Annotated in this window: 51 protein-coding genes, 1 pseudogene and 1 riboswitch (1 of these 53 running past the window's edge); of the genes and pseudogenes, 27 read left to right on the top strand and 25 right to left on the bottom strand. The window is 66.5% G+C overall.

The annotated features are described in order from the left end of the window. On the top strand, positions 1-2689 hold the 3' portion of the coding sequence (locus CI41S_RS36320; RefSeq protein WP_139863836.1) for an adenylate/guanylate cyclase domain-containing protein. The gene continues 641 nt to the left of window position 1, outside the view; only the last 2689 of its 3330 coding nucleotides appear in the window; its start codon lies off the left edge, out of view; it ends in the stop codon at positions 2687-2689. Positions 2690-2697: 8 nt separating this feature from the next. Here the strand turns inward: CI41S_RS36320 and qhpG are convergent, their stop codons facing one another. The 6 genes from qhpG to CI41S_RS36290 form a co-directional block, all read right to left on the bottom strand. Beyond that, complete coding sequence (gene qhpG / locus CI41S_RS36315) at positions 2698-4104, bottom strand: flavin-dependent monooxygenase QhpG (protein ID WP_139863834.1); 1407 nt, start codon at positions 4102-4104, stop codon at positions 2698-2700. Further along, positions 4101-5438 carry a radical SAM/SPASM domain-containing protein gene (locus tag CI41S_RS36310; RefSeq protein WP_139863832.1) on the bottom strand — a complete coding sequence of 446 codons (1338 nt, stop codon included), beginning with the start codon at positions 5436-5438 and terminating at the stop codon, positions 4101-4103. Before CI41S_RS36310 ends, qhpG begins: the two co-directional genes overlap by 4 nt. Before the next feature lie 5 nt (positions 5439-5443). Beyond that, a complete protein-coding gene (locus tag CI41S_RS36305; RefSeq protein ID WP_139863830.1) occupies positions 5444-7180 on the bottom strand; it encodes a ferritin-like domain-containing protein in 1737 nt (578 codons plus the stop codon). A gap of 8 nt (positions 7181-7188) precedes the next feature. Continuing rightward, positions 7189-8850: a hypothetical protein gene (locus CI41S_RS36300; RefSeq protein ID WP_139863828.1), complete on the bottom strand. Its 1662-nt coding sequence runs from the start codon at positions 8848-8850 to the stop codon at positions 7189-7191. Positions 8851-8874: 24 nt separating this feature from the next. Next, positions 8875-10422: an FAD-binding oxidoreductase gene (locus CI41S_RS36295; protein ID WP_139863826.1), complete on the bottom strand. Its 1548-nt coding sequence runs from the start codon at positions 10420-10422 to the stop codon at positions 8875-8877. A 357-nt stretch (positions 10423-10779) separates the two neighbouring features. After that, on the bottom strand, positions 10780-11640 hold the full coding sequence (locus tag CI41S_RS36290; protein WP_139863824.1) for a DUF2066 domain-containing protein: 861 nt from the start codon (positions 11638-11640) through the stop codon (positions 10780-10782). A 167-nt stretch (positions 11641-11807) separates the two neighbouring features. Between CI41S_RS36290 and CI41S_RS36285 the strand changes: the two genes are divergently transcribed. Further along, positions 11808-12821, top strand: coding sequence for a zinc-dependent alcohol dehydrogenase family protein (locus CI41S_RS36285; protein ID WP_139863985.1), 1014 nt, complete (start codon positions 11808-11810; stop codon positions 12819-12821). An 18-nt stretch (positions 12822-12839) separates the two neighbouring features. On the opposite strand, the gene CI41S_RS36280 is transcribed toward CI41S_RS36285, so the two are convergent. Beyond that, positions 12840-13613, bottom strand: coding sequence for an enoyl-CoA hydratase-related protein (locus tag CI41S_RS36280; protein ID WP_139863822.1), 774 nt, complete (start codon positions 13611-13613; stop codon positions 12840-12842). A 111-nt stretch (positions 13614-13724) separates the two neighbouring features. On the opposite strand from CI41S_RS36280, the gene CI41S_RS36275 reads away from it, so the two are divergent. Genes CI41S_RS36275 through CI41S_RS36265 form a run of 3 tightly spaced genes read left to right on the top strand, consistent with a single transcriptional unit; the run spans position 13725 to position 16608 of the window. Next, positions 13725-15317, top strand: a complete 1593-nt coding sequence (locus CI41S_RS36275; protein ID WP_139863820.1) for a gamma-glutamyltransferase family protein — start codon at positions 13725-13727, stop codon at positions 15315-15317. Between the two features lie 47 nt (positions 15318-15364). Continuing rightward, a complete protein-coding gene (locus CI41S_RS36270; protein WP_139863818.1) occupies positions 15365-16219 on the top strand; it encodes an enoyl-CoA hydratase-related protein in 855 nt (284 codons plus the stop codon). Then, on the top strand, positions 16216-16608 hold the full coding sequence (locus CI41S_RS36265; RefSeq protein ID WP_172628336.1) for a PaaI family thioesterase: 393 nt from the start codon (positions 16216-16218) through the stop codon (positions 16606-16608). Before CI41S_RS36270 ends, CI41S_RS36265 begins: the two co-directional genes overlap by 4 nt. A gap of 10 nt (positions 16609-16618) precedes the next feature. Here CI41S_RS36265 and CI41S_RS36260 read toward each other — a convergent pair whose 3' ends face one another. The 4 genes from CI41S_RS36260 to CI41S_RS36245 form a co-directional block, all read right to left on the bottom strand. After that, complete coding sequence (locus CI41S_RS36260; protein ID WP_139863816.1) at positions 16619-17908, bottom strand: NAD(P)/FAD-dependent oxidoreductase; 1290 nt, start codon at positions 17906-17908, stop codon at positions 16619-16621. Positions 17909-17922: 14 nt separating this feature from the next. Continuing rightward, positions 17923-18654: an amino acid ABC transporter ATP-binding protein gene (locus CI41S_RS36255; RefSeq protein WP_139863814.1), complete on the bottom strand. Its 732-nt coding sequence runs from the start codon at positions 18652-18654 to the stop codon at positions 17923-17925. Further along, positions 18651-19304 carry an amino acid ABC transporter permease gene (locus CI41S_RS36250; protein WP_139863812.1) on the bottom strand — a complete coding sequence of 218 codons (654 nt, stop codon included), beginning with the start codon at positions 19302-19304 and terminating at the stop codon, positions 18651-18653. Before CI41S_RS36250 ends, CI41S_RS36255 begins: the two co-directional genes overlap by 4 nt. A gap of 147 nt (positions 19305-19451) precedes the next feature. After that, the gene (locus CI41S_RS36245; RefSeq protein ID WP_139863810.1) at positions 19452-20219 is read right to left on the bottom strand and encodes an ABC transporter substrate-binding protein; all 768 of its coding nucleotides are present in this window, start codon (positions 20217-20219) and stop codon (positions 19452-19454) included. Between the two features lie 161 nt (positions 20220-20380). Between CI41S_RS36245 and CI41S_RS36240 the strand changes: the two genes are divergently transcribed. Next, a complete protein-coding gene (locus CI41S_RS36240; protein WP_139863808.1) occupies positions 20381-21058 on the top strand; it encodes a cupin domain-containing protein in 678 nt (225 codons plus the stop codon). Between the two features lie 140 nt (positions 21059-21198). Here CI41S_RS36240 and CI41S_RS36235 read toward each other — a convergent pair whose 3' ends face one another. From CI41S_RS36235 to CI41S_RS36225, 3 genes are read right to left on the bottom strand one after another with little or no spacing between them, the layout of a single operon-like run. Next, on the bottom strand, positions 21199-23469 hold the full coding sequence (locus tag CI41S_RS36235; protein ID WP_139863806.1) for a xanthine dehydrogenase family protein molybdopterin-binding subunit: 2271 nt from the start codon (positions 23467-23469) through the stop codon (positions 21199-21201). A gap of 3 nt (positions 23470-23472) precedes the next feature. Then, positions 23473-24519 (bottom strand): FAD binding domain-containing protein, encoded by a 1047-nt coding sequence (locus CI41S_RS36230; RefSeq protein ID WP_139863804.1) that lies wholly within the window; start codon positions 24517-24519, stop codon positions 23473-23475. After that, complete coding sequence (locus tag CI41S_RS36225) at positions 24516-25013, bottom strand: (2Fe-2S)-binding protein (RefSeq protein WP_139863802.1); 498 nt, start codon at positions 25011-25013, stop codon at positions 24516-24518. Before CI41S_RS36225 ends, CI41S_RS36230 begins: the two co-directional genes overlap by 4 nt. Before the next feature lie 151 nt (positions 25014-25164). On the opposite strand from CI41S_RS36225, the gene CI41S_RS36220 reads away from it, so the two are divergent. The 7 genes from CI41S_RS36220 (at position 25165) to uca (ending at position 34074) form a co-directional block, all read left to right on the top strand. After that, positions 25165-25806, top strand: a complete 642-nt coding sequence (locus CI41S_RS36220; RefSeq protein ID WP_139863800.1) for a TetR/AcrR family transcriptional regulator — start codon at positions 25165-25167, stop codon at positions 25804-25806. A 326-nt stretch (positions 25807-26132) separates the two neighbouring features. Then, positions 26133-26245, top strand: a riboswitch (guanidine-I (ykkC/yxkD leader). 77 nt (positions 26246-26322) lie between these two features. Then, positions 26323-27396: a putative urea ABC transporter substrate-binding protein gene (locus CI41S_RS36215; RefSeq protein WP_139863798.1), complete on the top strand. Its 1074-nt coding sequence runs from the start codon at positions 26323-26325 to the stop codon at positions 27394-27396. 27 nt (positions 27397-27423) lie between these two features. Continuing rightward, positions 27424-28242: an ABC transporter permease gene (locus CI41S_RS36210; RefSeq protein ID WP_139863796.1), complete on the top strand. Its 819-nt coding sequence runs from the start codon at positions 27424-27426 to the stop codon at positions 28240-28242. Further along, entirely contained in the window at positions 28239-29072 is an 834-nt protein-coding gene (locus CI41S_RS36205) for an ABC transporter ATP-binding protein (RefSeq protein WP_139863794.1), read from the top strand. The genes CI41S_RS36210 and CI41S_RS36205 overlap by 4 nt, the downstream gene beginning before the upstream one ends. After that, positions 29069-29914 (top strand): urea amidolyase associated protein UAAP1, encoded by an 846-nt coding sequence (locus CI41S_RS36200; protein WP_139863792.1) that lies wholly within the window; start codon positions 29069-29071, stop codon positions 29912-29914. Before CI41S_RS36205 ends, CI41S_RS36200 begins: the two co-directional genes overlap by 4 nt. Beyond that, entirely contained in the window at positions 29911-30528 is a 618-nt protein-coding gene (locus tag CI41S_RS36195; protein WP_139863789.1) for an urea amidolyase associated protein UAAP2, read from the top strand. Before CI41S_RS36200 ends, CI41S_RS36195 begins: the two co-directional genes overlap by 4 nt. Positions 30529-30531: 3 nt before the next feature. Further along, on the top strand, positions 30532-34074 hold the full coding sequence (gene uca / locus CI41S_RS36190) for an urea carboxylase (protein WP_139863787.1): 3543 nt from the start codon (positions 30532-30534) through the stop codon (positions 34072-34074). Between the two features lie 367 nt (positions 34075-34441). On the opposite strand, the gene CI41S_RS36185 is transcribed toward uca, so the two are convergent. The 3 genes from CI41S_RS36185 to aptA all read right to left on the bottom strand — a co-directional run bounded on the left by CI41S_RS36185 (position 34442) and on the right by aptA (position 37829). Further along, positions 34442-34810 (bottom strand): hypothetical protein, encoded by a 369-nt coding sequence (locus tag CI41S_RS36185; RefSeq protein WP_139863785.1) that lies wholly within the window; start codon positions 34808-34810, stop codon positions 34442-34444. A gap of 99 nt (positions 34811-34909) precedes the next feature. Continuing rightward, the gene (locus tag CI41S_RS36180; protein ID WP_139863783.1) at positions 34910-36175 is read right to left on the bottom strand and encodes a D-amino acid dehydrogenase; all 1266 of its coding nucleotides are present in this window, start codon (positions 36173-36175) and stop codon (positions 34910-34912) included. 325 nt (positions 36176-36500) lie between these two features. After that, positions 36501-37829 (bottom strand): omega-aminotransferase AptA, encoded by a 1329-nt coding sequence (gene aptA / locus CI41S_RS36175; RefSeq protein WP_244626796.1) that lies wholly within the window; start codon positions 37827-37829, stop codon positions 36501-36503. Between the two features lie 149 nt (positions 37830-37978). On the opposite strand from aptA, the gene CI41S_RS36170 reads away from it, so the two are divergent. From CI41S_RS36170 to CI41S_RS36160, 4 genes are all read left to right on the top strand, one after another. Next, positions 37979-38527, top strand: a complete 549-nt coding sequence (locus CI41S_RS36170; RefSeq protein WP_139485846.1) for a cupin domain-containing protein — start codon at positions 37979-37981, stop codon at positions 38525-38527. Between the two features lie 67 nt (positions 38528-38594). After that, complete coding sequence (locus CI41S_RS36165) at positions 38595-40130, top strand: lysozyme inhibitor LprI family protein (protein WP_139863781.1); 1536 nt, start codon at positions 38595-38597, stop codon at positions 40128-40130. A 53-nt stretch (positions 40131-40183) separates the two neighbouring features. Further along, the gene (locus tag CI41S_RS43880) at positions 40184-40345 is read left to right on the top strand and encodes a hypothetical protein (RefSeq protein ID WP_172627085.1); all 162 of its coding nucleotides are present in this window, start codon (positions 40184-40186) and stop codon (positions 40343-40345) included. Positions 40346-40427: 82 nt separating this feature from the next. Beyond that, positions 40428-40832, top strand: a complete 405-nt coding sequence (locus tag CI41S_RS36160; protein WP_172627084.1) for a DUF4864 domain-containing protein — start codon at positions 40428-40430, stop codon at positions 40830-40832. Positions 40833-40930: 98 nt separating this feature from the next. Here CI41S_RS36160 and CI41S_RS36155 read toward each other — a convergent pair whose 3' ends face one another. Beyond that, complete coding sequence (locus tag CI41S_RS36155; RefSeq protein WP_139863779.1) at positions 40931-42187, bottom strand: MFS transporter; 1257 nt, start codon at positions 42185-42187, stop codon at positions 40931-40933. Between the two features lie 122 nt (positions 42188-42309). Beyond that, the gene (locus CI41S_RS36150; protein ID WP_244626795.1) at positions 42310-42717 is read right to left on the bottom strand and encodes a hypothetical protein; all 408 of its coding nucleotides are present in this window, start codon (positions 42715-42717) and stop codon (positions 42310-42312) included. Between the two features lie 298 nt (positions 42718-43015). Between CI41S_RS36150 and CI41S_RS43875 the strand changes: the two genes are divergently transcribed. The 4 genes from CI41S_RS43875 to CI41S_RS36130 all read left to right on the top strand — a co-directional run bounded on the left by CI41S_RS43875 (position 43016) and on the right by CI41S_RS36130 (position 46561). Further along, the gene (locus tag CI41S_RS43875) at positions 43016-43225 is read left to right on the top strand and encodes a hypothetical protein (protein ID WP_172628335.1); all 210 of its coding nucleotides are present in this window, start codon (positions 43016-43018) and stop codon (positions 43223-43225) included. A 102-nt stretch (positions 43226-43327) separates the two neighbouring features. Beyond that, the gene (locus CI41S_RS36140) at positions 43328-43624 is read left to right on the top strand and encodes a hypothetical protein (protein WP_139485841.1); all 297 of its coding nucleotides are present in this window, start codon (positions 43328-43330) and stop codon (positions 43622-43624) included. A gap of 286 nt (positions 43625-43910) precedes the next feature. After that, positions 43911-46037 carry a flagellar biosynthesis protein FlhA gene (gene flhA / locus CI41S_RS36135; protein ID WP_172628334.1) on the top strand — a complete coding sequence of 709 codons (2127 nt, stop codon included), beginning with the start codon at positions 43911-43913 and terminating at the stop codon, positions 46035-46037. Positions 46038-46360: 323 nt separating this feature from the next. Beyond that, the gene (locus tag CI41S_RS36130) at positions 46361-46561 is read left to right on the top strand and encodes a hypothetical protein (protein WP_139863776.1); all 201 of its coding nucleotides are present in this window, start codon (positions 46361-46363) and stop codon (positions 46559-46561) included. Between the two features lie 345 nt (positions 46562-46906). Here the strand turns inward: CI41S_RS36130 and CI41S_RS36125 are convergent, their stop codons facing one another. The 4 genes from CI41S_RS36125 to fliI form a co-directional block, all read right to left on the bottom strand. Next, a complete protein-coding gene (locus CI41S_RS36125) occupies positions 46907-47857 on the bottom strand; it encodes an anti-sigma factor (protein WP_139863775.1) in 951 nt (316 codons plus the stop codon). Positions 47858-47860: 3 nt separating this feature from the next. Further along, a complete protein-coding gene (locus tag CI41S_RS36120; RefSeq protein ID WP_139863774.1) occupies positions 47861-48406 on the bottom strand; it encodes a sigma-70 family RNA polymerase sigma factor in 546 nt (181 codons plus the stop codon). 197 nt (positions 48407-48603) lie between these two features. Next, entirely contained in the window at positions 48604-49023 is a 420-nt protein-coding gene (gene fliJ, locus CI41S_RS36115) for a flagellar export protein FliJ (RefSeq protein ID WP_139863773.1), read from the bottom strand. A gap of 109 nt (positions 49024-49132) precedes the next feature. Then, the gene (gene fliI, locus CI41S_RS36110) at positions 49133-50458 is read right to left on the bottom strand and encodes a flagellar protein export ATPase FliI (protein WP_139863772.1); all 1326 of its coding nucleotides are present in this window, start codon (positions 50456-50458) and stop codon (positions 49133-49135) included. A gap of 366 nt (positions 50459-50824) precedes the next feature. Between fliI and ctrA the strand changes: the two genes are divergently transcribed. Further along, positions 50825-51526, top strand: a complete 702-nt coding sequence (gene ctrA, locus CI41S_RS36105) for a response regulator transcription factor CtrA (RefSeq protein WP_016848562.1) — start codon at positions 50825-50827, stop codon at positions 51524-51526. Between the two features lie 59 nt (positions 51527-51585). On the opposite strand, the gene CI41S_RS36100 is transcribed toward ctrA, so the two are convergent. Together CI41S_RS36100 and CI41S_RS36095 are read right to left on the bottom strand one after the other, a co-directional pair. Then, positions 51586-53178 carry a S53 family peptidase gene (locus CI41S_RS36100; protein ID WP_139863771.1) on the bottom strand — a complete coding sequence of 531 codons (1593 nt, stop codon included), beginning with the start codon at positions 53176-53178 and terminating at the stop codon, positions 51586-51588. Positions 53179-53191: 13 nt separating this feature from the next. Next, the gene (locus CI41S_RS36095) at positions 53192-54364 is read right to left on the bottom strand and encodes a hypothetical protein (protein WP_139863770.1); all 1173 of its coding nucleotides are present in this window, start codon (positions 54362-54364) and stop codon (positions 53192-53194) included. A 279-nt stretch (positions 54365-54643) separates the two neighbouring features. Between CI41S_RS36095 and CI41S_RS36090 the strand changes: the two genes are divergently transcribed. The 5 genes and pseudogenes from CI41S_RS36090 to CI41S_RS36070 form a co-directional block, all read left to right on the top strand. Then, on the top strand, positions 54644-55048 hold the full coding sequence (locus tag CI41S_RS36090; protein WP_139863769.1) for a DUF350 domain-containing protein: 405 nt from the start codon (positions 54644-54646) through the stop codon (positions 55046-55048). A gap of 2 nt (positions 55049-55050) precedes the next feature. Further along, complete coding sequence (locus CI41S_RS36085; protein ID WP_139485831.1) at positions 55051-55467, top strand: hypothetical protein; 417 nt, start codon at positions 55051-55053, stop codon at positions 55465-55467. 101 nt (positions 55468-55568) lie between these two features. After that, on the top strand, positions 55569-55787 hold the full coding sequence (locus CI41S_RS36080) for a hypothetical protein (protein ID WP_139863768.1): 219 nt from the start codon (positions 55569-55571) through the stop codon (positions 55785-55787). Between the two features lie 24 nt (positions 55788-55811). Further along, positions 55812-56969 carry a glutathionylspermidine synthase family protein gene (locus CI41S_RS36075; protein WP_139863767.1) on the top strand — a complete coding sequence of 386 codons (1158 nt, stop codon included), beginning with the start codon at positions 55812-55814 and terminating at the stop codon, positions 56967-56969. Positions 56970-57360: 391 nt separating this feature from the next. Continuing rightward, positions 57361-57671, top strand: a pseudogene (locus CI41S_RS36070) (IS5/IS1182 family transposase); the annotation flags it as partial.

Below are 57671 nucleotides of genomic sequence, written 5' to 3'. Positions count from 1 at the left end.
CGAATCCACCATGCGGCTGGTTGGCCGAACCTTCGATCTGCAGCCTCTCGGCGTGCACACGCTCAAGGGATTCGAAACGCCGGTCCCGATCTGGTCGGTGCTTCGCGATGCCCGGACCAGCACCCGCTTCGAAGCGTTCAGGTCGCAAGGCCTCTCGCCGATGGTCAACCGCGAGAGCGAAACCGCGCTGTTGCGGGACCGCTGGCGACGCGCGCGCAACGGCGAAGGCCAGGTGGTGCTGGTATTCGGTGAGGCCGGCATCGGCAAATCGCGCATCGTGGCCGCCCTGACCGAACACGCCGCCGCGTCGCCCCATGTCGCGATCAGCTACCAGTGCTCGCCGCATCACGTGAACGAAGCGCTCTATCCGATCCTGAGCGAAATCAGGCGCACGGCGGGCCTGGTCGGCGACGAGGCTGCGTCGACAAAGCTCGACAAGCTCGAGGCGATGATCACCCGGTTCGGCCTTAGCGCCGGCGAGTTCGCGCCGCTGCTCGCCGGGGCGCTGTCGATCCCGACCGCCGGGCGCTATCCCGCGCTCGACCTGACGGCGGCGGAACAGAAGGAGCGGACGATCGTCGCGCTGGTCCTGCTCATCGCAGCCAGGGCGCGGCGGACGCCGGCGCTCGCGCTGCTCGAAGACGCCCATTGGATCGATCCGACGTCGCTCGTCGTGCTCGGGCGCTTTTTCGAGCAGATGCCCGCGCTGAGCGCGCTGATGGTCATCACGGCCCGCCCCGAATTCAATCCGCCGTGGGAGGCCGGACCAAATCTCTCGATCGTGCAGCTCGCGCCGCTGCCACGGGAAGAAGCCACCGACATGGTTCGGGGCGTCGCCGGCGGAAAGGCCCTGCCGGCGGCAATTCTGGACGAGATCATCGTCAAGACCGACGGGGTGCCGCTGTTCGTCGAAGAGCTGACCAAGACCGTGATGGAATCAGGCTTGCTTCGCGAAGAGGGCGACTCCTACCAGCTGGTTTCGGCACGCACGCCGATCGCGATTCCCTCGACGCTGCAGGACTCGCTGCTGGCCCGGCTGGACCGGCTGAATTCGGTGAAGGACATCGCCCAGATCGGCGCGGCGATCGGACGCGAATTTTCGCATTCCCTGCTGGAGGAGGTCGCGGCCATCCCTGACCGCGCCCTGGTGGACGCGCTCGACAAGCTGATCGCTGCCAACATCATCCATCGCCGCGGCGATCCGCCGGAGGCCGTCTACACCTTCAAGCACGCGCTGCTGCGGGATGCCGCCTATCAACTCATGATCCGCGGCCGGCGGCGGGACGTCCATCGCGGCATCGTCGATGTGCTCGAGGCACGCTTTCCGCAAATCGTGGAAGCGCAGCCCGAGATCGCGGCGATGCACCACGAGCACGGCGGCAACCCTGCGCGCGCCGCCGACTACTACCGGCTGGCGGGCGGGCGCGCGGCGGCGCGGTCCGCCAACGTCGAGGCCCTCGCCTATCTCAACGACGGCTTGCGCGTGATCGAGTCCTTGCCGTCAGGCGCGGAGCGCGACCGTCTCGAACTGCAGGTGCAGTTGCAGCGTGCGGGAGCGCTGCGCAGCACCAAGGGCTATTCGGCGCCGGAAACCGGCGATGCCATCCGGCGCGCCCATGCGCTGAGCCAAGGCGTCGGCGAACCGTCGCAATTGCTGCTGACGCTCGCCGGCCTCTATGCCTATCACCTCGTCCGCTCCGAGACGATCCGCGCCCGCGAGATCGCCGAGGAGTTGCTCGCCTTCGCGCGCCAGCAGGGCGACACCAACTACATCATGATCGGCCTGCGCAGCACCGGGTGCGTGCAGTTTCAGCTCGGACATCAGCTGGCCGCGCTGGATCATTTCGAACAGTCGCTGGCGCTCTACGATCCGGTCACGCACGGTCCGCTCGCCCCATCCTTCGGGCTGGACCACAAGGAGGTCGCGGCCTCGTTCCGCTCGACCACGCTGTGGCTGCTCGGACGGCCGGTGCAGGCCGAAGCCTCCCAGCAGGAGGCGCTATCGCAAGCCGAGGATCTCAAGCATCTGCCCAGCATCTGCCAGGCGCTGATCTACAGCGCGCTGCTTCGTGTGCTGTCGCGCGACCATCCTGGCGTGATCGAGTCCGCCACCCAGGGGCGGCACCTGGCGCGGCGTCTGTCGTTCGACCTGATGGAGCATGGCGCAAGCTTCTTCCTCGCCGCGGCGCGGCGCGGCCAGGCTGCGCCAGAAGAATTGCTGCCGGAGATGCTGAACGCCGCAAAACTGTGGTGGGGCACCGGCGCCCGCCAGTATCAGGGCTATGTGCTGACGGTGATCGCGGAAACCTATCTCGACGCCCGCCAGCTCGATGAGGGATTGGCGATCGTGGCCCGGGCCAAGGAATTGCTCGTGGCGACCGACGAGCGGTGGGCCGAGCCCGAGCTCTATCGCGTCGAAGGCATGTTGCTGCTGGCGCTGCCGGAGCGCCGCATCGCCGACGGCGAGGCATGTCTGCGCCGGGCGATCGCGGTGGCGCGCGATCACGGAGCGCTGTCGTGGGAATTGCGCGCGGCGATCGATCTCGCCCGGCTGCTTGCCGAGCTCGGGCGTGCCGGCGAAGGCAAGGCGCTGGTGGACGGGGTCTATCGCCGCTTCGAGGAAGGTTTCGACAGCGTCGATCTTGCCGCCGCGCGCGCCATCCTGGCGCCGCACGTCTCGCCGGCGTGACGGCGGCGTCATTCCGACGCCACGAGGATCCTGCGTTCGACCAGCCACGACACCAGGCGCCTGCCGCGCTCGCCGCTGGTGTCGCGCGCGAGCTCGCGTCCAAGCATCTCCAGGCTGTCGCTCTGCGCGACGCGTTGCAGCAGGGTCTCGACATCAACCCCGTCGAGATAGGCGAACGGGCGCCCCAGCGCCGGATGGTGCAGGCCCTTGCGCAGCGTGACGTGGTCGCGATCGACGATCGGAACATCCGCGATGCGCACATCGCGCGAGAGGCGCGCCCGTCCGGCGAACGCCGGCGGCGGAGGCAGCGGCATCGGCGGCACCGCAACAGGTGCGGCTGCCCGCGCGCGCCAGAACGGCGTCGGCGTTGTGCCCGCGACCGCCGCGTAGTGACGCGCCGCCGCGACACGGTGGCGCTCGACGGTGTCCTTCTGCGCATCGCGATAGAACGCTTTGGCGGCCTCGGCGTTCGCCGCGCGTGTCAGCATGGTGTGGACGACGACCGCGGCCTGCAGGCCCGAATTCATCGCCGCCTGCACGCCCTGCGATGACAGCGGATCCAGCGAAAAGCTCGCCTCGCCGATCCTGATCGAATTCTCCGTCACGCACACGGCACTCTGGTGCGGTGTCGCATCGTGGAGCCGGACGCCGTCGTCCAGCGTGCCGTGCAGGCAATCCCGCAGCAGGCCTGACTCCGTTAGCCGGTCCCGATAGTCGGCTTCGATCTCGCGCCGGCGGCGGCCGCTGCATTGTGCGGCATCGACGAAGACCATCGCGCAAAACGCGCCGTCCGGTCGCGGCGCGCCCCAGTACCAGCAGCTGTTGCCTGCCTCGATCCGGTTGGGGCCGGGGGCGAGCCGTGTATTGCGCCAATGCCCTGACAGCGCCACCGTCGACGGCCCCGCCAACGGCTCGGTCTTGCGGATGTTGGAATAGTGCCCCGCGGCATCGACGAGGAAACGCGCTTCCACGAGCAACTCACCGGCTGCGCTCTCGACTGGAATAGTCCAGCCGCCGGGACGTGCGCGCGGTGCCCTGGCCCGCGCCGGCTGCAGCACGCGGGCGCCCGCCTTCCGAGCAGCCTGGAGCAGAATGGCGTCGAAGCGGCCGCGATCGACCATCAGGCCGAAATGCCCCGGCGGCGGCGATACGTTTTCGTCGACGCCGCCGGCCCAGCGCAGGATCGATATTTCGACCCGCACAAAGCCGGCCTGCGCGACCTCATCGCGGATATTCAACAGGTCGAGGACGGTCCAGATCGACGGCGCCAGCGCCTCACCGATGCGCGGGCGCGGAAATGCGCTCCGCTCGATCACGACCACGTCGTGGCCGAGCCGCGCCAGCCGCACCGCGAACGCCGCGCCGGCCGGCCCGCCGCCGATCACGCAGACCTCGGCGGTCGTAACGCGGCTCATGACAAGGCGGTGGCGTCAGGCGCAGTCCGGCCGTCGAAATAGTCAGGACGGAGCACCGACAGCCGCACATAGGCCTGCAGGCAATACTCCAGCCACCCCCTGATATAATCGCAGGCCGGCCGGCCGCGGGCGATCACCTCGTGATGACAGCCGCCGCCGCAGAGATAGCGCGCCCAGCAGGAACGGCACGGCTCCTGCCGGTCGACCAGACGCTCTTCGAGCCATTGCCGTTGCCGCGCGCGGTCGACGCCGGTCTCGACATGCCCCATCGCGCCGGCCTCGTCATCGACGAAACGATGGCAGGCGAACATGCCGCCCTCGGCCGAGACGCCGAAATAGCCGGCGCCGGCGCCGCAGGGATAGGGACGATGGGTGCCGCGATGGATCTCGCGCATCGCGCTGTGCATGTTGGCAAAGGGATACGGCCGGCCTTGCGCGATCCGGCGCTCGAACTCGCGCCCGCAGGTAATCATCTGCCCGAGCAGAACCTCGAAGTCGGGCTCGCTCAACTCGCTCCTGCCGGTCGGCGACCGCAGCACAGGAGAGAATCCGACGCTGGCGAAGCCGAGATCGGCGAAACCGTCCAGCGTCTCGCGCAGATCGAGGTTATCGGGCGTCACGGTGACCCGCGCCGAAATCTGCATGCGGCGGCGCATCGCGAGCAACGGCAGCACGTTCTCGATCGCGCGCGCGTAGCTGCCGCGGCCGTTCTTGAACGGCCGCAACCGGTCGTGGACCGCGCCGATGCCGTCGAGGCTGACCGTCACGGAAAATCCGTGACGCTCGAAGAACTCGCCGTCGTCCGGCCGCAGCAGGGTGCCGTTGGTCGTGATCGAGAACGCGGCGGTCGCGCCCTTCTCCTGCGCCAGCGCGACGGCGAGATCGGTCGCGTCGCGCAGCACCTCGCGCGCCGCGAGCGGCTCGCCGCCGAGGAACGAGATGTGGAGCCTGTCGCCCGCCGCGGCATCTGCGAACAGCCGGCGCACCGCGGCCTCGGCGGTGCGCCACGCCATGTCCCTGGCCTTGCCGCCGAAACTTCCTTCCTGCGCGTAGCAATAGGAGCAGCCGAGATTGCAGGCCTGCGCCACCGCGAGCGACAGCGACCGCAGCGGCGGATCGCGCGGCGCCTCCATGGCCGAAGCCAGCGGCCGCGACAGCCCGATCACCGCACGCACGGCCTCACGACCCAGCCCCGCCGCCCGCGCCAGCTCGTCCCGGCTCTGCGCATCGAGCGCGAAGATCTGCGAGGCGTCGGCCAGCAGCGCGTGCGGCCCAAACTCGGTGTCGAACAGATGGACGTCGGCCGATGCAACGGAGAGACTGGCGTTGATCATGTCGGCTACCAGAACGGGATGCCGATGCCGCGCAGCGCGAGCGCCTCACCGACCGTGAGAAGCTCGTTCATCTTGGCCCGCGCGGCCATGACAAACGGTGCGCCTTCCTCCAGTTGGTCTCTCGCGTAGTCCGTGTACCCGTTGCCGAGCAGCCGCAGGATCTCGTGATAGACCTTCAGCGCGTCCTTCGCCTCGTTGGGCGTTCCGACCGCGATCTCGCGCAGGTAGGGCAGCGCGGGGTTGGCCCCGCGATAGGTCTTCAACGCGACCTCCACCTCGCAGAACTTGCTGTAGTGATCGATGCCGTCACTGTCGATGCGCTCGGCGAGCTCGATTGCGAGTTTGGGATAGATCGGCAGACGCAGGGTCGCGATGACACGCGCATAAGCGCCATCAAGCACGCCGCTGGGCCGCTCGATATCGATGAAGCGTGTCAATGTATCGGGCGTGAGGGGAGACAGCACGGCGTTGCGCCAGCCGCGCTTGCCGTCGGGCAAGGTCTTCGCGGGATGCAGGACCGGCGCGTAGGAGGATATCAGCTTGGCATTGTGCAGGATCCACAACAGCTCGTTGACCCAGCGCAGATGCTGCATCTCGCAGGACGCGATGATCATCAGCACGCCGCGAATGAAGGCGACGTCGTCGCGCATCGTCGGCCATCCCGAATGGTCGGCCTGCTCGGGCGACAGCAGCGAGAAGCGCGCATAGACATATTCGAGCGCGAGCGCCATTTCCATCGGGCCGAGTTTCTCACGCAATTCCTTGGCGAGCTGTTCCGGGGTGTCGAAGGGCTCGGCCTTGTCCTTGTCGGGCGGCGGCGCGTAGACCTGATCGATTTCCTGGTCGCGCACCACGACGTTGAGGCGCTGCCATTCCTGATTGATCTGGAAATGGTCGAACTGGTAGGGGCGGTTCTTGGCGATGGTGTTTTCGGCCGCCGCCGTGGCGTCGCGTGAGCGATCGGAGCGCAGCCAGTCGACCCTCAGATTGGCCAGCAGCGGATCAGCGGCCTGGCCGTTCGGCAGCTTCTCGTCGTCCGGTCCGAGCTCCTGGAACACCACGTCGGGATGGTTGGCGGCCCAGTACATGCACGAGCAGTCACGGAAATCGTGCTGCCAGGGCGAGCACAGGCTTTGCAGCAATTCGCCGGGCTGGTAGGCGCCGCTGATCACGCCGGTGACGGGATCGACGAAATTCCGCCGCCACCCCTCGAGCACGATCTCGCTGTCGTCCCCCTCGCGCCGCCTCAACCCGATCGTCAACGGCCCGGGCTCGAGCCCCCGCAGCAGGCGCCAGACGTAGAGGCCATCGAGCGGATAATCCGGATTGTCGGGATTGTGGTGCCGCATCGACAACCGCTTGCCCTTCTGCTCCACCCATTCGAGGTACCAGTCATCGTGAGCGGCGAGCGTGCCGGCGTTCAGCAAGAGATCGATCCGCAGCTTCTTGACCTCGGGCGCTTCGGACTGCACATCCGGGTCCATCAGGACGTCGACATAATGCAGCCACGCCCCGTAACGGTTGGGCTCCTTGTAGCTGGCGGTATTGTCCTGCCGGGCGACGAACTCGAAGACGAGGCCCGGGAAGAACCGGCGATCGAAATTGCGCACGTCGAGCTCGAGGCCGGGATAGCAATTGGCGACCACATCCTCGAGACGCGTGACCACCGGATTGCCGGGCACCTGATAGGCAGCCCGGGCGGTCAGGTTGCGTGGAAAAATCTTGCCCGATCCGTTGTGCATGGCTGTCCTCAGTCGTTCGACGGCTGGGAGGGCGCCGCCGCGGCGTCCTCCGCCTCTAGCAGCGCGATGTACCGCATCAGCGCGTCGTAATCGCGCCAGGTCAATGACAGCGGGTTCTCGTCGGAATCGCGCATGAAGGGCGGCATGCGCATGTCGTGCAGACTGTCGCGCGACACGCGGGAATCGCGGAAGAGCGGATTGGGCACTTTCCCCGGCGCCTGATCGAGTTGCCAGAAACGGCCGTAGGGAGGCCGGACCAGCCGCCGCACGTGCTCCGCGCGGGTGCGCAGGAAATCTTGCAGCGAGATCTCATCGGTCAACGGGGCGTGCGCAACCTTGGCGACATCGGTATAGGGCAACGGCCGGAACGGCACGCCGTCGCTCTCCTGCTCGACCTTGTTCGAGCCGAGCTCCACCGGGATGAGATCGACATAGGGCACGTCGTCCCTGGTCATCATGCCGTCGCCGATCTGCGGCAGCCCCGGATAATTCGGCGGCGGCGGATCGTTGGTGTTGATCAGCACCGCCTTGTAGCGCTGGGCATCGAGGTTCATCAGCGTCGCTGTCTCGAACACGCGGGAGAACAGGTCGGCGATCTCGGTGCTGGTCTCGCGACGGGTTTTCTCGGACACCTCGAGCGGCGGCAACTGGCGGTCGGCAAGGTCGCCCGCCAGCGAGACGAAGGGACGTCTATCAGGCGCGAAATCCGGCACGCCGGACAGCACCCTTGCATTGGCGACGAAGCGCACGCCGCGGATCGCGAGCTCGGCGGTGATCGTTCCATCGCAAGTGTCATCGACCACGCCCCAGGATTGCCAGTTCCCGACGTCGGCGCCGTCGTAGGAATCGCACGGCTGCGGATCGGTCTGTCCCTTCTCATCCATGATGTAGGTCGACCACGGTGTCTCGGAATTGAGGATCCGGTTTCGCTCCGGCACGATCTCGTAAATCTTCCCGGGCAGCGCCGCGGCCGGGACGATCTCGCCGGGCTGGACCGGCGACGACGGGCCCGCGATCGCCTCGGGCGGCCCGTAAACCTCGCCGCGCGCCGGCGTGAAACGGACGCGGATCTGCGACAGGTCCACACCCATCCGCGTCACTTCCGCCCCGCTCCCCGCCGCAGGCTTCATCACCTGAAAGCTGCCGAGCGGGATCGGGCGATCCGAAGCCACCAGCGGTGTCTCGCCCGAGGTATACGGGCTGACGGCATGCAGCGGCTTGCGCCCGTGGTCGGTGCCGCGGACCTCGAGCCGCGCAATGAAGGAGCAGGCCGGCGACCGCGTCCGCCGCTCCGCCTTGCAGTTGCCGACCGCGACCTTGAACAGCAGATTCTTGGTCGAGACACCCAGATGCGCCAGCAAGGACGGCGTCGCCGGCTCGTCACGGGTCTCGCCATCCGGTCCCGACTGGATCTTCAGCCACAGCTCGAAGAAGGGTGCGGCCGGCCGAAGCTGGTCGCCGTCGCGGAATCTGATTTCATTGGGAATGTACGGTTCAACCGATCCGTCGGCGGCGACCTTCAGCGTGACGGCCGGCTTGATGACGGTCTGATGCGCGCCATGCGTCGATATGTCGGTGTCCCAGACGAAGGCTTCCAGCGGAGTATCGCTGCCGCCGACGCGGGCGACCGCGATCGGGGGCAGGAAGTACATCTCGACGACACGGTCCACGCAGTCCTCCCCAACAAGCGATAGCTAATAAGGCTCGCGCACGATGGGCCCGTCGATCGGGGCCGACAAAGGTGGCGGCACCGGCGGCGCAGCGCCCCCGTTCGTCAGCGCGACGCCCTGCTGATAGTGGAAGAAGCCGTCGGGATCGTACTTGGCCTTGATCTTGACCAGGAACCAGTAGTAGTCACCCCAATAGGCCTTCGCAAAATCCTTCTGCTCGCGGCGCGGGTAGTTCTGGTACGAATGGCCGTTGCCGTACGGCGCGTACATCTTCATGAAATCGTCAAGGAACTGCTCGAACGGCTCGCGTTCATCCGGCGTCCGCCAGAACAGGCCGAAGAACGTGTTCATCAGGACGTCGCGATGGATGAAGGCGTTGGAGCCCTTCGGTTTGCGGTTGATCGCGCCGCCATAGGGCTCGATCACGAACCAGCTCCACGGCGACGGCGACTCGCCGAACCGCTGCATGACCTTCTTCCAATCGTCGAGACTGAGCGGCCGCGCGACATAGGCGCTCTGCTTGTCTTCCATCACTGTCATCGGCACATCGGGGATAGGAAACGGCTTGTCGACGATGTAGCGGTTCACCTCCAGATAGGTGTGGTCGACCATGTCGACCTGCAGCTCGACGCCCTTGGTCGCCAGCAGCGAAGCCAGCGCCTTCATGCCGTCGTCGCGGCTGCCGTGATAGGTGCCGCGCATCAGCATGACGTTCTTGCCCTGCTGGGCGGTGACGATCACCATGTAGCCGAGCTGGTCGACGGCGCCCGAGGTCATGTAGTTGTTCTGCAACTCGACGAGCGCGGCCGGCGCATCCTCGATCGGCCATAGCAGACCAAAGCCCCAGATCTTCCAGAGCTTGTGCAACTGGTAGGTCGCCTGCAGCAACACCCCGAAATTATTGCCGGTGCCGCCTCTGATGGCCCAGAACAGGTCGCTGTTCACGGATTCGCTGGCGAGGACGATGCTGCCGTCGGCGAGCATGACGGTCGCATCGATCACATTGTCGCAATTCATCCCGTATTCTCGGGAGGTAAAGCCGTAGCCGCCGCCCTGCATGTAGCCGGCGATGGCGACGTCCTCGCAGGCGCCGCCCGGCATGTGCAGCTGGTAGCCGTTGAGCACCGCGTTGATATGTCCGAACGTCGCGCCGGCGCCGATCACCGCGCGCTTTGCCGCCGCATCGACCACGACGTAGCTCATCCGGCTGAGGTCGATCACCATGTCGTAGCTGACCGAATATCCGGCGGTGCTGTGCCCTCCGGACCGGGTGACGGCCCAGAGCCCCTGGTCCTGCGCGAACTTCAGGCAATGCCTGACGTCGTCGAACACCTCGCAATAGACGATGAGTTGGGGAAAGACCTGGAATTCGTGGGTGAAGACCTGCCGCGCCGCTTGATAATTCGGGTCGGTCGGCAAGACCACAGTGCCCTCGATCTGCGCCGTGAAGTCGGCGATGGCGTCGGGCGTGGGAATGTTCTTGCCCGATGGAACGGGCGATGACAGCGGGCGAACCGAGCGAAGCGCCGCGACCCTGCGTTCGCGATGCCTGACCTTCTCACTCTTCCACATGATGTCACCCTAGCCGATGTCTTGGGTGAGGCGACGCGCAACGGACGCTGTTGCGGGGGAGGTTGGTGCGGGCGGGACGGTTGCTGGTAGGCGGAAATGTCCTTCCGGAAATACCCTTGTCACAATTGCGACTATACCTGTGGTTGACATGGGCAAAAATCACCTTCTCAAAAATACGGCGCTATCCAATTCCTGATCACGGCATAAGTCAATCGGGTCGCGCTTTTCTGCAAGCCTAAATCTTGCAATCGCCGGGGACGCGGAGATGCAACATCCAGTTCAGCCACAGGTGGAAACAAAGTTTGGCCGGTACGGCATCCGCGGTTCCCGTCCTGATTGAAGCGTTGGCATGCGGGTTCATTTCGCTCGCGCCGGGTCGCCATTGCCTGACAACACCTGCGCGGCGCCGCCGACGGCGCGGCGGAAGGCCTCGTCGAAGCTAATGCCGCGAAACTGCCATTTGTAGTCCTTGCCGTGCCAGGCCATTTGCCAGCGCGTCGCCCAGCCGAGATCCTTATCGTCCCAAGCCAGCCGACCGACCAGCGCGACCTCACCGCCCCCGGGGGCGACGATCGGTATCAGTTTCGCCTGCGGTATCTTGAGGAGGTCGGCTGCGCCGACATTCGCGCGCGCCAGCGCGGCTGCCTCCGGCAGCACCACGCGCATGCCGCGCTTGTCGGCCGCCGCCGACAGCGCGTCGCGCTGCGGGTCGGATTGCGCGCCATCGGCGGTGACCACAAAATCCTTCGAGCCGTTCTGCATTTCGACGAAGACGCCGAGCACGGGCCGCTGCGATCGCCACGGCTTGAGGCCGAGCTCGCCCAGAATGCCGTCGATCTTCCTGTCGTCGAAATCCACCGTCAGGTCATAGGGCCGGTCGCGGGTGCCCTGCTCGTCGCGGTGCGGCTTGCCGGCGAACTGGTCGTGATAGCTGAAATTGCTGACCGCCTCCTTCGCCCTCGCCTTGTACGCCGCAAGCCGGCGATCGCCGGCGAGCGCGGGTTGACCGGAGACCTTGATCAGCACGTCCTCCAGGCAGGCGCCGAAACCGATGATGCGGTTCGGCTCGCCCTGGCCGGTTACGACGGTCTGCGCGCGGTACAGATCGTCGGCCGCAGCCATCGCGCCGCTGCACCAGATCAAGCTGACGGCGAGCAGAGCCATCCGGCGCATGAGAATACCGGTCAGGGCGGGTCGCGTCTCAAGCAAGCCAGCCATGTTTACCTCCCGCTCTGCGACCTCGCCGCCGGTTCCGGCATGGGCGCCATTCCGCGCGCCATGTCATCCATGATGGTCAGCCGCCGCCCGCCTGACATATGCTCAAGGCATGCCCAGCGACGCGGGAAGCGCCGCCCATGACAACAACCGTTCGCAGGAGGCGTCCCTTGAAGTGCTACGAGTTGCAGGGTCCTGAAGGCGTCGACGCGCTGGCGCTGGTCGACAAGCCGGTTCCGCAGGCCGGCCCCGGCGAAGTGCTGGTGCGGCTGAAGGCGGCGACGCTGAACTACCGCGATCTGCTGACGGTCAAGGGCGGCTACGGCTCGCGGCAAAAGTTCCCGCTGGTGCCGGTCTCCGACGGCGCCGGCGTGGTCGAAGCTGTCGGCGCCGGTGTCAGGAGTTTTGTTCCAGGCGACCGCGTGATCGGCAGCTTCTTCGAGAACTGGTTTGGCGGCGAGCCGAGCGAGGCTACGATGCGCGCCGCGCTCGGCGGCAGCGTCGACGGCGTCCTGACCGAGTACCGGGTATTTCCCGCCCACGCGCTGGTGCGCACGCCCGCCCATCTGTCCGACGTCGAGGCCGCGGCGCTGCCATGCGCCGGCCTCACCGCCTGGAGCGCGGTGGTCAAGCTCGGCAATGTGAAGCCCGGGCAGACCGTGCTGACCCAGGGCACTGGCGGCGTCTCGCTGTTCGCGCTGCAATTCGCAAAGATGTGCGGCGCGCGGGTGATCGCCACCTCGTCCAGCGACGCCAAGATCGCACGGCTGAAGCAGCTCGGCGCCGACGTGACGCTGAACTACAAGACCACGCCGGACTGGGGCAAGAAGGCGCGCGAACTGACCGGGCGCGGCGTCGATCTCGTGGTCGAGGTCGGCGGCGTCGGCACGCTGAACGAGTCGATCCGCGCCACCAGAATCGGCGGCACCATTGCCTTCATCGGCGTGCTGGCCGGCCCCGCCACCGCCGACACGCGGCTGCCGCTGATGGTGATGCAGCAGCAGCGGCTGCAGGGCGTCACCGTCGGCTCGATCGAGGATTTGCAGGCGCTGTGCGACGGCATCGCGATGCACGGCGTCAAGCCTGTCATCGACAAGGTGTTTGCCTTCGACCAGGTCAAGGACGCGTTCGCGCACATGGCGAGCGGCGCGCATTTCGGCAAGGTGGCGATCGCGATCGGCTGACGCACCTGACATCACGGTCTAGCGTCCGGTGAACTGCGCCTTGCGTTTCTCGACGAAGGCCTTGCGGCCTTCCTGCGCGTCCTCGCCCGTGCGGATCACCGACTGCACCTCGAGCTCGCGGCGGAACTGGGCCTCGTAGCTCGCGTGCTCGCTCTCCTCGAGCAATTGTCGCGTCGCCACCAGCGCCCGGGTCGGCCCGTCGGCAAGGCGCTGCGCCAATGCCTTCGCCGCCTCGAGCAGCTTTGCGTCGTCGACGACCTCGCGGACCAGCCCCCACTCCTTCGCCCGCTCCGCCGACAGTGGCTCGTTCAGCAGCATCAGTTCGAGCGCGCGCTGCCGACCGATCAGGCGCGGCAGCAGCCAGGTTGAACCGAGGTCGGGCACCAGCGCGATTCGGCTGAACACCTGGATGAAACTCGCCGAGCGCGCAGCAAGAATAATGTCGCCGGACATCGCGAGGCTGAAGCCGCCGCCGGCCGCGACGCCGTTGACCGCGACCACGACCGGCACGCGGCATTCGCGCATCGCCTGCATCGCCGGCCAGTAATGCTGCATGACCCCGGCATAAAGGTTGTCGCCGAGCGAATTGACCGCCTTCAAATTCTGCCCCGAGCAGAAGCCGCGGCCCTCCCCGGTTACGACCAGCGCGCGGATCCCGGCGTCGCCCGTCATCTCGCCGATCGCCATTGCGAGATCGCCGAGCAGGTCCGGCGTCATCGCGTTCAGGCTGGCGGGATCGTTCAGCGTCAGAATGCCGACCTTGCCGTCCCGCCCGCGCTTCACACCGGTCATTTTCCTCTCCCCGGAATAGGCTTGTTGTTGCACTGACTGTGCCATGCTTGGCATGCTACGCCAACGCCAACCGCAACAAGAACGGCGAATGCAACGCCAGGAAGCAGTGCCATGTCCGACCAGTTCTCCAACTCGCAAGTGATCCGCAAACCCGCCATCAGTTCCAAGGGCGGCATCGTCGCCGCGCAATCGCGCAAGGCCGCCGAGGTCGGCGCCGAGGTTTTGGCGGCAGGCGGCGATTGCGTCGACGCCGTGATCGCCACCACCTTTGCGCTTGGCGTGCTGGAACCCTGGATGAGCGGCGCCGGCGGCGGCGGCGCCATGGTGCTGTACCGCGCCCGCGAGAACCGCGTCGAGGTGATCGACTACGGGATGCGCGCGCCCGACAGCCTGCGTATCGAAGACTACCCGTTGAGCGCCAGCGGTGTAGCCTCCGACATCTTCCCCTGGGCGCGGGTCAAGGATGACCGCAACCTGCACGGACCCGGATCGATCGCGGTGCCCGGCGTCGTCGCCGGTATGGAGGAGGCGCATCGCCGCCATGCGAAATTGCCGTGGAAGGATTTGCTGGCGCCGAGCGTGAAGCTCGCCGGCGAAGGCCTGCTGGTCGATTGGTGGACCACCGCGATGATCGCGAGCTCGGCCGCCGATCTCCGGCGCTATCCGGCCAGCGCCGCGGCCTATCTGCAGGACGGCCTGCCGCCGAATGCGCAATGGGGCATCAAATCGGCGGTGCGGATGCCGCAGGGCAGGCTGAAGGCGACGATGGCGCAGCTCGCCGCCGCCGGCGCGCGCGACTTCTACGAGGGCGATCTGGCGCGCTCGATCGCCGACGACATCCAGGCCGCCGGCGGCGCGCTGTCGGTGCGCGACCTCGCCGCGTTCCGCGCCCATCTGCGCGAGCCGCTGAAAATCCCCTATCGCGGCGGCACGGTTTACGCGACGCCGGAACTGACCGCGGGCCCGACCATGGCGCGGACGCTCGGGCTGCTGCAGAAAGCGTTCGCACCCTCGCAGGGCGGTCCCGATACCGCGGCCTACACGGCCTATGTCGAGGCGCTGCAGGCGGCCTATCGCGAGCGACTGAAGGACATGGGCGACGTCGACGGCCGCCGTTCGCTCGGAGCCGAGGCGATCGCGCCGAGCTGCACCACGCATTTCTCCGCGGTCGACCGCGACGGCAACATGGCCGCGGTGACGCAGACGCTGCTGTCGACCTTCGGCTCGAAATTCGTGACGCCGAGCACCGGGCTCACCATGAACAACGGCATCATGTGGTTCGACCCGACGCCGGGCAACCCGAACTCGCTCGCCGGCGGCAAGCGCTGCCTGACCAACTATACGCCCGTCGTGGCCGAGGCCGCCGACGGACGGCGCGTCGCCGCCGGCGCATCCGGTGGCCGCCGCATTCTGCCCGCGGTGTCGCAGCTTTTGTCCTTCGTGATGGATTTCGGCATGGACCTCGACGCTGCGATCCATCAGCCGCGGATCGACGCCAGCGAGGGCGCGGTGGTGATCGGCGATGTCCGCCTGCCCGCCGCCGTGCGTGAGGCGCTGCGCGGCCGCTTCGACTATGAAGAGGCACGGATCCAGAATTTGCCGATGAAGTTCGCCTGCCCGAGCCTCGTGCTGCGCGACGGCACCACCAACAGCGGCGTCACCGAGCCGTTCCAACCGTGGAGCGATGCGGTGGCGGAGCGGTAATCCGATCACGGTTGGCACAAGAACAGCGTCGTCAAAAGGAGGCCGCCATGAGCTACGAACAGATCACGTGCGAGATCGACGGCTCCGTGATGATCCTGACGCTCAACCGCCCGGACAAGCTCAATGCCTATACCGGGACGATGGGCGCCGAGATCGCCGACGCCTTCCAGCGTGCCGACATGGATGACAATGTCCGCGCGGTCATCGTCACCGGCGCCGGCCGCGCGTTCTGCGCCGGCGCCGATGTCTCTGGCGGCGCGAAGAGCTTTGACACGTCGGGTAGCCATGGCGCCGGCGTGTTCGCAAGCGCCGGTCAGCGCAGCGGCCGCTTCGTCGAGGCGATCTTCAACTGCCGGAAGCCTTCGATCGCCGCGATCAACGGCGCCGCGGTCGGCGTCGGCATCACCATGACGCTGCCGATGGACGTGCGCATTGCCGCAAGGGGCGCCAAAATCGGCTTCATCTTCGCGCGCCGCGGTCTGGTGCCGGAGGCCGGCAGCGCCTGGTTCCTGCCCAAACTCGTCGGGCTGCCGCAGGCATTGCGCTGGTCGCTCTCCGGCCGCACTTTCGATGCCGACGAAGCGCTCAAGGGCGGCCTTGTCAGCGAGGTCGTCGAGCCCACCGCGCTGCTGGATCGCGCGCGGCAGATCGCCGAGGAGATGACGGCGGAGACCTCTGCGGTATCGGTCGCGCTGACCCGGCAGTTGCTGTGGCGCTTCGCCGGCGCACCCGATCCCTTCGAATTGCTCGCGATCGACAAGCCGATGTCGATCGAGCGCGGCGGCCACCCCGACGTGCGCGAAGGCGTGCAGTCCTTCATCGAGAAGCGGAAGCCGGCCTTTCCGGGCAAGGTCTCGGAGGACATGCCGAGCCAGTATCCGTGGTGGCGGTCGACGACATGAACAGTCAGAGCACAGATGTGCCGCCGGGCGCCCAGCTCCTCGGACGCGAATGGCTCGGCTTCGATGGCGATACCGCATCGATCCGCTTCCAGGCGCACCCCTCATTCACCAACCGGCATGGAACGATCCAGGGCGGCTTCCTGGCGGCGATGCTGGATTCGGCGACCGGCCTCGGCGCGCTGGCCGCGCTTCCCTCGACCCAGACCGTGGTGACGAAGAGTTTGAACACCCGCTTCCTCAAGGCCGCAAGCGTCGGCCCGATCATCGCAAAGGCAAGAGTGGTCTCCCGCACCGAGCGCGACATGATTGTCGAGGCCGACCTGATCGATGCCCAGGACGTGACGGTCGCCAAGGCGACGGCGGAGCTGAGAATCCTCGCGAAAAAATAGCTCGCGGGTTTCACACCCCGAGCCGGTCGCGCACCCGCCCGGTCAGCACCGCGGCGGTGACGCCGACGCGCCAGAAGGCGTGCAGCGGGATCGGCTTGATGCCGGTGACGGGCATGTCGATCTTGCACTTGCCGTCGATCAGGCGGCGGGCGAGCTGCGCACCCATCGCGGTCGAGAGCGCGACGCCGCGGCCGTTGCAGCCGAGCGAGATCAGGAGGTTCTCCGCGGGCTGATGCACGTGCGGATAGTGATCGGCGGTGATGGCGAGGCGGCTGTTCCAGCCGTGGGTCCAGGCGACGCCCGCAAGCTGCGGCCACAGCCGCTCGGCGTAGCTGATGAGATAGGCAACGTCGGCGGGCTTGCTGATCCAGCGCATCGGGCCGCGGCCGCCCATCAAGAGGCGGTTACGCTGGTCGATGCGGTAATAGACCGTGATGTGGCCGCTCTCGTACAGCACCGGCCGCCCCGGCATGATCGAACGTGCGACGGCGTCGGACAGCGGCGCGGTGCAGGCGATCGAGGAAAACACCGGCACGATGCTGCGGCGGAGCGCCGGCCAGAGATCATCGGTGAATCCATTGGTCGCGAGCAGCACCTTGTCGGCATGCACCACCGCGCGCGGCGTCTCGATCCGCCAGCGGCCGCCGTCGCGGGTCAGCCGCAGCGCCGGCGTCTCACTATAGACCGCGGCCCCGGCGCCGATCGCGGCACGCGCCAGCCCGCGCACATAGCTCAGCGGATGCAGATCGCCGCCGCGCGCGTCGAGCATGGCGCAGAGGTAGCGATCGCTGCCGGTCATCTCGCGGATCTCGGCGGCGTCGAGCAGTTTGACCGGCATGCCGCGGGCGATGCACTGTTGCGCGGTGGTCGCGATCGCCGCCGCGCTGGCTTCGTTGTAGGCGGCGCGCAGCGTGCCGTTCTGCCGCGCCTCGCAGGGGATCTGGTAGCGGCGGATCAAATCATGCGTGAAATTGGTGGTGCCGTAGGAGAAGTCGATCATGCGGCGGCCGAGATCGGCGCCGAAATCGGCTTCGATCTGATCCGGATCGTGCTTCAGCCCCGGATTGGTCTGCCCGCCATTGTTGCCGGAGGCGCCCCAGCCAGGCTCCTGCGCCTCCAGCACGGTCGCGGATACGCCCTGCTCGGCGAGATGCAGCGCGGTGGAAAGGCCGGTGAAGCCGCCGCCGATGATCGCGACCGGCACGCTCTTGTCCGCGGTCAGCGGCGGCGTTGGCGTCGGCGCGACAGCGGTGTCGGCGTAAAGACTTGGTGGCAGCGGCACGCGGACAGGAGAGGACATGGGAGGCGACCGGATCAGAGCGGATGCAGCACGCGCCGCAGAAAGTCTTGCGTGCGCGGGTGCTGCGGCTGGTTGAGGACGGATTTGGCGGCGCCCTGCTCGACGATGACGCCGCCGTCGATGAACAGCACGCGGTCGGCGACGTCGCGGGCAAAGCCCATCTCATGGGTGACGACCACCATGGTCATGCCGTCGTCGGCGAGCTTGCGCATCACCGACAGCACCTCGCCGACCAGTTCGGGATCGAGCGCCGAGGTCGGCTCATCAAACAGGATCGCCTTCGGCTGCATCGCCAGCGCGCGGGCGATGGCGACGCGCTGCTGCTGGCCGCCGGATAGTTTTGGCGGATGCACGTCGGCCTTGTCGGCGAGCCCGACCTGCGCCAGCAGCGCGCGGCCGCGCGCGATCGCCGCCTCGCGCGGCTCCTTCTTCACATAGAGTGGGCCTTCGATGACATTCTCGAGCGCGGTGCGATGCGGGAACAGATTGAAGCGCTGGAACACCATCGAGACCTGGGTGCGGATCGAAACGATCGAGCGGTCGTCGCGGTTGACCCGCGCGCCTTCGACGGTGATGTCGCCGGCATCGTAGCTTTCGAGGCCGTTGATGCAGCGCAGGATGGTCGACTTGCCCGAACCCGACGGCCCGATGATGCACACCACTTCGCTCTTGGCGACGGACGCGGTGATGCCTTTCAGCACCTCGACCTTGCCGAAGCTCTTGTGGACATCCCTCAGTTCAATCATTTCCGGTTCGCCTTGTTCTCAAAATGCCGAACCAGCAGGATGAGCGGAATGCTCATGGTGAGATACATCAGCGCGACCAGCGTGAACACGCTGGTGTTCTTGAAGGTCGAAGAGGCGATCAGCTTGCCCTGCAGCGCGAGCTCGGCGACCGTGATGGTCGAGGCCTGCGAGGAATCCTTCAGCATCATGATCATGATGTTGCCGTAGGGCGGCAGGATGATCCTGACCGCCTGCGGCAGCACTACGCGGCGCATGGTGAGCCACCAGCCCATGCCGATGGTCTGCGCCGCCTCGATCTGCCCCTTGTCGATCGCCTCGATGCCGGCGCGGAAATTTTCCGCCTGGTAGGCCGAATAGGCGATGCCGAGCCCGATGATCGCCGCCTGCAGCGCCGACAGCGCGATGCCGAAATCGGGCATCACGAAGTAGATGTAGAACAGCAGCACGATGATCGGAATGCCGCGGATCACATTGATCAGCGAGGCGCTGAGGCCGACGAAGAAGCCGATGCCGGAGACCCGCATCAAGGCCCACACCAGCCCGAGCACGGTCGACAGCAACAGCGAGCCGATGGTGACGACAATGGTCAGCCAGACGCCCTGCAACAGGATCGGCACGAACTCGACCGCGTCATGGAAGAATTTTTGCATCGGCTAGGTGTATCCAATCCTCTCGACCGTCATCCTGAGGTGCGAGCCCCTTCGGCGAGCCTCGAAGGATGAATCGGCCCGGCTGGTGGCCGTCGACCCTTCGAGGCTCGCAAGAGCTCGCACCTCAGGGTGACGGATCACCTCATCTCACGACGCGTTGGCTTTCTGGCCCCACTTCTCCAAGATCTTCGCGATCGTGCCATTGGCCTTCAGCTTCGCCAGCGAGGCGTTGATCTTGCCGAGCAGTTCGGTGTCGCTCTTGCGCACGCCGATCGCGACGGTGCCGACGGTGACGGGCTTGTAACTGTCGACCAGGCGGACGTCGGCGAAATTGCCCTGCTGCAGATTGTAGGCGAGGATCGGATAGTCGGCGAAGCCGGCCTTCAGCCGCCCCGCGTTGACGTCGCGCAGGATGTCCGGGATTGTGTCGTAGACCTTGACCTCGCTGAACAGCCCGGTCTTCTTCAGCGCATCGACGAACGCGGTGCCGACCTGGGCGCCGACCACGGTGCCCTTCAGATCCTCCTGCGAGGTGTAGGCCTTGCTGTCGGTCTTCGGCACCACAAGGCCCTCGCCATAGGTGTAGACAGCGTCGGAGAAGTCGATCACCTCCTTGCGCGCCGCGGTGGCGAACATCGCGGCGGCGATGATGTCGATCTTGTTCGCAGTCAGCGAGGGGATCAGCGCCGAGAACTGCATCGGCTCGATCTGCACGGTGAAGCCGGCGTCCTTGCCGATCTCGGTGGCGAGATCGACCATGATGCCCTGGATCGAGTTGGTCTTGGTGTCGAGGAAGGTGAAGGGGATGCCGGTCGGGGTCGAGCCGACCTTCAGCACCTGCTGCGCCTGCGACGGCGCGCTCAGGGCGAGGACGAATACGGCCAACGCGGCCTGAACGAGACGCTGAAGCGACATGCACGACCTCCCGAAGCTGGGCTCGGCGCCGCTTCGCCCTGCCTTCCAGACAGGTGTTGCGGGCGACGCCGTTCCGGCCTATTTTCACCAATATGAAATTGTGGTCACGAAACCGCGGCCAATGCAAGCGGTTTTCATGCACATGAAGGAAGCGGATTGACGTGAGCGGCGGCAAACGAATGCGCAAGGCGGCGGCAGCGCGGCCCGCGATGGCACCCCGCGCCGCCAAAAAACCGGCCGGGAAAACCGTCAAGAAGCCGGCCGAGCCGCCGATGGATCTCGCGGTCGGCCGCCGCATCCGCGACCTGCGCCGCGACAAGGCGATGTCGCTGGAGACGGTGGCCGCGCGCACCGAACTGTCGATCGGCTTCGTCAGCCAGATCGAGCGCGGCCTGTCGTCGCCGTCGTTGCGCGTGCTGGCGACGCTCGCCGACGTGCTCGGCGTCGGCATTGCGGCGCTGTTCGGGGCCGCGCCGAATGGTGACAGCACGGGCGGTGTCGTCACCCGCGAGATGCAGCGCGCCGAGCTGAAGCTGTGGCGCACCGGGATTTCGAAGCAATTGCTGAGCCCGGCCGGCAGCGAGAGCCGGCTCAACCTGTTCCTGGTGCATCTCGACCCCGGCGGCAACACCGGCGACGAGTTTTACACCCATGACGGCGAGGAAGCCGGTCTCGTGCTGTCAGGCGAGATGACGCTGACGGTGGATACGGAGACGTGGACGCTGAAGCAGGGCGACAGCTTTCGCTTCGCCAGCCGCCGGCCGCATCGCTTCTCCAACCCGGCGCGTGATGCCAAGGCCGTGGTGCTGTGGGTGAATTGCGTGACGGGGACAGGGTAGTTGCGTCGTGTAGTTTCGCCGGGACGACACTGAGGATCACTCACGCGCCGTCATTGCGAGGAGCGTAAGCGACGAAGCAATCCACCTATCTCCGCATGGAGGAATGGATTGCTTCGCTTCGCTCGCAATGACGCTGCTGGCTACCCTCCCAGCCCCATCACCACGTCCTCGATCCGGATCGGGAAGCGCCGCACGCGGATGCCGGTGGCGTGCCAGACGGCGTTGGCGACGGCGCCGGCGCTGCCAGTGATGCCGATCTCGCCGACGCCCTTGATGCCGAGCGCATTCACGTGGGGATCGTGCTCGTCGACGGTGATGACGTCCATCGGCGGCACGTCGGCATTCACGGGCACATGATACTCCGCGAGGTTGGCGTTCAGGATGCGGCCGGAGCGATGATCCATCACCGCCTCCTCGTGCAGCGCGAACGACAGGCCCCAGATCATGCCGCCATAGAGCTGGCTTTGCACCAGCAGCGGATTGATGATGCGGCCGGCGGCGAAGGCGCCGACCATCCGCGTGGCGCGGATCTGGCCGAGCTCCGGATCGACCTTCACCTCGGCGAACACGGCGCCGTGCGCGTGCATGGCATATTGCGACTGCGCCGCCGGATCGGCCGCGCCGCTGCCGGTGCCGTCGACCTCGGCGAGACCGGCCCGCGCCAGGATCTCGGCATAGCCCTCGCTGCGCGCCTCGTCGTCGCGGCGATAGAGCCGGCCGCCGCGCGCGATCACGCCGGCATTTCCGGCGCCGAACAGCGGCGAACGCTCGTCCGACGTCGCGAGCTCGGCGAGCTTGGCGATCACGGCCGCGCCGGCATTGTGGATCGCGGCGCCGACGGTTGCGGTATGGCCGGAGCCGCCGGCGATGCCGGCATCCGGCAGATCGGAAGAGCCGGAGCGGAACGTCAGCTGATCGAGATCGAGGCCGAGCGAGTCGGCCGAGATCTGCGCCAGCGCGGTCCAGGCGCCCTGCCCCATGTCGTGCGCGCCGGTCTCCATCACGCCCTTGCCGTCGGCGCGGATCACGGCGCGGGCATTGCCCTGGAACATGATCGCCGGGAAGGTCGCGGTGCCGACGCCCCAGCCGACCAGAAAACCGTTCTCGTCGCGCATCTGCTTGGGCCGAAGCGGACGCCGCGCCCAGCCGAAGCGCTCGGCGGCCTTGGCGTAGCACTGCCGCAGCGCCTTCGAGGAGAACGGCTTGCCGGTGGTCGGCTCGACCTCGGCGTAGTTCTTCAGCCGGAACTCCAGCGGATCGAGGCCGCAGGCGAACGCCGCCTCGTCGATCGCGCTCTCCAGCGCGATCGATCCGGTGGCCTCGCCCGGCGCGCGCATGAACAGCGGCGTGCCGGTGTCGACGCGCACCGCCTCATGCGCGGTGTGGATCGCAGGTGCGGCATACAGCGTGTGCGAGGCGTCGGCGGCGGGCTCGTAGAAATCATCGAAGCTCGAGGTCACGATGCGCGCGTGATGATCGATCGCCGTCAGCATGCCGGCATCGTCGGTGCCGATGCGCAGCCGCTGCCGGGTCGGCGGGCGATGGCCGACCGGGCCGTACATCTGGCTCCGCCGCAGCACCAGCTTGACCGGACGCGCGACCAGCTTGGCCGCCATGATGCCGAGCACCTGCGGCCCGGAGATCAGCCCCTTGGAGCCGAAGCCGCCGCCGAGGAACGGGCTGTTGACGTGGATGTTGCCGGGCGGAATGCCGAACAGCCCGGCGACGCGCATCTGCGCGAACGCCATGCCCTGGCTCGGCGTGTCGATGAACAGGCGGTCGCCGTCCCACACCGCGACGATGGCGTGCGGCTCCATCGCGTTGTGATACTGCGCCGGCGTCTCGTAGGTCGCATCGGTCAGCTTCGTTGCCGCGGCAAGGCCGGCCTCGACGTCGCCGACAACGACTTCGGCCGGATTGCCGATCCCGACCACCGGCGGCGCATAGGCCTCGCCGGCATCGAGGCCGACGCGCGCGATCTCGACCTGGTAGCGCGGCGACAGCAGTGCCGCGCCCTCGGTCGCGGCCTCCAGCGTCTCGGCGATCACGACCGCGATCGCCTGGTTGGCGTAGCGCACCTCGTCGCTCTGCAACAGCTCCATGCGGAAGGCGAACGGATTCCCTTTTGCGTCCGGGTCTTCCGCGAGCTCCGGCTTGTGCGACGGCGTCATCACGTCGACGACGCCGGGATGGCGCTTGGCGGCGGCGACGTCGAGCGATGTGACGCGGCCGCGCGCGATGCAGCTGGTGGCGATCACGGCATAGAGCATGCCGGGCGGATGATTGTCGGCGGCATAGCGCGCTTTTCCGGTCACCTTCAGAATGCCATCGGTGCGGGTCAGCGACTGGCCGACGTTCGAGCCATGGCGGAGATGGGCGGGGTCGCGGGTCAGACTGATCTCAAGCGTCATGCGTCACGCTCCTGCAACAGAGGAGAAGGGGGAGCCGGGGAGCGCGGGAATACGCGCCGGGGTGCCGGCTGCGGCAAGGGAGAGCGCGCGCACGACGATGCGCTGCGCGAGCTCGATCTTGAAGGTGTTGTCGCCGGACGGCTTTGCATCGGCGAGCGCCGCGCGCGCCGCCTCGCGATAGAGGGCAGCATCAGGCGAAGCGCCGGCGAGGATTTGCTCGGCCTCGCGTGCCCGCCACGGCTTTGCGGCGACGCCGCCAAGGGCGAGCCGCGCCTCGCCGATCTTGCCGTCCGTGATGCGCAGGGTGGCCGCGGCGGAGACCACGGCGAAGGCATAGGACGTGCGCTCGCGCACCTTGATGTAGCGCGCATGCGCGGCAAAGTCCTTTGCCTGCGCCGGCAGCCGCAGCGCGACGATCAAATCGCCGCGCTCCAGCTCGGTCTCGCGCGACGGCGCATCGCCGGGCAGACGATGCAGCGCCTCGAGCGGCAGCTCGCGGCGGCCGTCCTTGCCCTCGATCTCAACCACGGTGTCGAGCGCGACCAGCGGCACGCAGAAGTCGGACGGATGGGTCGCGATGCAGCCCTCGCTCCAGCCGAGCACGGCGTGCAGGCGGTTCTCGCCCTTCAGCGCATCGCAGCCGGCGCCCGGCCAGCGCTTGTTGCAGGCGCTGCCGACGTCATAGAAGTACGCGCAGCGCGTCCGCTGCAGCAGATTGCCGCCGACGGTCGCGGCGTTGCGAAGCTGCGCGGAGGCGCCCGACAACAATGCCTCGGCCACCGCCGGATAGGCATAGGCAAACTCGGCGTCATGGGCGAGATAGGCATTGCGCACCAGCGCGCCGATCCGCAAAGACCCGTCGGCAAGACGTTCGATGCGATCGAGCCCGGGCAGCCGCGTGACGTCGACCAGCCGGCTCGGCCGGCAGACGCCGCCCTTCATCAGGTCGAGCAGGTTGGTGCCGGACGCCAGATAGGCCGCACCCTTCTCGCTGGCCGCCGCGATCGCATCCGCGACATTGGCCGGCCGGACATAATCAAAATTCATCATGCGGAGCGCCTCTGCTTTGCGTGTGTCATGTTGGCTTGCGCCTCGAGCACGGCCTCGGTGATCCCGGCATAGGCGCCGCAGCGGCAGAGATTGCCGCTCATGCATTCGCGGACGCGCTCCGGATCGTCGCCGGCCTGGCCTTCCTGGATTAGGCCGATGGTGCTCATGATCTGGCCCGGTGTGCAGAAGCCGCACTGAAAGCCGTCATGGGCGATGAAGGCGGCCTGCACCGGATGCAACTGGTCGCCCTGCGCGACGCCCTCGATGGTGGTGATCACGGCGCCGTCATGGCTGACGGCGAGCGCAAGGCAGGAATTGATGCGCCAGCCGTCGACCAGAATGGTGCAGGCGCCGCACTGGCCGCGGTCGCAGCCCTTCTTGGCTCCGGTGAGGTCGAGCCGCTCGCGCAGCAGATCGAGCAGGGTGACGCGGGGGTCGTCGAGGACAATTTCCCGGCGGACACCGTTGATGGTGAGACTGATGGGGAGATTCATGCAGGGCTCCGATCCGTGTATGGTCGGTTGAATCGAGGCAACACGGCGCCGTGGCCCGCCGAACTGGGGTCGGCGCGCCTTGTCAGGCCGGATGCTGGTCGCCATATACGGAGGCATCCTCCGTTTACAAGGAGGGTGAAAAGAAAAAGCGATGGCCGGTCCTTCAACAGAAATTGTTCGCAAGCCGCGCGCCGACGCGGTGCGCAACCGCGAGCGCGTGCTGGAAGCCGCGAAAGCGGTGTTTTCGGCCGGCGGCAGCGAGGCGAGTCTGGAGGCGGTGGCGCGGCAGGCCGGCGTCGGCATCGGCACGCTCTATCGCCACTTCCCGACCCGCGAGGCGCTGTTCGAGGCGGTCTATCGCCGCGAGGTCGAGCAGCTCGGCGATCTTGCCGAGCAGCTGCAATGCGCGCCCGAGCCGGTCGAGGCGCTGCGGCGCTGGATGCGCGCCAATGTCGAGTTCGTCGCGACCAAGAAGGGTATGATCTCAGCGCTGGCGCTGGTCGCGCATGGCTCGACCGAACTCCACGCCTATTCGTTCGACCGCCTGACCAAGGCGATCGGCACCTTGCTCGCGCGCGCGGTCGCGGCCGGCGAGATCCGCGGCGACATCAGCGCCGAGGACGTGCTGCGCGCGCTGATCGGCATGTGCTACATGCACGACCAGCCCGGCTGGCAGGCCACGGCGCTGCGACTACTGGACGTGTTCGTCGATGGTTTGCGTCTGCGCCCGGCGGGCAAGCCGCCAGCGGCGAAGCCCGCAAGGAAGAAAGCCGCTCGAAAACCGGCGCGCTGACCGGAGATCGCTATGCTGCTTGGTGGATTGGCGCGAAGCGGCCTAGCGGTTGCCGAGGCCGCAATGCGGCGTCCGGCCGTAGCGGCCGTGCAGTCCGCGCCAGAAGCCGTCACATAGCGCGCGCAGGAAAATGCGCATCAAGGCCACTCCACAACAGGTGAACGTTGCAATGCTGCGCGCGCGGCCGGCGAATTGACAGAGCCAATTCTGGGCAGCGACTGCGCAGTCTTTGGGCAGAACGTCCCGCGCACGCTCGGCCGGCGCGCGTAAAATGGCTTGAGATTCAACCGATCGCGTCGTGGCACGGCTCGTGCATCACGGGGCAGTGAGTTGGCCGCTAGGGTTCCGGTCTTGCAAGCAGCAAGGCGCTGGTCCGAGAGCAGCCGCTTGCGGGGGAGACATCCCCGCAGGTGCACGGCGGGACAAAAGCCCGGGAGACCTCGTTAGCCAAGGGATTGGCGGAGCGATGGTCTTTCGCCACTCCCTTTTTGTGAAATTTCGCAAGAGGGATCGGCAATGAACAAACTCATCATCTTCCTCCGCTCTGTCATCATCGCCTGCGCCGTCGTGCTCGCGGCCGCGCCGGCGGCCGACGCCGCGCCGAAGAAAAGCTTCAAGGTCGCGTGGTCGATCTATGTCGGATGGATGCCGTGGGGCTATGCCGCGGACACCGGCATCGTGAAGAAGTGGGCGGACAAATACGGCATCGAGATCGAGGTCAAGCAGTTCAACGACTACGTCGAATCGATCAATCAGTATACCGCCGGCGGCTTCGACGCCGTGACCATCACCAATATGGACGCGCTGTCGATCCCCGCGGCCGGCGGCGTCGACACCACCGCGATCGTGATGGGCGATTTCTCCAACGGCAACGATGCCGTGATCCTCAAGAACAAGTCCGATCTTGCCGCGATCAAGGGCCAGAGCGTCAACCTGGTCGAATTCTCGGTGTCGCATTATCTGCTGGCGCGCGCGCTGGAGAGCAGCAAGCTGAGCGAGAAGGACGTCAAGGTCGTCAACACGTCGGATGCCGACATGGCCGCCGCCTACAAGACCGCCGATGTCAGCGCGGTGGTGACCTGGAATCCGATCGTGACCGAAATCCTCGGCTCGCCCGATGCCAAGAAAGTGTTCGATTCCTCGCAGATCCCCGGCGAGATCATGGACCTGATGGTCGTGAACACGCAGGTCGCGAAGGACAATCCGGCCTTCGCCAAGGCGCTGGCCGGCATCTGGTACGAGACGATCTCGAAGATGACGGCGAACGACGAGGCCGCGAAGGCCGCCAAGGAGGCGATGGCCAAGGCCTCCGGCACCGACCTCGCCGGCTTCGACAGCCAGCTCGCGTCGACGAAGCTGTTCGACAAGGCGGCGGATGCGGAGGCCTTCACGCGCAGCAAGACGGTCGGCGCCACCATGGACCGCGTCCGCAAGTTCCTGTTCGAGAAGGACCTCTTGGGCAAGGGCGCGAAGTCGGCGGATGCCGTCGGCATCGAACTCGCCGACAAGTCGGTGCTCGGCGACAAGGCGAACGTCAAGCTGCGCTTCGATCCGACGTACATGGACGACGCCGCCAAGGGCAAGCTCTGACTCGCGGACCAGCGGAAGGAGCTTGCCATGCGACTTGTGAACATACGGCCGGGCCGGCAGACGCGATTCTATCTCCTCGCGCTGCCGTTCGTATTGGTCGCATTCGCCTACTTCGCCGGCTCCACCGCGCGGCTCGCCGAGAATCCCAACGACAAGCTGCTGCCGGCGCTGCCCAGCATGGTGCAGGCCGTCAAGCAGATGGCGTTCGAGATCGACCCGCGCTCCGGCAGTCATCTGATGCTGTCGGACACGGTCGCAAGCCTCGGGCGCCTGGGCTCGGCGCTGGCGATCTCGACCGCGGCGGCGCTGGTGCTCGGCATCGTGATCGGGCTGCTGCCGGGCGCCAATGCCCTGCTCGGCCCGTTCGTCTCCGTCACCTCGATGGTGCCGCCGCTGGCGCTGCTGCCGATCCTGTTCATCGTGATGGGGCTCGGGGAAAACTCCAAGATCGCGCTGATCGTGATCGGGACGCTGCCCTGCATGATCCGCGACCTCGCCATGAAGGTGCAGGAGCTGCCGCGCGAGCAGATTGTCAAGGCGCAGACGCTCGGCGCCTCGACCTGGCAGATCGCGCTGCGGGTCGCGGTGCCGCAAACGCTGCCCAGGCTGATCGACGTGCTGCGGCTGCAGCTCGGACCGGCCTGGCTGTTCCTGATCGCCGCCGAAGCGATCGCATCCGACTCCGGGCTCGGCTACCGGATCTTCCTGGTGCGCCGCTATCTCGCGATGGACATCATCATTCCCTACGTCGCCTGGATCACGCTCCTGGCGTTCCTGATCGATGCCGGCCTGCGCGTGCTGCAGCGCCGAGCGTTTCCGTGGTTTGCGTCGGTGAGGGCCGAATGAGCGCGATCCGCTTCGACGACGTCTGGAAGGAATATGGCGATCACATCGTGCTCGAACGCATCACGATGGAAGTCGAGCCGCGCGCGTTCATTGCGCTGGTCGGTCCCTCCGGCTGCGGCAAGACCACGCTGCTCAGGATGCTGCTCGGCGAGGAGCAGCCGACCCGCGGCCAGATTCTGGTCGACGGCAAGCCGTTGCCGGGCGAGCCGGATGCCGACCGCGGCGTGGTGTTCCAGCGCTACTCGGTGTTTCCGCATCTGACCGTCTTGCAGAACGTCATGCTCGGCCGCGAACTGCGCGACTCGAAACTGATCGGCCGCCTGTTCGGCGCGGCGCGGCGCGCGGCCAGAGACGAGGCGATGGCGCTGCTGGCCGAGGTCGGGCTTGCCGGTCAAGAAAGCAAATATCCGTCGGCGCTCTCCGGCGGCATGCAGCAGCGGCTCGCCCTGGCGCAGGCGATCATGCGCGGCCCGAAGATCCTGCTGCTCGACGAGCCTTTCGGCGCCCTCGATCCGGGCATCCGCGCCGACATCCATCTCTTGATGAAGCGGCTCTGGAACGAGACCCATCTGACGGTCGTGATGGTGACGCACGACCTCAGCGAAGCCTTCGGCCTCGCCACCCGCGTGATCGCGCTGGAGCGGCACCGCAACCGGCCGGAAGAACGCGAACGCTATGGCGCGACCGTGTCGCGCGACCTCGAGATCTTTCCGCGCCGTTTTGCAGACGCGCGGCAGGACACCAATCCAGCTCCGGCCGGGACGACCCGGTCAAGCAAGGAGCATCAGCCGGGACGACCCGGCGCCCTTGTCTTGAAGGAGCAGTCATGATCCTCACCGAGGAACAGAAGGCCGAGGTCGCGGCGCATACGCGGCGATACAACGAATTGAAGGCGGCGGGGCAGGAGCACGCACCGCGCGCCCTGCCGGCGCCGACCCCGCGCGACGCCGCGCCGATCGACACCAAGGCGGTCATTCACCGCGAAACGATTCCGGCCGGGTGGTATTGGACGACGCGGCTCGACCGCGGCGACGCGTTGCGGCTCGTCAACGTGTCAGGGGCATCTACCGTCAGCCTGCTCGCCTGGAATGCCGCCGATCCTTCCGAGCGGCTAAATCACGCCGACACCATCAAGGTGCAATGGGCGGCGCGGCTGCAGAAGGGCCGCGTGCTGCTGTCGGACATGGGACGCGCCCTGCTCGGCATCACCGAGGACACCAGCGCCGCGCATGATGCGGTGGTCGGCGGCTCGACCGCCGCGACCAACGCGGCGAAGTACGGCGACGGCGCGTTCCGCAACACCCGCGACAATTTCATCCTCGCAGCAAGCAAGCTCGGGCTCGACCGCCGCGACGTGCATCCCTGCGTCAGCTTCTTCGCGCCGGTTGCGATCGATGCCGACGGCAAGTTCGTCTGGTCCGAACAGCGCCGGCAGAAGGGCGACTTCGTCGACCTGCGCGCCGAGATGGATCTTTTGGTCGCGCTGTCCAACTGCCCGCATCCGCTGGATCCCGCAAATGCCCATCCGCGGGCGGACGTCGAGATCGTGCGCTATCGGGCGGCCCCACCGGCTGTCGACGATCTGTGCCGCACCGCGACCGCGGAAGCGGTTCGCGCCTTCGAGAACAACGCGATGTATCTCGGCCAGCCCCTGGAAGGAGCCGCGCGATGAGCAAGCGCATCATCCTCGACGCCGAAATTCCCGCCCGCCAACCGTGGTCGGCGATCATTCGCAAGGGACAGACGCTGCGGATCACGGATACCCACGGCCAGCAGGCCGTCGACACCCTGTTCTACTGCGCCAACGATTTTGGCGAGCGCTACAGCGGCCAGGATACGCTGCGTGCGCAAGGCTCGGCCTATGTCGGACTCGGCACCAAGATCATGTCGAACGAAGGCCGCGTGATGCTGCGCGTGACTGCCGACAGCTGCGGCCTGCACGACACTTCGGCAGGCGCCTGCTCCTGCGAGAGCAACACCGTGCGGTTCGGGCACCAGACCCGCTACCAGCACGCCTGCCGCGAGAACTTTGTGCTGGAAGCCGCGAAATACGGCCTGTCGAAGCGCGACATCGTGCCGAACCTCAACTTCTTCATGAACGTGCCGATCGATCCCGCCGGCAACTTCACCGTGGTCGACGGCGTCTCCAAGCCGGGCGACGCAATCGAGCTGGTCGCCGAGATGGACGTGCTCTGCCTGATCTCCAACTGCCCGCAGATCAACAACCCTTGCAACGGCTTTTTCCCGACGCCGGTGCAGGTCACGATCTCTGAGGCGGAGGATTGATGCATGTTCAGCAAGGTCCTGATTGCCAACCGCGGCGAGATCGCCGGGCGGATCGGCAGAACATTGCGTCGCATGGGCATCGGTTCGGTCGCAGTGTATTCCGATGCAGACCGCTTCACCTCCCCTGTGCTGGAGGCCGATGAGACCGTCCGCATCGGCCCGGCGCCGGCCGCTGAGAGCTACCTCAACGTCGATGCGATCATGGCGGCCTGTCTTGCGACGGGTGCGCAGGCCGTGCATCCCGGCTACGGCTTTCTCTCGGAGAACCGCCGTTTTGCCGAGCGGCTCGCCGAGCACGGCATCGCATTCATCGGGCCGCGGCCGGAGCATCTCGACGCCTTCGGGCTCAAGCACAAGGCCCGCGCCATTGCCGAAGCCAGCGGCGTGCCGCTGCTGCCGGGCTCCGGCTTGCTCGAGACCATCGATGAGGCTCTACGGCAGGCGGAAGCGATCGGCTATCCCGTGATGCTGAAGAGCACCGCCGGCGGCGGCGGCATCGGCATGCAGCTCTGCCATGACGCGGCGACGCTGCGCGAGCGCTTCGAATCGGTGCAGCGCACCGCGCGCGCCAGTTTTGGCGACGCCCGGGTCTATCTCGAGCGCTTCGTCGCCACGGCGCGCCATATCGAGGTGCAGATCTTCGGCAACGGCAAGGGCGACGTGGTGGCGCTCGGCGAGCGCGACTGCTCGCTGCAACGGCGCAACCAGAAGGTCTTCGAGGAAACCCCCGCGCCCGGACTTTCCGCCGGGATCAAGCAGCGACTGCATGCGGCCGCGGTGGCGCTCGGCAAGGCCGTGTCCTACGAATCGGCGGGCACCGTCGAATTCATCTACGACGTCGCGCGCGAAGACTTCTACTTCCTCGAGGTCAACACCCGCTTGCAGGTCGAGCACCCCGTGACCGAGCAGGTTTTTGGCGTCGACCTCGTCGAATGGATGATCCGGCAGGCAGCGGGCGAGGATGTGCTCGGCCAGGCGGGAAAGCTCTCACCCAAGGGCGCCGCGATCGAGGTGCGGCTGTATGCAGAAAATCCCGGCGCAGGCTTTCGCCCGAGCGCCGGGCGGCTGACCTCGGTGATGTTTTCACCGGAAGCACGGATCGACGGCTGGATCGAGACCGGCACCGAGGTGTCGCCGTTCTATGATCCGATGCTGGCCAAGATCATCGTTGCCGGCGACACCCGCGACGATGCAATCGCGCGGCTGTCCAAGGCGCTCGACGACACGATCGTGGCTGGTATCGAGACCAACCTCGCCTATCTGCGCGCGATTGCGGCGTCGGAGGTGTTTCGTAGCGGCAAGGTCGCGACCTCTGTGCTCGGCGAATTCAGCTATCGCCCGCGCACGATCGACGTCGTCGCGCCGGGTGCGCAGAGCGGCATTCAGGAATTGCCCGGCCGCCTGCATCTCTGGCATGTCGGCGTGCCGCCGAGCGGGCCGATGGACGAGCGCTCGTTCCGTCTCGCCAACCGCGCAGTCGGAAATCCGGAAACGACGACCGCGCTGGAGCTGACCGTCAACGGCCCGACGCTGCGCTTCAACACCGATGCGACGGTGGCGCTGTCGGGCGCGCGCATGAAGGCGTCGCTCGACGGCGCCGAGGTCGCGTTCGACGAGCCGGTCACGGTGCGTGCGGGACAGACGCTCGCGATCGGCAGCATTCACGGCCCCGGGCAGCGAACGTATGTCGCCATTCGCGGCGGCTTCGACGTTCCGGAGGTGCTGGGGTCGCGGGCCGTCTTCACGCTGGGCGCATTCGGCGGCCACGCCACCGGCGCGCTGAAGGCGGGCGACGTGCTGCATCTCGGCGCCGAACGGCCCGGCCTCGCCGCGCCGCAGCGGATCGAAGACAGCGAGCGGCCGCAGCTTTCGCGCGCATGGGAGATCGGCGTCGTCTACGGGCCGCATGGGGCGCCGGACTTCTTTCTCGACGAGGACATCGAAACGTTGTTCTCGGCGAGCTACGAGGTGCATTTCAACAGCGCGCGCACCGGCGTGCGGCTGATCGGCCCAAAGCCGCGCTGGGCGCGCGCCGACGGCGGCGAGGCCGGGCTGCATCCGTCGAACATTCACGACAACGCCTATGCGGTCGGCTCGATCGATTTCACCGGCGACATGCCGATCATCCTCGGTCCCGACGGCCCGAGCCTCGGCGGCTTCGTGTGCCCGGCCGTGGTCGCGCGCGACGAGCTCTGGAAGATCGGGCAGCTCAAGCCCGGCGACACCGTGCGGTTCGTCGCCGCGCGGCGTGACGATCCCGTTGCCGGCCCGACGGTGCTGCGCGCGTCCGATCTCGGCTCGGCCATCGTCGGACGCAGCGACGACGGCCCGATCCCGGTGGTCTACCGTCGCGCCGGCGACGACAATCTGCTGGTCGAGTATGGTCCGATGGAGCTCGACATCGCGCTGCGGCTGCGCGTGCATGTGCTGGCGCAGGCGCTGGAGGCGGCAAAGCTGCCCGGGCTGATCGATCTGACGCCCGGCATCCGCTCGCTGCAAATCCACTATGACGGCACGTCGCTGTCGCGGCGGAAACTGCTCGACGCGCTGCGCAGCGTCGAGCAGGAGTTGCCGCCGGTCGATGCGATGCGGGTGCCGAGCCGCATCGTCCATCTGCCGCTGTCCTGGAAGGACCCGCAGGCCGAGCTTGCGATGCGCAAGTATCAGGAGCTTGTGCGGCCCGATGCGCCATGGTGTCCCTCGAACATCGAGTTCATCCGCCGCATCAACGGGCTCGCCAGCGAAGACGACGTCCGCCGCATCGTGTTCGACGCCAGCTATCTCGTGCTCGGCCTCGGCGACGTCTATCTCGGCGCGCCGGTGGCGACGCCGGTCGATCCGCGCCACCGCCTGGTGACCACCAAATACAACCCGGCGCGAACCTGGACGCCGGAGAACGCCGTCGGCATCGGCGGCGCCTATATGTGCATCTACGGCATGGAAGGACCGGGCGGCTACCAGCTATTCGGGCGCACCATTCAGGTGTGGAACACCTGGCGCACGACACCGGCGTTCAAGCCGGGCCATCCGTGGCTGCTGCGCTTCTTCGATCAGATCCGCTTCTTCCCGGTCGACGCCGACGAGCTGCTCGACGCGCGCGCTGCATTCCCGCACGGGCAATATGACGTCAGGATCGAGGACGGCGAGTTCAGCTACGCCGACTATGCAAAATCCTTGGCCGGAGCGCGGCCGTCGGTCGCGGCGTTCAAGGCGACGCAGCAGGCCGCATTCGATGCCGAGCGCCAGCGCTGGCGCGAGATGAAGCTCGACGAGGCGCCGGCCGAATCGATCGATACGGCGGCGAGCGCGACCGGCATTCCCGACGGCCATCTCGGCGCCTTCTCGGAGGTGCCGGGCAACATCTGGAAGATCCTGGTCGAGGAAGGCTCAACCGTCGCGCCGGGCGACGTGCTGGCGATCATCGAGTCCATGAAGATGGAGATCAGCGTGCAGGCGCCCGCCGCCGGCCGCATTACGTCGCTGCCGGTCAAGCCCGGCCAGACCCTGCGCGCCGGCGACGTCGTGGCGCTGATCGAGCCGGCATAGGGGGCGTCGCCAAAAATGCCGAAAAACAACCCCATGCAAAGTAGCCGCAGCCGACCTTCGACCAGGCCTTGACACGTCGGGCAACTCACCTGTACTCTTCCAATATTCCGAAATTGCGGAAACCTTCCCCGCCCAAGGCTATCGCATGGGGGGATCGCAGTATTGCCGGCACCGGCCGTCGGCTCCCTCTCCCGCTTGCGGGGGGAAGGTTGGGGTGGGGGTCTCTCCACGAGTCGTATCGCGGAAATAGCCCCCACCCGGATCACATCTGCGATGCGAGCCGGCCTCCCCCGCAAGCGGGAGAGGCAAAGCGAGTCTGTGGCCTGACCGCCTCAACCCAATTTGATCTCACTTTGGACGATTGCGGTCAGCGCGGATTGGTCCGCGTTCCATTGCTGTTGCCCGGCAGGTTCGACGTTCCCGAACCCGTGGCGGGATTGTTGTTGGGAGTTGTCGAATAGTTCGGCGTCGTGGTCGCCGGATCGTTCATGTTGCCGGTGCTGCTGCCGGGTGGATTGCTCATCCCGGAGCCGGTTCCTCCGCCCATGCCCGTCGTGCCGCCGGTGCCCGAACCGGCGCCTGAGCTACCCGTTCCGGCGCCCGAACTCGCACCGCCTGCCGATCCGCCGCCGGCCCCGCCTGCACCACCACCGCCGGCTCCGCCGCCCTGTGCGAAGGCGAGCGGGGTTGAGAGCATCATTGCCGCAGCGAGACCGAGCGTTGCCAGTTTCTTCATGTGATGTCCTTTCCTGGTTCGAGTCCGGGCAACGGGTTGCGCCAGGTCTCGTTCCCAAGGATGTGAAAGGCGGACATCATCTCGCCGTGACGGCGACAGCTAACCGAAGCGGTGATCGTAGCGGGTGATCGACAGTTCCTTGGTGTCGATCTCGGGCGTCTTGCCGGAGAGCATGTCGGCCAGCACGCGGCCCGAGCCGCAGGCCATGGTCCAGCCGAGCGTGCCGTGGCCGGTGTTGAGATGCAAATTGGCGTAGCGCGTCTTGCCGATCACCGGCGGACCGTCGGGGGTCATCGGACGCAGGCCGCACCAGAAGGTGGCCTTGGCAAGATCGCCGCCACGCGGAAACATCTCGGTCAGCGAATGATCCAGCGTGGCGCGCCGCGCCGGGTAGAGCTGTTTCGAATAGCCGGAGATCTCCGCGGTGCCGCCGACGCGGATGCGGTCGCCGAGCCGCGTGATCGCGACCTTATAGCTCTCGTCCATCACGGTCGATTCCGGCGCACCGGCCGCGTCCTTGATCGGCACCGTGATCGAATAGCCCTTGACCGGATAGACCGGCAGCGAGATGCCGAGCGGCCGCACCAGCTGCGGCGAATAGCTGCCGAGCGCGAGGACATAGGCGTCCGCGGTCATCACGCCGGCGCTGGTCGCAACGCCGGTGATGCGCGTCGCATCCGCGTTCAGTCCGTCGATGCCGACATTGAAGTTGAAGCGCACGCCGAGCTTCTCGGCCTCGCGCGCCAGCGCCTGGGTGAACATGTGGCAGTCGCCGGTCTCGTCATGCGGCAGGCGCAAGCCGCCGGCGACCTTGTCCTTCACCAGCGCCAGCGCCGGCTCGGCGGCGATGCAGCCGTCGCGGTCGAGCACCTCGTAGGGCACGCCGTATTGCTTCAATACGGCGATGTCCTCGGCGGTGCCGTCGAGCTGGGCCTGATAACGGAACAGCTGCAGCGTGCCGCGCGCGCGCTCGTCGTATTTGATGCCGATCTCGGCGCGCAGTGCCTGCAGGCAGTCGCGGCTGTATTCCGCGATCGGGATCATCCGGCTCTTGTTGACGGCATAGCGCGCCGAGGTGCAGTTGCGCAGCATCTTGAGCAGCCACCACCACATCACCGGATCGAGCTTGGGGCGGATCACCAGCGGGCCGTGCTTCATCAACAGCCACTTCACCGCCTTCACCGGCACGCCGGGGCCGGCCCAGGGCGAGGAGTAGCCAGGCGACACTTCACCGGCATTAGCGAAGGAGGTTTCCAGCGCGGGCTGCGGCTGGCGGTCGATCACCGTGACGTCATGGCCGGCGCGCGCGAGATAATAGGCCGAGGTGACGCCGATCACGCCACTGCCGAGAATTAGGACCTGCACTTTTCCTCACATCCTGCAGCAAAAAACGCTATCGCCGCTGCGAAACCATTCTGCTCCGCAGCGGCGACAGCTATTTGTATCGAGCTGAAGCTCGATGTTGGATTGACTCGATGCTGCCGCAGGATCCGTGCACCTCTCCCGCTTGCGGGGGAGGTCGGATCGCATCGTCAGATGCGATCCGGGTGGGGGCTCTCTCCACGACACGACTCGTGGAGAGAGCCCCCACCCTAACCCTCCCCCGCAAGCGGGAGAGGGGACGCAGTTTTCCTTGCCGCCACACCTCGACCTAGCTTCATCAGCTTCGGCACTTCAGCCCTAGCAATTCTCAGGCCACGCGCTTGATGGCGTCGCCGAGGATCGAGACCATGTCGTCGATGTGCTTCTTCTCGACGATCAGCGGCGGCGACACCGCGAGCGAGTCGCCGCTCATGCGCAAATAGAGCCCGTTGTTGAAGCAGTCGACCATCAGGTCGTAGCCGCGCGCGCCGACCGCGCCGTCGCGCGGCTTAACCTCGATCGCGCCCATCAGGCCGAGATTGCGGATGTCGATGACGTTCGGCAGGCCCTTCAGCGAGTGCAGGCCGTCGCGGAAGTACTCCGCGAACTGCGCGCCGCGGGTCAGAAGGCCTTCGTCCTTGTAGATGTCGAGCGTGGCAAGGCCGGCCGCGCAGGCCACCGGATGCGCCGAATAGGTGTAGCCGTGGAACAGCTCCATGGCGTTGTCGGGGCCGACCATCAGCCCGTCATAGATCTCGCGTTTCGCGAACACCGCGCCGCAGGGCACGCTGCCGTTGGTGATGCCCTTGGCGGTGGTCATCATGTCCGGCGTCACGCCGAAGAAATTGGCGGCGAACGGCGTGCCGAGGCGGCCGAAGCCGGTGATGACCTCGTCCATGATCAGGAGGATGCCGTGCTTGGTGCAGAGCTCGCGTAGCCGCTGCAGATAGCCCTTCGGCGGCGGCAGCACCGCGGTGGAGCCCGGCACCGGCTCGACGATCACGGCGGCGATGGTGTCGGCGCCGTGCAGCGCCACCATGCGCTCGACGTCGTCGGCGAGCTCGGCGCCATGATCCGGCTGGTCCTTGGCGAAGGCGTTGCGGGCGAGATCGTGGGTGTGGCGGATGTGATCGACGCCGGGCAGATGGGTGGCGAACTGGCGGCGGTTGGCGACCATGCCGCCGACCGACAAGCCGCCGAAGCCGACGCCGTGATAGCCGCGCTCGCGGCCGATCAGGCGGGTGCGGGTCGCCTGGCCGTTGGCGCGGTGATAGGCCAGCGCGATCTTCAACGCGGTGTCGACCGATTCAGAGCCCGAATTGGTGAAGAAGATGCGGTCCATCCCCTTCGGCGCGATCTCGGCGAGGCGCTCGGCGAAATCGAACGCCAGCGGATGGCCCATGTTGAAGGACGGCGCGAAATCCAGCGTCGAGAGCTGGCGCTCGACCGCGGCCGCGATCTGCGGGCGGCCGTGACCGGCATTGACGCACCACAGGCCGGCGGAGCCGTCGATCACCTGCCGGCCGTCGACCGCGGTGTAGTACATGCCCTTGGCGGAGGAGAACAGCCGCGGCGCTTTCTTGAACTGCCGGTTGGCCGTGAAGGGCATCCAGAACGAGTCGGTCTTGATGGTGTTCGGAATCTGATGAACGGTCACGGCGGGCGCTCCATTATGAGTTTCCTATAGTCGGACCACGCTTCCCATCACTCAACAAGTCCTTTTCTGTCGCAGCGCAAGCCATTGATCTGATTGAGGCGGTCTGCCAAGATTTGTTCGATCCGCAACACCTGCAACAGGGATTTGTCATGAGCGTCGATATCGGCGGACGGCTGCGATTCATTCGTGCGCGCGCCAAGCTGTCGCAGCGCGAGCTCGCCAAGCGCTCCGGGGTGACCAATTCGACGATCTCGCTGATCGAATCCAACCAGATGAACCCGTCGGTCGGGGCGCTGAAGCGCATCCTCGACGGCATCCCGATGGGGCTCGCGGAATTTTTCGCGATCGAGCCGGAGCGGCCGCGCAAAGCGTTCTATCGCGCCGAGGAACTCACCGAGATCGGCAAGAAGCCGATCTCCTACATGCAGGTCGGCGACAATCTGTTCGGCCGCGCCCTGCAGATCCTGAAAGAACGCTACGAGCCGGGCAGCGACACCGGGCGGGTGCCGCTGCAGCACGAGGGCGAGGAAGGCGGCATCGTGGTCTCCGGCCGGCTCGAGGTCACCGTCGACGACGAGCGGCGGGTGCTCAACGCCGGCGACGCCTATTATTTCGAGAGCCGCCGCCCGCACCGCTTCCGCTGCATCGGCGCCAAGGCCTGCGAGGTGATCTCGGCCTGCACGCCGCCGTCGTTTTGAACCGGGCGGACGCGGCGTGCGACCCAAGCCGCAAGGGGCTGCATGGCGCGGCCCGCGGATCATCTCCATGCCCGGTTCGTTACGGTTTGCCGCCCTCGCCGCGGCCATCACGGTCCTGGTCCCCCGCCCGTCGCTGGCGCTGGACGACTATCTGCGCGCGTCGAGCAGCGCACCGACCGCGATCAAGCTGTGCGGCGATACCGACAGCGACCGGATCAAGACGGCCGACTGCAAGAAGGCCGGCTACGACATGCAGATCGGACAGATCGACAAGGCGTTCGATGCGGCGCTGGCGAAGACGCCGCCCAACATCAAGCCGCTGCTGAAGCGCGACCAGGCCTGGTTCAACGAGATGATCCAGGAGGCCGCCGACACGATGACCCAGGCCGACCAGGACGAGCTCAGGCAGAATTTTGCCGAGACGCTGCGCCGGCGCATCGCGTCGCTTGACGGCATCGCCGATGGTTTTGGCCGGCCGGGCCTTGCCGGCCAATGGATCAACGCCTTCGGCAAGATCAGCGTCACGCCGGCCGACGACGGTGCCTATCGCGTCGCGGTCGAGCTGCAATCGGACTACGGCAGCAACCGGCACCGCGGCTGCAAGTTCGGCGCGCTGCTGAAGCCCGTGGCGACAGGCTGGCTCGCGGGCCCCGTGCTTGCCGGCAAGGAGGCGGAGAAGCCTGCAAGCGCCGATGCCGGCAGCAAGCCCGCGAAGCCGCCGGCGCTGAAGATGCGCCGCCAGGGCGACACGCTGCGCATCGTCGGGAGCGATGGCGACGACGACTGGGCCGGCCTGAGCGATTGCGATTCGATGGCGCAGATCACCGGCAGCTATTTTGGCGCCGGCAAGGAGGCGACGTCCGACAAGGCGACCACTGCCTTCGTCACCCCGACGTTCGATTGCACCAGGCCGGAGACCGCGACCGACGAGGAGATCTGCGCCGACCCCGACCTCGCCGACAACGACATCAGGCTGAACCGCGCCTGGAAGGCCTTGCAGCCGCGGCTCGACGAAGCGACGCGGCGCGCGCTGACCGACGACCAGCGCCACTGGGTGAAGAGCCAGACCGAGCAATATCCGGAATTCCTGCATCCAGCCTGGGAAAAGACCACCTCGCAGATTCACGCCACCACCGACGCGCGCGACCATCTCGACGCCCTGCAGCGCGAGCGGCTGGCGCTGCTCGAAGGCTTTGACGACAAGCGCAGCGGCATCACCGGGGTCTGGCTCGCCTACAACGCCATCATCAAGGTCACGACAGACAGCGACGGCACCGTGACTGCCACCGGCTGGAAGTGGGACCAGGGCGACTGGAAGGCCGGCTGCGACTATGAGATGACCGGAAAGATCGTGCGCGGCAGCTTCCGCTCCGACGAGGCGCGCAAGAACCCCGACACGCTGGAGCGCGACGGGAGCATGCTGATCGTCAACCGGCAGGACGATGTGTTCGCCAGGAAGCGCTACAGCAACAAGGACGGCAGCGAAAACAAGGACGCCGACGAGCAGAAGTGCCGGCGCCGGCTCGACGTCTCCTCGACCGCCCGGCTGTTTCCCGCCCGGCCCTCGCCCGACATCGACCGCTTCAAGGGCTCGATCCGCTGACCGGCGCGGGCCGCCTTCGAACCGGCAGGCGGCTCGGGCGACTAATCAGGGCCATGCACGATGCGCCCGCCAAGCCCAAACGGCAGCTCATCACGTCGATTTTCGTATCGGCGGCAATCCTGTACGGCTGCATCTTCTTCGTGAACTGGCTGTCGCCCAAAGCCTGCTCGACCGAGTTCTGGCCGCCGTCGATCCATTGCCGATGGGATTTTTAGGCCGCCCCGGTTGGCCCTGGCGGCTTCGGAAACCAGCCTATGATATGCTGCCTATCTGCAGGTATCCGAGCTGGAGTCCCGCATGCGCGCGCTCGCCCTCATCACCGTGCTTGTCTTCGCCCTGATCACGCCGGCGGCGGCCGCCGATGTGACCGCGGCGCAAGAGGTGATCCGAGCGCAGGAGCAGGCATTCGGCCGCGACGATGCCGCGGCCGCGTATTCCTACGCCGCGCCCGCGATCCGACAGATCTTTCCGCAGGCCGACATCTTCATGTCGATGGTGCAGCAGAGCTACGCGCCGGTCTATCGGCACCGCAGTTTCGAGTTCGGCGAGGCGAAGAGCGAGGGCGACTGGATCGCGCAGCGCGTCGACATCGTCGATGCCAATGGCGAGGCGTGGCAAGCGCTCTACACGCTGGAGCGGCAGGCCGACGGCAGCCTGAAGATCACAGGCTGCACGCTGCGCAAGGCCGGCCAGGCGGTGTGACTGCCCCGGGTTCGGTCCACCTCTCCCCGACGGGGAGAGGTCGATTTGCGCAGCAAATCGGGTGAGGGCCGCCAGCTCCAATGAGAGACCGTAACCCCTCACCCGGCGCTACGTCCCAAGGGAGAGGTGAGCCGCCGCTGCCGCGCCCGCATCAACAGCAGCAGCACGATGCTGACATTGAGCAGGTTCCAGGCGAGGCCATTGGCGAAGGCCGCGGCGTAGGAGCCGGTGGCGTCGAAGATCACGCCGGAGATCCAGCCGCCGAACGACATGCCGAACACCGAAGCGAAGATCACGATGCCGATCCGGGTCGCGGCTTCCGACGCCGGCATCGCCTCGCGCACGATGATCGCGTAGCTCGGCACGATGCCGCCCTGGAACAGGCCGAACATCGCCGAGATGATGTAGAGCGAGGTCAGGCTGTCGAAGAACAGATAGAACAGCAGCGCCGCGCCCTGCGCGATCGAACCGATCAAGAGCGTGCGCAGGCCGCCGATCTTGTCGGCGAGGTAGCCCGAGCCGATCCGGCTGATGATGCCGAAGCCGAGCATCAGCGACAGCATCTCGGCGCCGCGCGCCACGCCGTAGCCGAGGTCGCCGCAATAGGCGACGATATGGACCTGCGGCATCGACATCGCCACGCAGCAGGAGATCGAGGCCAAGGCCAGGACCGCAGTCAGCGCGTTGGTGGAGAGCCGCAAGTCAACCCGCGGCGGCGCCGCGTTGGCATGGCTGCGCCTGACAGCCGCGCCCATCAACAGGCGCAACGCCACGAGCGCGAGCGTCATCGCCACCGCGGTGAAGATGCCGATCGCGATATGGGTCGAGCGCCAGCCAAAACTCTGCATGCCGAAATTGACCAGCGGCGGCCAGATCGTACCGCCGACATAGTTGCCGCTCGCCGCGATCGTGACCGCGAGCCCGCGGTAGCGCTCGAACCAGTGCGAGGCCTCCGCCATCAGGGGGCCGAAGGTCGCGGCCGACGACAGGCCGATGGCGAAATGCAGCAGGTTGAAGGCCCAGATCGACGGCGCGTAGCCGGCGCCGACATAGCCGAGACCGAGAATGCCGATGCCGACGCCGATCGCGGCCACGATGCCGTAGCGGTCGCTGATCTTGCCGGTCACCACCTGGCCGATGCCAAAACCGAGCATCACCATGGTGAAGGCGAGCGAGGCGGTGCCACGGGTGGCGCCGAAGTCGGTTTGCACCACCGGCAACACCACGACGACCGACCACATGCCGACGCTGCCGAGCGAGCCGATGACCACGGCAACGGCAAGCCGCAGCCATGCCCGGCGCGAGTCGGGAATAAACTGGGCGTATCGGGGGGAGTATTGAGAATAAGTATCCACGGCGGCGCGAACTTCGTCGGCTTTCGCCTACGGGTCAAGCCACATGCCGAGAGATTAGGCATGCAGTAGCGCCGGGACGCACTTCCGGGACGACGGCATGGGGAGGTCGCGAGACCGCGCACCTAATTGCCGAAATTCGGATCCTGCGACTGGAACGGGCCGCACTTCGCGTGCTTGGCGAACCGCTGGTCGAAGTCGACGGTGCCGCCGGCGACCGGAATGCGGGTCGGCGGCAGGCCGCGGAGGTACTGATCGACGGTCACGGTCTTCTCGTCGGTGCTCAGGGTGACGCGCACCGGCTCAAGCGGCTTGCCCTTGTTCACGTCAGTCAGATCGAGCGCGTAGTAGCCGATCACCGATTGTCCGCCCCGCATATGGCGATCGACCGATAGCGGCAGATAGAGCTCCATCCGGACGCCCTCGCCGTCGCAGGCGATCATGCGGATCATCACGGCCTCGGCGCCGGGCGGCTTCGCGGCTGCGGCGGTCGCAACGCAAGCCAGGATCGCGGCGACAAGTCCCCGCGTCATGAGCCCACGCTTTCTTGTCAATGCGATGGTGCGGCGCATCGGGTTTGGCATCCAAGATCCCTGACGAAGGTCGTTCGGTTTGCATTTGGTCGGGCGCCGAGCCGGCAAGTTCAATCCGCGCCGCGTTCCGCCGGCTCCGGGAATATCGGCCGTCGATCCGTGATCCATGCTGACGAAGAAACTGCTACAATGCGAGCCGGTTCACACTGGCGGCCCGCCATCCGGTTCTATCATCCCGCCGGATGGCGCGCAGTTCGCAAGGTATGAGGATCGAAGCGCAACCTGTCGGAGGGTCATCATGCATTCGTCGTCAGCAGAGTGGTTACCCGTTGCGTCAGCCCCGTCGGACCGCGAGCTCGAGGTCTGTGTCCTCGATTATGACGGCATGGTCCACGCGCTCATGTTCCCCTGCCACCGCGACGGCGCCGAATGGGTCGACCAAGCCGGCAGCAAGCATCTCGACATCCAGCCGACGCATTGGCGCAGATGGATGCGGCCCGCCAATTAGCGGCGTCGTGATTGCCGCGAGGGCGGCCGACACCGATCTCGCGCCGGTTCGCATCTTGAGCTAGAATGGTCACGTGGGTTCAGGTGAGCCAGGAGGCTCGTCATGGAATCACACGTTGTCCCTTTCGAAAATCGCTGGACCAACGGCAAGCATGCCTGGGAGTGGCACTGCGAGCTCGAGCGGCTGGGTGTGCCGACGGTCCGGACGATGTACTGCGAGCATGAAACGCACCATCGCAACAAGTCGGCGGTGGTGTTCGACATCCCCGCCGGCTTTGTCCACGACTGGCTGGCCTTCCACGACCGCCGCGCCGCCCGGCAGCAATTGCTGTGGCGCGCCAGCGTCATCACGCTCGGCATCATCGCCGCATCGGGCGCCGTGCTCGGTGCGCTGAGATAGAGGCCGCTACCCCGCCCCCACAGCCGGACGGTCCCCCGACCGGGAATCCCGCGTGCCCGGCGCCCGCGACGTCCCCGCGCGGCCTTGAGAGGGCGCTTATTAACCCTTTGCTAACCATACACCCGGCAAGAATTGCCGAGTGAAGTCGAGTGTCGTCGGTCGCGACTAGCGGGTGGAGATCCCCGTGGACGCCAGCGCGGTGCCTCACTTTCGAAACGGCGGCCCTTCGGCCGCCGCGCAGACGTTTGGCGCTCGCAGCCGCCAGTCGCGGGGGGATACGGCTACCATGGTCGACGTCACAGCGGGTCAGGGCACGGCGGGCAAGAACGGACTGCCGAGCCTCGCCGAAATCGGCGACATCCTCAAACGCGGCGACATCGCGCTCGCGGTCGGCGTCCTCACCATCCTGGTGGTGCTGATCCTGCCGCTGCCCTCGATCGTGCTCGACCTGTTCCTGGCGGTCTCGATCATCGTCTCGATCCTGATCCTGATGACCTCGCTGTTCATCCAGGCGCCGCTGGAATTCTCGTCGTTTCCGACCATCCTGCTGATCTCGACCATGCTGCGGCTGTCGCTGAACATGGCCTCGACCCGGCTGATCCTGAGCCACGGCCACGAGGGCACGGCGGCCGCCGGCCACGTCATCGAAGCGTTCGGCAACTTCGTGATGGGCGGCAACTTCGTGATCGGCATCATCGTGTTCGCGATCCTGGTGATCGTGAACTTCGTGGTCATCACCAAGGGTTCGGGCCGCATCGCCGAGGTCGCGGCGCGCTTCCAGCTCGACTCGATGCCCGGCAAGCAGATGGCGATCGATGCCGATCTCTCCGCCGGCCTGATCGACGAGAAGGCCGCCAAGGAGCGCCGCAAGGCGCTGGAGGACGAAAGCGGCTTCTTCGGCGCCATGGACGGCGCCTCGAAGTTCGTCCGCGGCGACGCCATCGCCGGCCTTTTGATCGTCGGCATCAACATCGTCGGCGGCATCATCATCGGCGTCGCCCAGCAGGGCCTCTCCTTCAGCGAGGCCGCCCGCACCTACACCGTGCTCACCGTCGGCGACGGCCTCGTCACCCAGGTGCCGGCACTGATCGTCTCGACCGCCGCGGGCCTGCTCGTCTCCAAGGCCGGCATCACCGGCGCCGCCGACAAGGCGCTGATGCGCCAGCTCTCCGGCTATCCGCAGGCGCTCGGCATGTCGGCCGGCGTCATGCTGGTGCTGGCGCTGCTGCCGGGCATTCCGACGCTGCCGTTCCTGGCGCTCGGCTCCGGCGCCGCCGCGCTGGCCTGGAGCGCGCGCAAGCAGAAGCGGGTGGCGAAGGCCGCCGAGGCGGCCGCCGCTGCGGCCCCCGCCGCCGCCGCGGCCGCCGCCAGCGCCGAGGAGCCGATATCGGCCGCGCTGAAGATCGACGACCTCAAGATCGAGCTCGGCTACGCGCTGCTGCCGCTGGTCAACGGCCCCGACGGCACCGACCGCCTCACCGAGCAGATCAAGGCGCTGCGCCGCTCGCTCGCGGTCGAGATGGGCTTTGTGATGCCGGCGGTGCGCATCCTCGACAATGTCCAGCTCGAGGCCAACAGCTACGCCATCAAGATCAAGGAGGTCGACGCCGGTACGGGACGGATCTGGCCGAGCCAGTTCATGGTCATGGACCCCGCCGGCAACCAGGTGCAGCTGCCCGGCATCAACACGCTGGAGCCGACCTTCGGCCTGCCGGCGACCTGGGTCGATGCCGGCCTGAAGGAAGAGGCCGCGCTGAAGGGCTACACCGTGGTCGACGCCGCCACGGTGCTGTCGACGCACCTGACCGAGCTGCTCAAGACCAATATGGCGGACCTATTGTCCTATGGTGAGGTGCAGAAGCTGCTCAAGGACCTGCCCAAGGAACAGGGCGAGCTGATCAAGGACATCGTGCCGGGCCAGGTCACGATCTCGGGCATCCAGCGCGTGCTGCAGTTGCTGCTCGCCGAGCGCATCTCGATCCGCGACCTCTCGACCATCCTCGAGGGCATCGCCGACGCGTTGGCGTTCTCGCGCAATCCGGCCACCATGGTCGAGCACGTCCGGGCCCGGCTGGCGCGGCAGATCTGCGCGCAAAACACCTCGCCGAACGGCTATCTGCCGCTGATCGCGCTGTCAGCGCGCTGGGAGCAGGCGTTCGCCGAGTCGATCGTCGGCACCGGCGACGACCGCAGCCTGGCGATGCAACCCTCAAAGCTCTCCGAGTTCATGACCGCCGTCCGCAACGCCTTCGAGCAGGCGGCGCGCGAAGGCGAGGCGCCGGTGCTGGTGACGTCGGCCGCGATCCGTCCCTTCGTTCGCTCGCTGGTTGAACGGTTCCGCTCGCAGACCACCGTTTTGTCGCAGGCCGAGATCCATCCGCGCGCCCGGCTGAAGACGGTCGGCAGCGTCTAAGTGGAAGGCAAATCAGCCGCTTTTTGCGGCGTGCTTTTGCGTCACAGGCAACTGATTTGTTGTGAAATCGTCCGGAACGGCCCTATCTGGGATCTGGCACTCCACCACTCGAACAAGTAATTGATATTACTGGCTGTTAATGTGAAATGGACGCCGTCGAGGGGCACTTTCGATCGCGACGGATCACGTCTCATCACGGCCTTGTGATGGCCTCTTGGGAACGGAATCGGCGAATCCTACGTTAGCGGGGCGAGAGATTTTGAACCGGCCGGCCCAGCCGACCGACAAATCTCCGAAGAGTAGGAAGGCGGCAGGAGACTTCCATGAACCACTCGATCTATAGCGCAGATCGCATGACGCATCTGAAGATCGTCGTGGTTGCCCTGACCGCTGGTATCCTGGTCGCCGGCTTCGGCATCGCGGTGCACAACGCGTCGGATGAGGGTTACACCCAGACGGCGCGTGTCATGAAGGCCGGCAAGCCGGTTGCAATCACAAGCTCGAGCAACTCGCTGGTCCGTTGATCGGCAGGCTCGCTAACAGGAGAGTTTCACGGAATTCACGTAGTCTCTTTACAGCCCCCCAAAGTCGCTACGTGGATATTTAAGACCCCCAACTACCCCCAAGTTGACTGTTGAAAACGCCCGCTCCCCACGGGCGTTTTCTTTTTGTGCGGGTGCCATCCAGCTCTATCCGCGTCATTGCGAGCCAACGGGTCGCGCGAACGCGCGCCCGATGACAAGGCTCCGCGAAGCAATCCATTGCCACCGCGCATGCGGAAGGATGGATTGCTTCGCTTCGCTCGCAATGACGTGTGACGGGGCAGCAGCGCGGCACCGCCTCGACGATGAGTGCGCTGAGCAGAACGCTTACCGCGGCGGCGCGTCCGACCCGCCCGGCACCGTCTCGATCAGCTTGCCGGTGAAGATCGGCGCCGAGGTCGGCTGGCCGGTCGGCGAGCCGCCGGCCTGTTCGACGGTCACCGCATAGGTGGCTCCGTTGATCACGTCGGGATCGTAGCCCGACAGCACCGGGCGCGCGGTGAAATCGCCGGCGCCGATCACGCCGAGCGAGCGCGGCTGCGGCAGTCTGTCGGAGATCAGCCAGAGCTCAAAACTCTTGCCGGGCTCGGAGGTGGCGCCGACCTTGCGGACGGTAAAGTTTTTCGTCGCGCCGTCGATGGTCATGATGAAGGCCGGGCCGCCGGCCGGGCCCTGCAGCAGCGCGACATATTGCGAGGACGGCGTCAGCGCCGGCGCCGGCACCTTCACCTCCACGGTCTGGATGCGCGGCTTCGGCCGCAGCGCATTCGGCAGGGCGTCGGGCTGCAAGACCTGCAGGCTCAGCGTCACCAGCAGCGCCGCCGCAATCGCGCTCGCCATCGAGGCGATGCGGCGCCAGCGCTTCACGCGGGTCGAGAGCTCGATGACGTTGCCGTCGCCGATGGCCTGCCTGATCTCGCCGAGATCAAACTGCGGCGGAGCTGACGGCGGCGCGGGTGGCGGCGTTTCTTGCAGCACGAGCGGCACCTGCTGCTCCAGCAGCACCGGCGGCACCTGCCGCTCGGGCAGCACCGGCGGCGCCTGCGGCTCGGTGGAATGGCCGATCGCCGCCTTGATGTTCTCCCACACCACCGGGCGCGGCACGACCGCGCCGACCATCTGGTTCAGCGAGGCCAGCCTGAACTCCCACGCCTGCACGACGCCGGCGAACTCGGCGTCGTCGGCGATCATGCTCTCGACCTGGGCGCGCTCCCCGGCATCGAGCGTGCCCAGCGCATATTCCGCCGCGAGCGCGATATGGTCTTCACTAAGGGCCATCACTCAGAGTCCAAGACACTCCCGGATATCCATCAGGCTGCGGCGCAGCCAGGTCTTCACCGTATTGACCGGCGTCTCGAACTTTGCGGCGAGCTGCTCGCGGCTCCAGCCGTTGTAATAGGCGAGCAGCACGAGCTTCTGGCGATCCGGCTCCAGCCGGCCGACACATTCCAGCAATCGCTTCAACTCTTCCGTCATCTCCCGTCGCGCCAGCGGATCGGGCGAATCCGCGGCGACTTCCATGGCCGCCGGCTCCTCCTCCAGCGAGACCTCGCCGCGCTTGCGCACCACGTCGATGGCGCGGTTGCGCGCGATCGACGCCATCCACGTGATCGGGGAAGACAGGGCTGGATTGAACTGTCCGGCGCTGTTCCAGATCTTGACGTAGGCCTCCTGGAGGACCTCCTCGGCGAGGTCTTGCCTGCGCAAGATACGGAGCACGACGCCAAAGAGTTTCGCGCGGGTCGCGGCGTAGAGCCGCTCAAAGGCGGCCTGATCCCCCTTCGCGACGGCGGCGATCAGCCAGACCAGCTCAGCTGGCGTCAGCATCTTGCGCCCCCAAAACCCGCGTCCCCCCTCGCCTCATTTCCAACCGCTGCCGATCGCCAGGTCGCCAGACCTGATCCGGTCGTAGCATATTTCGGGACACCACGGTCCACCAGTGGCCCCCGTTGTGGACATCCTCAAAACGAAAAACCCGGGCCAAGGGCCCGGGCTCGGATGTGGTCGGCAGTGGATAGAGCGCGTCAGGCGATGACGCCGAGACGGGCGCGCATCAACCCGATCGAGTCCATGTCGGCCTGCTCGCGGGCGCTCTCCTCGGCGCGCTCGCGCGCCTGGTCGCGCTCGTCGAGCAGTTCGACCTTCTTCAACTCCTCGAACGCTTCCGCCAGCAGCGCCTTGGCGTCCTCGAGCTGGACGCGCAATTCGTCGGCCGAGCGGGTCAGGTTCTCGCGGCGCTGGATCGCCGCCTTGGCGTAGGTCGGATAGGCGAAATGGGTGGGATCGTTGATCCCGGCGCGCTCCTGCTCGACCTGGATCTCGCGCTCGAGCTCCACCGACATGCGGTGGAAGTCGGCGATCATGCCTTCGATCTGGGTGACCCGGCGGCGCTTTTCGTCGACCTGAAACTTCTTCAGGCGGATCAGCGTTTCACGTGACTTCATCGACTCATACTCCCCAGAAGTCCCGAAACTGAACGCGGGACAGAGCCGGCTCCCCGCTGGGCCCCGCCGGCTTCGCTAATGGTGTGGCGCCGATGATGGCCTGACAAAGTTAGCGTTCCGTTTCCAAACCCGAAAGGATTTGAGCCAGTTGCTGGTAGCCCTCGGCGAGGCCGCTGGCCTCGTCCTTGCCCTGGCGCAGGAACGCCTCCAGCGGCTCGTGCAGCCGGATCGCCTCGTCGACCTCGGCGCTGGAACCCGGCCGGTAGGCGCCGAGCCGGATCAATTCCTCCATGTCCGCATAGGTCGCCATCACCTGGCGGGCCTTGTTGATGAAGGGCAGGAAGTTGGGATCGGCCGACTTCGGCATGGTGCGCGAGACCGACTTGAGAATGTTGATCGCCGGATAGCGGCCGCGCTCGGCGATCGAGCGCTGCATCACGATATGGCCGTCGAGGATGCCGCGCACCGCGTCCGCGATCGGCTCGTTGTGATCGTCGCCGTCGACCAGCACCGTGAAGATCGCGGTGATGGTGCCGGCGCTCGTGCCCGGCCCGGCCCGCTCCAGAAGCTTCGGCAGCTCGGTGAACACGGTCGGGGTGTAGCCCTTGGCGGTCGGCGGCTCGCCGGCCGACAGACCGATCTCGCGCTGCGCCATCGCAAAGCGCGTCACCGAGTCCATCAGGCACAGCACGTCCTGGTCCTCGTCGCGAAAATACTCGGCGATCGACAGCGTCAGATAGGCCGCCTGGCGCCGCATCAGCGCCGGCTCGTCCGAGGTCGCGACCACGACGACGGAGCGCTTCAGCCCCTCCTCGCCGAGATCTTCCTGCAAAAACTCCTGTACCTCGCGGCCGCGTTCGCCGATCAGGCCGATCACCGAGATCGCGGCATCGACGTTGCGCGCCAGCATCGACAGCAGCACCGACTTGCCGACGCCGGAGCCGGCGAAGATGCCGAGCCGCTGGCCGCGGCAGCAGGTTAGGAAAGTATTGAGCCCGCGCACGCCGAGATCGAGCGGCGGCCCGACGCGCCGGCGCGAATGCGCCGGCGGCGGCAGGTTGCGGTAGGGCATCGGCGAGGCGCCCTGCGGCAGCGGGCCCTTGCCGTCGATCGGCTCGCCCATCGCGTTGACGACGCGGCCGAGCCAGGCCGGCGATGGCCGCACCTGGCTCGCCGCATTGGCGATCACGGCGCGGCAGCCGCGCCGCACACCCTCGAGGCCGCCGAACGGCATCACCACCGCGTTCTCACCGGAGAAGCCGATCACCTCGGCCGGGATGACGCGGCCGCCGCCGACTTCGATTACGATGCGGGCGCCGACCGACATCGCGTGAATGGGACCTGCGATCTCCACCATCAGCCCGCGGACGCCGACGACGCGGCCATAAATATTGACGCCGTCGATGTCGGTAATCTGTTCCGCGAGGGCCTTCATTGCGAAAACCTTAAGTTTCCACGATTTTGGCCCGGCCGCTTAACTTCGTGTTTACCCGCATCATTAATCATTGCGTCACTGTCTTTGGTGACTGAGGTCGCTTGCCCATCAGAAGAAGGGCGAGTCGCGAGAGTCGGTTAGGCCCGGCTCTTAATCTGGAATCTGAACGAGCGCAGGTAGGAAAAGCTTCTTCTACGCAATATCTTAGGGCGATTCGACAAAAATTGCACGGTTAGAGCTTGCGTGAAGGAATCAGTTTTTGTTAACCATAGCTCGTCAGGATCCGAATCAGTTGTCAAAGGCGTTTTGTGAGTGCCGCAAGTGCGGCCGACCTGACGCCCGGAGCGGCGACTATAGGGGACTGGCATGCGCGTTTTGCTGATTGAAGATGACAGCGCCGTCGCGCAGTCGATCGAGCTGATGCTCAAATCCGAGAGTTTCAACGTCTACACGACGGACCTTGGTGAAGAAGGCGTCGATCTCGGCAAACTCTACGACTACGACATCATCCTGCTCGACCTCAATCTGCCCGACATGTCCGGCTACGACGTGCTGAAGCAGCTTCGGGTGTCGAAGATCAAGACTCCCATTCTGATCCTCTCCGGCCTCGCCGGCATCGAGGACAAGGTCAAAGGTCTCGGCGTCGGCGCCGACGACTACATGACCAAACCCTTCCACAAGGATGAGCTGGTCGCCCGCATCCACGCCATCGTGCGCCGCTCCAAGGGGCACGCCCAGTCGGTGATCCAGACCGGCGACCTCGTGGTGAATCTCGACACCAAGACGGTCGAGGTCGGCGGTCAGCGCGTGCATCTGACCGGCAAGGAATACCAGATGCTGGAGCTGCTCTCGCTGCGCAAGGGCACCACGCTCACCAAGGAAATGTTCCTCAATCATCTCTACGGCGGCATGGACGAGCCGGAGCTGAAGATCATCGACGTCTTCATCTGCAAGCTGCGCAAGAAGCTCGCCAACGCCTCCGAGGGCCGCAACTTCATCGAGACCGTATGGGGCCGCGGCTACGTGCTGCGCGAGCCGCACGAGGCCGACGAGCGCATCCCCGCCTAATCCTCCGGTGCACCCGACCTGAACCCCGCCCTCACCGGCGGGGTTTTTGTTTGTGATGGTCACGCCACGGGGATCGCGCCCAGGGCTGCAACCAGATCGGCGCCTTTCGGCACGCCCAATCCGGTGCACGCGTTCCAGCCGCGGCCTGCATCGTAGCCCTTGCCGTCCACCCGGTTGTTGCCATGTTCGATCTGCCGGAACAGCGCCGCATTGGAGTAGAGCGCGGAGTTGACGAAGCCGATCGGCAAGTCGCGCCCGGCATTGGCGATCGCGATCAGCCCGGCCCACAGCGGCGCGACGGCGCTGGTGCCGTCCTTGATCACCACACTGCCATTGAGAACGATGCGGTAGCCCGGCGTTCCGGCCGCAGCCCCGGCGACGTCGGGAACGCCGCGCCGCACCGCGCCATCATTGACCGAGGGCGGCAGCACCAGACCGGATTGATAGGCCGGTACCGGAAAGACGTCGCTGATCCCGCCACCGGTGCCGGTGCCCCCCTCGTTCCAGACGACTTCCTCATTCAGTGCCGCGGTGGCCGGCTGCGTGCCGCCACAGCTGAGCGCATAGGGGCTCGATGCGGGGAACCAGACATGCGCATTGCCGTCGGTCAGGCCTCCGGTCGCGAGCTCGTCGCCGGCGGCGAACAGGACCGTGACATTCAATCGCTTGGCGTCGGCCAGCACGCCCTGCATCGCGTCGCGCGCGGACGCGCTCCAGAACATTTCCGCACTGCCCCAACTGACCGACAGCACCTGCGGCCGGTTGACCGCGTCGAAGATCGCCTGGTTGATCGCGCCGACCAGGCTCTGAATGGTATTGCCGGCGAAATAGACCACGATCCGCGCACCCGGCAGCAGGCTTGCCAGGATCTGCAGATCAAGCGCGATCTCCTGGTCCGACACCGTGCCGCCGCCGAATTGATTGCCGGGCGCAGCGTTGCCGCCGGGCGGCGCACCGATCGTGACCGGCTGATCGATCACCTTGGGCGCAGCGCGCCCCGTGGCGGCCAACGCCTGCGCCAGATCGCTGGCGAGGTAACCGCCGCCGAGCGCGATGATGCCGACACAGACGTTCGAGACGTCGCGATCGAGCGGAATGCCGTAGAGCGCGGCAACTTCCGTCGGCCATAGTCCGGCACCCGCACCGGCACCGGCGAGTGCGCGCAACCGCGGCTGCGGCCTCGACACCGGCCGCTGGTCGAAGCCGAGGATGGCACGGGTCCATGGCGCGATCTCCTTTGGCACCACCAGGGCACCGACGCGGGCGCGGAAGCGGCTGCGGCCGTCATCGTAGATGCGAAGCGTCGCGCCGAGCACCTCCGTCAGCGTTCGTGCCGTGGCCTCCAGCACGACGATGCGCCGCGGCAGGTCGATCTCGAGCACCGTGACGTGAAACTTCGCCGCCAGCTTCTTGATGCGGGCGGCGGCGCGGGCGTGGGTGCGGCGGCGCTGCGCCGCCAGAGCGCGCCGCGTGACCGGTTTCGACAGCCGTGCGAGGTCTTCGGCGCAGCCCGGCTCGAAGGTGTCGGGCGTGCGCCGCTTCAGGTAGACGGTCAGGACGATGCGCTCGTCGGGATCGACCTCGCCGACATTGGTCGCGCCGGGCGGCGCGGCGCGATAGCTGCCGGCGAGTTCTATCGTTTGGCCCGTCACCGGTCGCGACCGCTCATTTGCCCTGGCAGTTCCGGTTGAGCACCGGCGGGGTCTGCGTATCGTCGACCACGCAGAACGGGATCGACCAGACGAAGTCGGCCGAGGTCGCGATCTGCGTCAGGCCGCTCATGCCCTGGAAGATCGGCGGCTGGCTGGAGAAGCTCCAGTACCAGCTCGGCTGGATCGGGCCGAGCGGTGCACCATTGTCGTCGAACCCTGCGAAGGAGGTCGCTGCGCCCTTGCTGTCCCAGGCCGCGCGGCCGTGACAGGTGATGCAGGAGGATTGATCGACGAAGCCGCTCTCGGTGACCGAATTGCCGACACGGATGTCAAGCCCGGTGGCGTCCGTGAAGTCGGTCTGCGATCCCTTCAGGCAATAGTTGGCAAACGCCGGATCCCAGTCGGCGGATGATATCATGGCCTGCAGCGCCGGAGTCTTGACGCAATCGGGATAGCCCTGGTTCGGCTGCGCATTGGGCAGCACCGGATTGGTCTGCGCGCCGAACGAATCCCGGCAGCCGATGATGTCGCATCGCGCTGGATTGAACTTGTGTTCGAACGTCGCCCACGTCCAGTTCGGAACCGCCTTGGAGATGATGTGCATGGCGACGAAGGCATATTGCTTGCCGTCGGCGCCGGTATTGACGTGATACACCTTTGGCACATCGGCGAGCGTCACCCTGCCGCCGCTGAATTCGGGAATGTCGGCCACCAACATCCAGTTTGCCTTGACCTCCATCGCGCCGACCGGAAATGAGATGGTCTTGCCGAAGGCGGCGCGCAGGCCTGACACCTTGTACAGGTTGTTCTGGACGATGAAATCGAACGAGTCCTTGTTGCGCCGCGACTCCTCCAGCACGCCCTTGCCGGGCGGGACTGCCGGAAGCAGCTTGCCCGCCCGCTGCAGCGCCAGTCGTCCCAGGGCCGGCACCGCGGGCTCACGCAGCGCCAGCGGCGCCGCCGTCGCCGGAAACTCGGGATTCATCTTGAACGTGTCGGTGTCGCTGGCCCAGGTCTCGAACAGGGCGTTGCTGCCGCCGGCGCGGGTGTTCACCTGGATGAAGAACTGCCAGGCAAGCTGATCCGGCGCATTCATCGCCGGGTTGGGCGTTGATTGCGCCGCGGCCTGCACAACGGGAAGCAGGCACAAGGCGCAGCCGAGTGCGGCATTGACCAGTATTCTCATCGTCGTCCTCCTCGAAATCCCCGGGTTTGGGCTTGCCGTGCCAAGTGTCGACCGGCCGGGCGTGGCCGGGCGGTCGCCAAGCCGACGGCATTTCACCACAGGTTGTATTTCGTATAGATGACGATTCCAGATTATCGTGTGAAGCGGCTCACAGCCCGGGCAGCATTTGAGGCGCGCGGCGTCCGCAGCCCCAACGGGCGGGGAGATCGAACCTGCGCTTCGCCATCTGCGACCAATCGGCTATAGAACAACGGCAAGCGGTAGTTCGGGCGCCACTCCATGATTCTGCAATCCCTCGCCGGCCTGCCGGCGTTTCTGGTGTATTTCTGCACGGCGCTGATCGCCGTGGTCGCCTACCTCTTCGTCTACACCCGCGTCACGCCGCATGACGAATTCCAGCTGATCCGCGACAACGATCCGGCCGCCGCGATCGCGCTCGGCCTCAGCCTGCTCGGCTTCGTGCTGCCGGTGGTCAGCGCCATCGCCCATTCCGCCAATGTGATCGATTGCATGGTCTGGAGCACGATCGCGCTGATCGTGCAGATCATCGTGTTCTACATTGTCAAAATCCCGGTGCCGAATCTGTCGGCGCGGATCGCGGCCGGCGAACTGGCACCGGCGATCTGGCTCGGACTGTCATCGCTGGCTGCAGGCGCGCTGAACGCGGCCTGCATGATCTACTGACGATGTCGCGCAAACCCGATCCCAATTTCGGCAAGCGCCGGCCGACCGTGCCGGCGGTGCCGCCGCGGCAGGGCCCGCCCGTCAAGCGCTCCAACCATGTCGCGCTGCTGGTGATGGGCACGCTCGCGGTCGGCGGCGGCGCCTACGCGCTGATGCCGCGGCAGAATTGCCAGCCCGTCCCGCCGCCGCAGCCCGGCGTGACCGCGCCCGTTACCCCGCAACCGGCCGACTGCGCGCCGCGCAGTTCGTCGTCCGGCGGCCATGGCGGCAGCGGCAGCAGCTCGTCGCGCAGCAGCTTCTTCAGCAGCGATTCCTCCTCTGGCGGCTCGTCGTCCTCCTCGTCCTCGTCTTCGAGCTCGTCGGTGAGCCGCGGCGGCTTCGGCTCGTTCGCGCATGCGTTCGGCTCAAGCGGCGGCTGACACATCCTGGGCACGTGCGCGTGGCATGATCCGCTTTCGCTTGCCTGACCGTCACCGCTGAAGGACACTCGACCATGCTCCGTATTGGGAAGGATCTCGCCATGAAACGCTCGCGCCGCGTCTGGCTGAAATTGATGGGGAGCATTGCGGCCGGCGCGGTCTCGGTCGGCGCCACGCCGGCCGACGCGCGCGGCCGCCGCCACCATGCGGCCGGAACGAAGCGCAAGCCCAACCGCGAGGCCGTCTCCGGCGGCTTCGGCGGCGCGCCGCGCCAGATCGCCCGCTTCGGCGATGACGATCCCTCGCACGGCGGCAGCTAACTCGCGACGACCACGGTCCAGCCCATGCAACGCATCGCATGCCCCGAGCGCGACGACTGGCGGACCACCGCCGAGAGCGCCGGCTTCGTCTTCCACACCATCGACGGCGAACGCTATTGGGACGAGCGCGCCTATTACGCCTTCACGCTGGACGAGATCGAGCGCGCGATCGAGGCGCCGACCGGCGAGATCGACGCGATGTGCCTCGAGCTGGTGGGGCGCACGGTCAAGGATGAGCGCTACCTGCGCCGGCTGAAGATCCCGGAAGCCTTCTGGGCGCTGATCTCCGAGAGCTGGCGGCGCAAGGAGCCGAGCCTGTACGGCCGGCTCGATCTGAAATTCGACGGCAGCGGCCCGGCAAAGCTGCTCGAATACAATGCCGACACGCCGACCTCGATCTTCGAGGCGGCGGTGTTTCAATGGACCTGGCTTGAACAGGCGATCGAGCGCAACATCATCCCGAAGCGCGCCGACCAGTACAACTCGATCCACGACCGGCTGATCGAGGCCTGGAAGACGCTCGGCGCCACCCATCCGCTGCATCTCACCGGCATGACCGGCAATACCGAAGATGCCGGCACGCTCGCCTATCTCGAGGACACCGCGGTTCAGGCCGGCCTGAAGACGACCGTGCTCGACATCGAGGAGATCGGGCTCAACGACGACGGCCGCTTCGTCGATCTCGACGACCGGCCGATCCGGCTCGCCTTCAAGCTCTATCCGTGGGAGTGGATGTTCCACGACGCGTTCGGCAAGAACCTCGCCACCGCACCGACGCAATGGGTCGAGCCGCCGTGGAAGGCGATCCTGTCCAACAAGGGCATCCTGCCGCTGCTGTGGGAGATGTTTCCGAACCACCCCAACCTGCTGCCGGCCTATTTCGAGGACGACCCGCAGGCCGCATCGCTCGGCGCCTCCTTCGTGCGCAAGCCGGTCTATTCGCGCGAGGGCGCCAATGTCGCCCTGGTCAGCGCCGGCACCACGCTGGTCGAGCAGGAAGGGCCCTACGGCGCCGAAGGCTTTGTCCGCCAGGCGCTGGCGCCGCTGCCGAATTTTTCCGGACAATATCCGGTGATCGGCAGCTGGCTGGTCGACCACACGCCGTGCGGCCTGTCGATCCGCGAGGACGAGAACCCGATCACCGGCAACACCTCGCGCTTTCTGCCGCACGCGATTTTGTAGCCTTCTTTCCCCGTCATCCTGACAAGGTGTGAAGCTTTTTCCTCACCCACCGCTGTCATCGCCCGGCTTGTGCGCAATTGCGCACATGGACCGGGCGATCCAGTACGCCGCGGCCTCTCGGTTCATTCACCACCGCCTCTGGAATACTGGATCACCCGCACGCGCAGGTGATGACACCGAGTAAGTTGAGCAAATCAACCCCGTCATCCTGAGGTGCGAGCCCTTGCGAGCCTCGAAGGATGAATCGGCCCGGCTGGTGGCCGTCGACCCTTCGAGGGCCGCTGAAGAAGCGGCCACCTCAGAGGCTGTGAATCTATGTGATTTGGCGGGTTTCTGTTTGCGTAAGCGTGAGTCGGATGATTCCCTGCTTTCAAGGTCGATGGAGGCACGGATGTCACGCGAAACACTGTTTGGTGATCTACCTGAAGCAGAGGCGGTTGCGCGGGACTGGCCGGGAAGCGCCCGGCTTCGCGAGCCTGTCCGCGATCAAGTTGAGCTGCGGGCGGTCGATCTTGAGGCGTTGCTGCCGGCTGAGCATCCGGCACGCGTGATCTGGGCCTATGTCGAGAGGCTCGATCTGAGCGCGCTTGAAGGGACCGTTCGGGCGCGTGCCCATGGTCCGGGTCAAGCGCCGGTCAGCCCACGCCTGCAACTGGCGTTGTGGTTGTTTGCCACGAGCCAGGGTGTCGGCAGTGCCCGGGC

The organism is Bradyrhizobium ivorense, assembly GCF_900696085.1.
Lineage (GTDB): Bacteria > Pseudomonadota > Alphaproteobacteria > Rhizobiales > Xanthobacteraceae > Bradyrhizobium > Bradyrhizobium ivorense.
Note: the sequence above shows the minus strand (reverse complement) of the source record. Positions and strands in the feature narration are given on the sequence as shown.

Coding starts and splice junctions, on each gene's coding strand:
- qhpG (WP_139863834.1), bottom strand. CDS start 4,104: ATGAGCCGCGTTACGACCGCCGAGGTCTGCGTGATCGGCGGCGGGCCG.
- CI41S_RS36310 (WP_139863832.1), bottom strand. CDS start 5,438: ATGATCAACGCCAGTCTCTCCGTTGCATCGGCCGACGTCCATCTGTTC.
- CI41S_RS36305 (WP_139863830.1), bottom strand. CDS start 7,180: ATGCACAACGGATCGGGCAAGATTTTTCCACGCAACCTGACCGCCCGG.
- CI41S_RS36295 (WP_139863826.1), bottom strand. CDS start 10,422: ATGTGGAAGAGTGAGAAGGTCAGGCATCGCGAACGCAGGGTCGCGGCG.
- CI41S_RS36290 (WP_139863824.1), bottom strand. CDS start 11,640: ATGGCTGGCTTGCTTGAGACGCGACCCGCCCTGACCGGTATTCTCATG.
- CI41S_RS36280 (WP_139863822.1), bottom strand. CDS start 13,613: ATGACCGGTGTGAAGCGCGGGCGGGACGGCAAGGTCGGCATTCTGACG.
- CI41S_RS36275 (WP_139863820.1), top strand. CDS start 13,725: ATGTCCGACCAGTTCTCCAACTCGCAAGTGATCCGCAAACCCGCCATC.
- CI41S_RS36270 (WP_139863818.1), top strand. CDS start 15,365: ATGAGCTACGAACAGATCACGTGCGAGATCGACGGCTCCGTGATGATC.
- CI41S_RS36265 (WP_172628336.1), top strand. CDS start 16,216: ATGAACAGTCAGAGCACAGATGTGCCGCCGGGCGCCCAGCTCCTCGGA.
- CI41S_RS36260 (WP_139863816.1), bottom strand. CDS start 17,908: ATGTCCTCTCCTGTCCGCGTGCCGCTGCCACCAAGTCTTTACGCCGAC.
- CI41S_RS36255 (WP_139863814.1), bottom strand. CDS start 18,654: ATGATTGAACTGAGGGATGTCCACAAGAGCTTCGGCAAGGTCGAGGTG.
- CI41S_RS36250 (WP_139863812.1), bottom strand. CDS start 19,304: ATGCAAAAATTCTTCCATGACGCGGTCGAGTTCGTGCCGATCCTGTTG.
- CI41S_RS36245 (WP_139863810.1), bottom strand. CDS start 20,219: ATGTCGCTTCAGCGTCTCGTTCAGGCCGCGTTGGCCGTATTCGTCCTC.
- CI41S_RS36235 (WP_139863806.1), bottom strand. CDS start 23,469: ATGACGCTTGAGATCAGTCTGACCCGCGACCCCGCCCATCTCCGCCAT.
- CI41S_RS36230 (WP_139863804.1), bottom strand. CDS start 24,519: ATGATGAATTTTGATTATGTCCGGCCGGCCAATGTCGCGGATGCGATC.
- CI41S_RS36225 (WP_139863802.1), bottom strand. CDS start 25,013: ATGAATCTCCCCATCAGTCTCACCATCAACGGTGTCCGCCGGGAAATT.
- CI41S_RS36220 (WP_139863800.1), top strand. CDS start 25,165: ATGGCCGGTCCTTCAACAGAAATTGTTCGCAAGCCGCGCGCCGACGCG.
- CI41S_RS36215 (WP_139863798.1), top strand. CDS start 26,323: ATGAACAAACTCATCATCTTCCTCCGCTCTGTCATCATCGCCTGCGCC.
- CI41S_RS36210 (WP_139863796.1), top strand. CDS start 27,424: ATGCGACTTGTGAACATACGGCCGGGCCGGCAGACGCGATTCTATCTC.
- CI41S_RS36205 (WP_139863794.1), top strand. CDS start 28,239: ATGAGCGCGATCCGCTTCGACGACGTCTGGAAGGAATATGGCGATCAC.
- CI41S_RS36200 (WP_139863792.1), top strand. CDS start 29,069: ATGATCCTCACCGAGGAACAGAAGGCCGAGGTCGCGGCGCATACGCGG.
- CI41S_RS36195 (WP_139863789.1), top strand. CDS start 29,911: ATGAGCAAGCGCATCATCCTCGACGCCGAAATTCCCGCCCGCCAACCG.
- uca (WP_139863787.1), top strand. CDS start 30,532: ATGTTCAGCAAGGTCCTGATTGCCAACCGCGGCGAGATCGCCGGGCGG.
- CI41S_RS36185 (WP_139863785.1), bottom strand. CDS start 34,810: ATGAAGAAACTGGCAACGCTCGGTCTCGCTGCGGCAATGATGCTCTCA.
- CI41S_RS36170 (WP_139485846.1), top strand. CDS start 37,979: ATGAGCGTCGATATCGGCGGACGGCTGCGATTCATTCGTGCGCGCGCC.
- CI41S_RS36165 (WP_139863781.1), top strand. CDS start 38,595: ATGCCCGGTTCGTTACGGTTTGCCGCCCTCGCCGCGGCCATCACGGTC.
- CI41S_RS43880 (WP_172627085.1), top strand. CDS start 40,184: ATGCACGATGCGCCCGCCAAGCCCAAACGGCAGCTCATCACGTCGATT.
- CI41S_RS36160 (WP_172627084.1), top strand. CDS start 40,428: ATGCGCGCGCTCGCCCTCATCACCGTGCTTGTCTTCGCCCTGATCACG.
- CI41S_RS36150 (WP_244626795.1), bottom strand. CDS start 42,717: ATGACGCGGGGACTTGTCGCCGCGATCCTGGCTTGCGTTGCGACCGCC.
- CI41S_RS43875 (WP_172628335.1), top strand. CDS start 43,016: ATGCATTCGTCGTCAGCAGAGTGGTTACCCGTTGCGTCAGCCCCGTCG.
- CI41S_RS36140 (WP_139485841.1), top strand. CDS start 43,328: ATGGAATCACACGTTGTCCCTTTCGAAAATCGCTGGACCAACGGCAAG.
- flhA (WP_172628334.1), top strand. CDS start 43,911: ATGGTCGACGTCACAGCGGGTCAGGGCACGGCGGGCAAGAACGGACTG.
- CI41S_RS36130 (WP_139863776.1), top strand. CDS start 46,361: ATGAACCACTCGATCTATAGCGCAGATCGCATGACGCATCTGAAGATC.
- CI41S_RS36125 (WP_139863775.1), bottom strand. CDS start 47,857: ATGGCCCTTAGTGAAGACCATATCGCGCTCGCGGCGGAATATGCGCTG.
- CI41S_RS36120 (WP_139863774.1), bottom strand. CDS start 48,406: ATGCTGACGCCAGCTGAGCTGGTCTGGCTGATCGCCGCCGTCGCGAAG.
- fliJ (WP_139863773.1), bottom strand. CDS start 49,023: ATGAAGTCACGTGAAACGCTGATCCGCCTGAAGAAGTTTCAGGTCGAC.
- fliI (WP_139863772.1), bottom strand. CDS start 50,458: ATGAAGGCCCTCGCGGAACAGATTACCGACATCGACGGCGTCAATATT.
- ctrA (WP_016848562.1), top strand. CDS start 50,825: ATGCGCGTTTTGCTGATTGAAGATGACAGCGCCGTCGCGCAGTCGATC.
- CI41S_RS36095 (WP_139863770.1), bottom strand. CDS start 54,364: ATGAGAATACTGGTCAATGCCGCACTCGGCTGCGCCTTGTGCCTGCTT.
- CI41S_RS36090 (WP_139863769.1), top strand. CDS start 54,644: ATGATTCTGCAATCCCTCGCCGGCCTGCCGGCGTTTCTGGTGTATTTC.
- CI41S_RS36085 (WP_139485831.1), top strand. CDS start 55,051: ATGTCGCGCAAACCCGATCCCAATTTCGGCAAGCGCCGGCCGACCGTG.
- CI41S_RS36080 (WP_139863768.1), top strand. CDS start 55,569: ATGAAACGCTCGCGCCGCGTCTGGCTGAAATTGATGGGGAGCATTGCG.
- CI41S_RS36075 (WP_139863767.1), top strand. CDS start 55,812: ATGCAACGCATCGCATGCCCCGAGCGCGACGACTGGCGGACCACCGCC.